The sequence below is a fragment of the Parafannyhessea umbonata genome (assembly GCF_012844235.1).
In the GTDB taxonomy this organism is placed as follows: domain Bacteria; phylum Actinomycetota; class Coriobacteriia; order Coriobacteriales; family Atopobiaceae; genus Parafannyhessea.
In genome coordinates this window covers 1-56517 of the sequence record NZ_JABAGR010000009.1, presented here as the reverse complement: position 1 = coordinate 56517, position 56517 = coordinate 1, and the positions used below count along the sequence as shown (strand labels likewise).

At 66.8% G+C, this 56517-nt stretch carries 52 protein-coding genes and 2 tRNA genes (1 of these 54 only partly in view); 41 read left to right on the top strand and 13 right to left on the bottom strand.

From position 1 onward, the window contains the following. On the top strand, positions 1–283 hold the 3' portion of the coding sequence (locus HF885_RS09005; RefSeq protein WP_170104600.1) for a glycogen/starch/alpha-glucan phosphorylase. 1985 nt of this gene lie to the left of the window's left edge; only the last 283 of its 2268 coding nucleotides appear in the window; its start codon lies off the left edge, out of view; the stop codon is at positions 281–283. An 804-nt stretch (positions 284–1087) separates the two neighbouring features. On the opposite strand, the gene HF885_RS09000 is transcribed toward HF885_RS09005, so the two are convergent. Together HF885_RS09000 and HF885_RS08995 are read right to left on the bottom strand one after the other, a co-directional pair. Beyond that, positions 1088–2026 (bottom strand): HAD family hydrolase, encoded by a 939-nt coding sequence (locus HF885_RS09000; RefSeq protein WP_170104599.1) that lies wholly within the window; start codon positions 2024–2026, stop codon positions 1088–1090. 95 nt (positions 2027–2121) lie between these two features. Further along, complete coding sequence (locus HF885_RS08995) at positions 2122–3777, bottom strand: Mur ligase family protein (protein WP_170104598.1); 1656 nt, start codon at positions 3775–3777, stop codon at positions 2122–2124. A 72-nt stretch (positions 3778–3849) separates the two neighbouring features. Here HF885_RS08995 and HF885_RS08990 point away from each other — a divergent pair. The 3 genes from HF885_RS08990 (at position 3850) to rdgB (ending at position 5959) form a co-directional block, all read left to right on the top strand. Then, a tRNA-Val gene (locus tag HF885_RS08990) sits at positions 3850–3925 on the top strand. Between the two features lie 588 nt (positions 3926–4513). Then, positions 4514–5266 carry a ribonuclease PH gene (gene rph, locus HF885_RS08985; RefSeq protein ID WP_170104597.1) on the top strand — a complete coding sequence of 251 codons (753 nt, stop codon included), beginning with the start codon at positions 4514–4516 and terminating at the stop codon, positions 5264–5266. A 60-nt stretch (positions 5267–5326) separates the two neighbouring features. Continuing rightward, on the top strand, positions 5327–5959 hold the full coding sequence (rdgB, locus tag HF885_RS08980) for an RdgB/HAM1 family non-canonical purine NTP pyrophosphatase (protein WP_170104596.1): 633 nt from the start codon (positions 5327–5329) through the stop codon (positions 5957–5959). Between the two features lie 36 nt (positions 5960–5995). Here rdgB and HF885_RS08975 read toward each other — a convergent pair whose 3' ends face one another. After that, positions 5996–7087, bottom strand: coding sequence for a M24 family metallopeptidase (locus HF885_RS08975; RefSeq protein ID WP_170104595.1), 1092 nt, complete (start codon positions 7085–7087; stop codon positions 5996–5998). A gap of 121 nt (positions 7088–7208) precedes the next feature. Between HF885_RS08975 and HF885_RS08970 the strand changes: the two genes are divergently transcribed. From HF885_RS08970 to HF885_RS08955, 4 genes are all read left to right on the top strand, one after another. Next, entirely contained in the window at positions 7209–7508 is a 300-nt protein-coding gene (locus tag HF885_RS08970; RefSeq protein WP_170104594.1) for a Veg family protein, read from the top strand. Positions 7509–7568: 60 nt separating this feature from the next. After that, complete coding sequence (locus tag HF885_RS08965; protein WP_170104593.1) at positions 7569–8507, top strand: 4-(cytidine 5'-diphospho)-2-C-methyl-D-erythritol kinase; 939 nt, start codon at positions 7569–7571, stop codon at positions 8505–8507. Between the two features lie 14 nt (positions 8508–8521). Further along, positions 8522–8598, top strand: a tRNA-Pro gene (locus HF885_RS08960). A gap of 149 nt (positions 8599–8747) precedes the next feature. Continuing rightward, positions 8748–10214, top strand: coding sequence for an ATP-binding protein (locus HF885_RS08955; protein ID WP_170104592.1), 1467 nt, complete (start codon positions 8748–8750; stop codon positions 10212–10214). 766 nt (positions 10215–10980) lie between these two features. On the opposite strand, the gene HF885_RS08950 is transcribed toward HF885_RS08955, so the two are convergent. Together HF885_RS08950 and HF885_RS08945 are read right to left on the bottom strand one after the other, a co-directional pair. After that, a complete protein-coding gene (locus HF885_RS08950; RefSeq protein WP_206109881.1) occupies positions 10981–11346 on the bottom strand; it encodes an ArsR/SmtB family transcription factor in 366 nt (121 codons plus the stop codon). A 36-nt stretch (positions 11347–11382) separates the two neighbouring features. Next, the gene (locus tag HF885_RS08945; RefSeq protein ID WP_206109880.1) at positions 11383–11814 is read right to left on the bottom strand and encodes a low molecular weight phosphatase family protein; all 432 of its coding nucleotides are present in this window, start codon (positions 11812–11814) and stop codon (positions 11383–11385) included. A gap of 361 nt (positions 11815–12175) precedes the next feature. Here HF885_RS08945 and HF885_RS08940 point away from each other — a divergent pair, with 361 nt between their 5' ends. Then, positions 12176–13162: a D-isomer specific 2-hydroxyacid dehydrogenase family protein gene (locus HF885_RS08940; RefSeq protein ID WP_170104590.1), complete on the top strand. Its 987-nt coding sequence runs from the start codon at positions 12176–12178 to the stop codon at positions 13160–13162. 545 nt (positions 13163–13707) lie between these two features. Here the strand turns inward: HF885_RS08940 and HF885_RS08935 are convergent. Together HF885_RS08935 and HF885_RS08930 are read right to left on the bottom strand one after the other, a co-directional pair. Further along, a complete protein-coding gene (locus tag HF885_RS08935) occupies positions 13708–14901 on the bottom strand; it encodes an ATP-binding protein (RefSeq protein ID WP_170104589.1) in 1194 nt (397 codons plus the stop codon). Between the two features lie 132 nt (positions 14902–15033). Beyond that, positions 15034–15810, bottom strand: a complete 777-nt coding sequence (locus tag HF885_RS08930) for a radical SAM protein (RefSeq protein WP_170104588.1) — start codon at positions 15808–15810, stop codon at positions 15034–15036. Positions 15811–16055: 245 nt separating this feature from the next. Between HF885_RS08930 and HF885_RS08925 the strand changes: the two genes are divergently transcribed. Then, positions 16056–17282, top strand: a complete 1227-nt coding sequence (locus tag HF885_RS08925; RefSeq protein ID WP_170104587.1) for an iron-containing alcohol dehydrogenase — start codon at positions 16056–16058, stop codon at positions 17280–17282. Between the two features lie 115 nt (positions 17283–17397). Here the strand turns inward: HF885_RS08925 and HF885_RS08920 are convergent, their stop codons facing one another. Further along, positions 17398–17811 carry a hypothetical protein gene (locus HF885_RS08920; RefSeq protein WP_170104586.1) on the bottom strand — a complete coding sequence of 138 codons (414 nt, stop codon included), beginning with the start codon at positions 17809–17811 and terminating at the stop codon, positions 17398–17400. A gap of 351 nt (positions 17812–18162) precedes the next feature. Between HF885_RS08920 and HF885_RS08915 the strand changes: the two genes are divergently transcribed. After that, the gene (locus HF885_RS08915) at positions 18163–19488 is read left to right on the top strand and encodes an MATE family efflux transporter (protein ID WP_170104585.1); all 1326 of its coding nucleotides are present in this window, start codon (positions 18163–18165) and stop codon (positions 19486–19488) included. Here HF885_RS08915 and HF885_RS08910 read toward each other — a convergent pair. Beyond that, positions 19478–20308, bottom strand: a complete 831-nt coding sequence (locus HF885_RS08910) for an MBL fold metallo-hydrolase (RefSeq protein ID WP_170104631.1) — start codon at positions 20306–20308, stop codon at positions 19478–19480. The genes HF885_RS08915 and HF885_RS08910 overlap by 11 nt on opposite strands. A 285-nt stretch (positions 20309–20593) precedes the next feature. Here HF885_RS08910 and tilS point away from each other — a divergent pair, with 285 nt between their 5' ends. From tilS to HF885_RS08880, 6 genes are all read left to right on the top strand, one after another. Further along, positions 20594–22114: a tRNA lysidine(34) synthetase TilS gene (tilS, locus tag HF885_RS08905; RefSeq protein WP_206109879.1), complete on the top strand. Its 1521-nt coding sequence runs from the start codon at positions 20594–20596 to the stop codon at positions 22112–22114. Between the two features lie 87 nt (positions 22115–22201). After that, complete coding sequence (hpt, locus tag HF885_RS08900) at positions 22202–22753, top strand: hypoxanthine phosphoribosyltransferase (RefSeq protein ID WP_170104584.1); 552 nt, start codon at positions 22202–22204, stop codon at positions 22751–22753. A gap of 133 nt (positions 22754–22886) precedes the next feature. Then, entirely contained in the window at positions 22887–24767 is a 1881-nt protein-coding gene (gene ftsH / locus HF885_RS08895) for an ATP-dependent zinc metalloprotease FtsH (RefSeq protein WP_170104629.1), read from the top strand. Beyond that, positions 24767–25948 (top strand): pyridoxal phosphate-dependent aminotransferase, encoded by a 1182-nt coding sequence (locus tag HF885_RS08890; protein ID WP_170104583.1) that lies wholly within the window; start codon positions 24767–24769, stop codon positions 25946–25948. The genes ftsH and HF885_RS08890 overlap by 1 nt, the downstream gene beginning before the upstream one ends. Positions 25949–25959: 11 nt before the next feature. Further along, a complete protein-coding gene (locus HF885_RS08885) occupies positions 25960–26463 on the top strand; it encodes a hypothetical protein (protein ID WP_170104582.1) in 504 nt (167 codons plus the stop codon). Between the two features lie 30 nt (positions 26464–26493). Further along, complete coding sequence (locus HF885_RS08880; protein ID WP_170104581.1) at positions 26494–27309, top strand: phosphatase; 816 nt, start codon at positions 26494–26496, stop codon at positions 27307–27309. Between the two features lie 40 nt (positions 27310–27349). Here the strand turns inward: HF885_RS08880 and HF885_RS08875 are convergent, their stop codons facing one another. Beyond that, positions 27350–28165 carry an exodeoxyribonuclease III gene (locus HF885_RS08875; protein ID WP_170104580.1) on the bottom strand — a complete coding sequence of 272 codons (816 nt, stop codon included), beginning with the start codon at positions 28163–28165 and terminating at the stop codon, positions 27350–27352. Positions 28166–28262: 97 nt separating this feature from the next. Beyond that, complete coding sequence (locus HF885_RS08870; protein ID WP_170104579.1) at positions 28263–29189, bottom strand: patatin-like phospholipase family protein; 927 nt, start codon at positions 29187–29189, stop codon at positions 28263–28265. A 120-nt stretch (positions 29190–29309) separates the two neighbouring features. On the opposite strand from HF885_RS08870, the gene HF885_RS08865 reads away from it, so the two are divergent. The 3 genes from HF885_RS08865 to HF885_RS08855 all read left to right on the top strand — a co-directional run bounded on the left by HF885_RS08865 (position 29310) and on the right by HF885_RS08855 (position 32203). Then, the gene (locus tag HF885_RS08865) at positions 29310–30053 is read left to right on the top strand and encodes an NAD-dependent protein deacylase (protein WP_170104578.1); all 744 of its coding nucleotides are present in this window, start codon (positions 29310–29312) and stop codon (positions 30051–30053) included. A gap of 84 nt (positions 30054–30137) precedes the next feature. Then, a complete protein-coding gene (gene folP, locus HF885_RS08860) occupies positions 30138–31571 on the top strand; it encodes a dihydropteroate synthase (protein WP_170104577.1) in 1434 nt (477 codons plus the stop codon). Beyond that, the gene (locus HF885_RS08855; RefSeq protein WP_170104576.1) at positions 31562–32203 is read left to right on the top strand and encodes a hypothetical protein; all 642 of its coding nucleotides are present in this window, start codon (positions 31562–31564) and stop codon (positions 32201–32203) included. The genes folP and HF885_RS08855 overlap by 10 nt, the downstream gene beginning before the upstream one ends. A gap of 25 nt (positions 32204–32228) precedes the next feature. Here the strand turns inward: HF885_RS08855 and HF885_RS08850 are convergent, their stop codons facing one another. Continuing rightward, positions 32229–33041 (bottom strand): type III pantothenate kinase, encoded by an 813-nt coding sequence (locus tag HF885_RS08850; protein WP_170104575.1) that lies wholly within the window; start codon positions 33039–33041, stop codon positions 32229–32231. 201 nt (positions 33042–33242) lie between these two features. Between HF885_RS08850 and rpmE the strand changes: the two genes are divergently transcribed. Then, complete coding sequence (gene rpmE / locus HF885_RS08845; RefSeq protein WP_090846015.1) at positions 33243–33692, top strand: 50S ribosomal protein L31; 450 nt, start codon at positions 33243–33245, stop codon at positions 33690–33692. A gap of 1114 nt (positions 33693–34806) precedes the next feature. Beyond that, the gene (locus HF885_RS08840; protein ID WP_170104574.1) at positions 34807–36228 is read left to right on the top strand and encodes an NAD(P)/FAD-dependent oxidoreductase; all 1422 of its coding nucleotides are present in this window, start codon (positions 34807–34809) and stop codon (positions 36226–36228) included. Here HF885_RS08840 and HF885_RS08835 read toward each other — a convergent pair. After that, a complete protein-coding gene (locus HF885_RS08835; protein WP_170104573.1) occupies positions 36225–37613 on the bottom strand; it encodes a hypothetical protein in 1389 nt (462 codons plus the stop codon). The genes HF885_RS08840 and HF885_RS08835 overlap by 4 nt on opposite strands. A 286-nt stretch (positions 37614–37899) precedes the next feature. On the opposite strand from HF885_RS08835, the gene prfA reads away from it, so the two are divergent. The 19 genes from prfA to HF885_RS08740 all read left to right on the top strand — a co-directional run bounded on the left by prfA (position 37900) and on the right by HF885_RS08740 (position 56368). Then, a complete protein-coding gene (gene prfA, locus HF885_RS08830) occupies positions 37900–38964 on the top strand; it encodes a peptide chain release factor 1 (protein ID WP_170104572.1) in 1065 nt (354 codons plus the stop codon). Between the two features lie 210 nt (positions 38965–39174). Next, on the top strand, positions 39175–40752 hold the full coding sequence (gene prmC, locus HF885_RS10660; protein WP_170104571.1) for a peptide chain release factor N(5)-glutamine methyltransferase: 1578 nt from the start codon (positions 39175–39177) through the stop codon (positions 40750–40752). Positions 40753–40884: 132 nt separating this feature from the next. Next, positions 40885–41346 carry a ribose 5-phosphate isomerase B gene (gene rpiB / locus HF885_RS08820; protein ID WP_170104570.1) on the top strand — a complete coding sequence of 154 codons (462 nt, stop codon included), beginning with the start codon at positions 40885–40887 and terminating at the stop codon, positions 41344–41346. A gap of 145 nt (positions 41347–41491) precedes the next feature. Then, positions 41492–42754 carry a serine hydroxymethyltransferase gene (gene glyA, locus HF885_RS08815; protein ID WP_170104569.1) on the top strand — a complete coding sequence of 421 codons (1263 nt, stop codon included), beginning with the start codon at positions 41492–41494 and terminating at the stop codon, positions 42752–42754. 109 nt (positions 42755–42863) lie between these two features. Then, positions 42864–43505 carry a uracil phosphoribosyltransferase gene (gene upp / locus HF885_RS08810; protein WP_170104568.1) on the top strand — a complete coding sequence of 214 codons (642 nt, stop codon included), beginning with the start codon at positions 42864–42866 and terminating at the stop codon, positions 43503–43505. A 398-nt stretch (positions 43506–43903) separates the two neighbouring features. Then, positions 43904–44221: a hypothetical protein gene (locus HF885_RS08805; RefSeq protein WP_170104567.1), complete on the top strand. Its 318-nt coding sequence runs from the start codon at positions 43904–43906 to the stop codon at positions 44219–44221. Beyond that, positions 44221–45018, top strand: a complete 798-nt coding sequence (gene atpB, locus HF885_RS08800; RefSeq protein ID WP_170104566.1) for a F0F1 ATP synthase subunit A — start codon at positions 44221–44223, stop codon at positions 45016–45018. Before HF885_RS08805 ends, atpB begins: the two co-directional genes overlap by 1 nt. Before the next feature lie 90 nt (positions 45019–45108). Further along, positions 45109–45300 (top strand): ATP synthase F0 subunit C, encoded by a 192-nt coding sequence (locus HF885_RS08795; RefSeq protein WP_090845997.1) that lies wholly within the window; start codon positions 45109–45111, stop codon positions 45298–45300. A gap of 39 nt (positions 45301–45339) precedes the next feature. Next, positions 45340–45948 carry a F0F1 ATP synthase subunit B gene (gene atpF, locus HF885_RS08790; protein ID WP_170104565.1) on the top strand — a complete coding sequence of 203 codons (609 nt, stop codon included), beginning with the start codon at positions 45340–45342 and terminating at the stop codon, positions 45946–45948. Continuing rightward, on the top strand, positions 45938–46417 hold the full coding sequence (locus HF885_RS08785; protein ID WP_170104564.1) for a F0F1 ATP synthase subunit delta: 480 nt from the start codon (positions 45938–45940) through the stop codon (positions 46415–46417). Before atpF ends, HF885_RS08785 begins: the two co-directional genes overlap by 11 nt. Further along, on the top strand, positions 46407–48065 hold the full coding sequence (gene atpA, locus HF885_RS08780; protein WP_170104563.1) for a F0F1 ATP synthase subunit alpha: 1659 nt from the start codon (positions 46407–46409) through the stop codon (positions 48063–48065). The genes HF885_RS08785 and atpA overlap by 11 nt, the downstream gene beginning before the upstream one ends. 3 nt (positions 48066–48068) lie before the next feature. After that, complete coding sequence (gene atpG, locus HF885_RS08775) at positions 48069–48983, top strand: ATP synthase F1 subunit gamma (protein WP_170104562.1); 915 nt, start codon at positions 48069–48071, stop codon at positions 48981–48983. Further along, positions 48983–50467, top strand: coding sequence for a F0F1 ATP synthase subunit beta (atpD, locus tag HF885_RS08770; protein ID WP_172825008.1), 1485 nt, complete (start codon positions 48983–48985; stop codon positions 50465–50467). The genes atpG and atpD overlap by 1 nt, the downstream gene beginning before the upstream one ends. A gap of 8 nt (positions 50468–50475) precedes the next feature. Further along, positions 50476–50895, top strand: coding sequence for an ATP synthase F1 subunit epsilon (gene atpC / locus HF885_RS08765; RefSeq protein WP_170104561.1), 420 nt, complete (start codon positions 50476–50478; stop codon positions 50893–50895). A 22-nt stretch (positions 50896–50917) separates the two neighbouring features. Then, complete coding sequence (gene murA / locus HF885_RS08760) at positions 50918–52210, top strand: UDP-N-acetylglucosamine 1-carboxyvinyltransferase (RefSeq protein WP_170104560.1); 1293 nt, start codon at positions 50918–50920, stop codon at positions 52208–52210. 186 nt (positions 52211–52396) lie between these two features. Continuing rightward, positions 52397–52843, top strand: a complete 447-nt coding sequence (locus HF885_RS08755) for a metal-dependent transcriptional regulator (RefSeq protein ID WP_328804364.1) — start codon at positions 52397–52399, stop codon at positions 52841–52843. Further along, positions 52843–53844, top strand: coding sequence for a homocysteine S-methyltransferase family protein (locus HF885_RS08750; RefSeq protein ID WP_170104558.1), 1002 nt, complete (start codon positions 52843–52845; stop codon positions 53842–53844). Before HF885_RS08755 ends, HF885_RS08750 begins: the two co-directional genes overlap by 1 nt. Before the next feature lie 197 nt (positions 53845–54041). Further along, the gene (locus HF885_RS08745) at positions 54042–54947 is read left to right on the top strand and encodes a UTP--glucose-1-phosphate uridylyltransferase (protein ID WP_170104557.1); all 906 of its coding nucleotides are present in this window, start codon (positions 54042–54044) and stop codon (positions 54945–54947) included. Positions 54948–54958: 11 nt separating this feature from the next. After that, the gene (locus HF885_RS08740) at positions 54959–56368 is read left to right on the top strand and encodes a phosphoglucomutase (RefSeq protein ID WP_170104556.1); all 1410 of its coding nucleotides are present in this window, start codon (positions 54959–54961) and stop codon (positions 56366–56368) included. Positions 56369–56517 lie beyond the last annotated feature (149 nt).

Below are 56517 nucleotides of genomic sequence, written 5' to 3'. Positions count from 1 at the left end.
GGAGCTCGCGGCCGCCGTGGACTTCCTCACGTCCGACGCCATGCTCGCCCAGGGCGACGCCACCAACCTGAACCGCCTGCACGACGAGCTCCTGAACAAGGACTGGTTCATGACGTTCCCGGACTTCGCCGACTACTGCGCCACGAAGGCCCAGGTCCTGAAGGACTACGAGGACCGCGAGGCCTGGCAGCGTAAGGCCCTGGTGAACATCTCGAAGGCCGGGTACTTCTCGTCCGACCGCACCATCGCGCAGTACGAGAAGGACATCTGGCACCTGCGCTAGGTGCGCCGCGCGGGCCACGGACAGCGGCTTGCGTGCGGCAGGCCGGGATGTGCACGGCGGCTCGCGCGATGTTTGACCTCCCTATTGCCGGCGTCGCCTCCCCCTTTCGGTGGCGCCGGTCCCCCATATGCATGGCCGAGGGCCGCGCCTCCATCCCGGGCGCGGCTCTCGGCGTTTTGGGGGGTGGCGGTGCCGGCGGCTGATGGACGTGCGGGCGTGCGCGGATCAGCTGAGCCGCACGCACCCGGCCTCAGTCTGCACGGATCTGTAAGGTCGGCGCTGGTGTGTACCCCGGGGTGTCGGGGTTGCGTCACACACCGAATCCCAGTTTGCGGAATCTTGTAAGGTCACCCCGAGTGTGTACCCACCGTTGTACACACTGGGGGAGAGTTTACAAGATTCCGCTAACTCACCCTTGGTGTGTGACGAAAATCTGGGTCCTGAGGCAAGAATCGCGGGGTGTGTTGCGTAAAATGCAATAAAGCCGAGGGTGTGTACCCCCCGTAAGACAGATTAGAATTCATATGATTGCAGGTCAGCGGCTCAACACATAAGGATTCAAGCTATTGTAGCTGTACACACCCGCCACTTTCTGCCATGGGGACCGTCGAGACGCAACACACCCCGCGCGAGATTGGAAAAACGTGCAAACTCGCATGGGGTGTGTAGCGATGCGTGGGCCTGCGGGTACACACCCGGCTCCAGTTTGCGGAATCTTGCAAGGTCACCCCCGGTGCGTACCGGCACCATGGTGCTCGCGCAGCACCCGCCCGAGCCCCGCGCGCCCGCGCCCGGCGCGCGCTCCTACGACTGCCGCTTGATCGCCAGGATGGTGCGCATGGCCTGGCAGAACCCGTCCGTCGAGTCCAGGGCAGAAACGAACGCGTTGCCGCGGCCGGCGAGCGCGGCCTGGCTCTTTGGGTTTCCCATGCCGTTGCGCATCAGCAAGAACGTCCCCGCGTACGGGGCCATCGCGCAGTCCGCGGGAGAGTCGCCGCAGCAAATGACCTCGGCCGGGTCCCACCCCATCAGCTCGATGTAGCGTGCGGTCGCGCTGCCCTTGTCCAGCCCGCGCGGCGTGATGTGGTACGTGTGCACGTCCTCCAGCGTCCCGTCCGGCCGCCGCGGCAGGACGGTGTCGCCGGTGATCCGGCTCACAAAGCCGTTGTCAGCCAGGTACATCGGAAGCCCCGTCTCGTCCAGCATGGCCTGCGCCTCGTCCTCCAGCACGGCGCCGCGCAGCCCCACCGTCACCTCGCGGTACTCGAAGCCGATGTTGTTGTCATGATACGTCTCCAGGCAGTCGTACCAGCGGTCGAGCATCCGCCCAACCACGCCCGTCTTCACGATCAGGTCGTGCGGGGTATCGCCGCAGCCGGGGTCGTACGGCATGTCCGCCGTGAAGTAGCGCCAGTCGCTCGTGGCCCCCTCGCTCAGGCACAGGATGCCGCCCATCTCGCCGATCCATCCGCGCAGCCCCAGCATGTGCGCGTCCTCGCGAACCATCGCGCGGTTGCGCCCGGTGCACGGAATGACGCTCACGCCGGCGCGCCGCAGGTCAACAAGGGTCTCGGCCAGCTCCACGGAGGGGGTCCCGTCCGTTGCGGCCAGCGCCTGCCCGTGGCTCACCATGGTGTTGTCCGTGTCGGTGATTACGTATTTTATGCGCGAGAAACGCTGGGCTATGTCCTCGGGAACGCGTGCCGGGTCCGTGGGAAACGTGGGTAGCGACAATCCGGGCATGATGCTCCTCTCGTCCGGCGAAGCGCGCCGGTGCACGGGTCTTCCAAAAAAGAGCGGCGCCTCGCCATCGTGGGCAAGGCGCCGCGCACACGTTGCTACTTGTCGACCGAATCCCCGGCCACGACCCCGCCGTTCGCGGCTGCTCCGTCGGCCCCGCCGTTGGCCACAGCCCCGCCGTTGGCCGCCGCCTCGCCATCGGCAGCGCTGGCTCTTCTCGCCAGCGCGTTCTTCACCGCGCGGTGGAAGATCTCGCCGTCGGGCTCGCACGGGACAAAGCGGTCACCCTCGTGCTGGCGGGTCTCGTCGCCCTTGGCCAGAAGGCACACCACGGCACCGCGGTCAGACGCAAACGCCAGCTCGACGGCGCGCTCGATGGCGGCCGGCCGCTCCAGGATCACCTCGTGCGGCTGCCCGGCGGGGGTGGCGTCGCTCATCTGCTGGCAGATGTCTGCAACGGAGTCGTGCGCGGGGTCCTCCTCGGTGTAGATGAGGTAGTCCGCCCACTTGGAGGCCTCCTGCGGCAGCTCCTGCCGGCGCTCGTAGGCCTTGCCGCCCGGCGCGCCAAACACCGCGATCACGTCGCGCCCGGCGAACTCCTTCACGATGGAGCTAAAGAACCGCTGGTAGCTTAGCTTGTTGTGGGCATAGTCCACAATGGCCGTCACCTTGGGGTCGTCCGTCAGCAGCAGCTCCATGCGCCCGGGAACGCGCACGTGGGAAAGCCCGGCCACAACCTGATCGCGGCCCACGCCCAGCACCTCGCACATGGCGATGGCCGCGCACGCGTTGTCCACGTTGAACAGGCCCGGCATGCTCACGGTCACGTCGCCCACCCAGCCGGGGGTGTGGCACGCAAACGTGATGCCGCCCTGGAACGGGCGCACGTCCGTGGCCCACACGTCAGCGCCGGCCTCGCGCGCGGCGTTCGAGCAGCCAAACGTCACCACGCGCTCGCAGTGGCGGGCGTGCTCGAGCACCGTGTCGAGCTCGTCGGTGTCAAGGTTCACCACGGCCACGCGCGCCTGGTCAAAAATGCGCAGCTTGCTGCCAAAGTAATCTGCAAAGTTGGGGTGCTCCACGGGGCTAATGTGATCGCGGCCTATGTTCAGGAAGCACGCGACGTCCAGACCCAGGTCCACCACGCGGTCGTACTTGAGCGCCTGGCTCGAGACCTCCATCACCAGGTACGGCAGGCCAGAGTCCGCGGCGTTGCGCACGTGGCGCCACAGGTCGGGCGACTCCGGGGTCGTGTTCACGCTCTCGAAGTGCTCCACGCCGTCGAACGTCTCGATCGAGCCCAGGATCGCCGCACGGGGCTCGGCGCTGCCGGCGTCCAGGATCTGCTTCAGCATGTAGCTTACGGTCGACTTGCCCTTGGTGCCGGTGATGCCGACCACGTCGATGCCGCGGTCCGGGTGGCCCCACGCCGCGGCGGAGGCCACGGCCATGGCGCGGCGCAGGTCGCTTGCCACAAGCTGCGGCACGCCAGGCGCCACGGCGGCAAGCTCGTCCGCACGGGCGCCGTCGCACAGGTAGGCGACGCAGCCCGACTCGAGGGCGGACGCAAGGTACGCCGGCTTGAACGCGGCCCCCTTGCACACGAAGAGATGGTAGGGTGCTGCGAAGCGCGAGTCGCAGTCCGCGCCGGTGACGCGGGTCTGGGCCGTCGCGTCGTCCATGTTGGAGACGCGGTCAAGCAGGCCCTGGGTGCTCAGAAGCTGAGCTATGCGCGCAAGAGTCATGGTATCCATGTGGGAAAGTATACGGCAGCTTGCGGCCGCGCGCCCGCGCGCCCGCGCGTGTGATAAACTCACCACGCATCCGGACGGCTGGCGCAGCGGCTAGCGCAGGTGCCTTACAAGCACAAGATCGGGGGTTCGAATCCCTCGCCGTCCACCATCGCACCCTCGGCCGGGCCCGCACGCGCGGGTCCGGCCTTTTGCTGCGCGGGGCCCGCGAGCCCCGCGGCTGGCGCCCGGCTGGCGTGACCCTCGCAAGTCCCACTACCTGACAGATCCCGAACCTGTCAGATAGTGATGCCCCCGGTCCCTCACTACCTGACAGAACCCGCACCTGTCAGAAAGTGGTGGCTCCCATCTGGCTTTTCGCTCGATTTCCACCCCCGAGACGCTCACTTTCCGACAGATCTCGCTTCTGTCAGAAAGTGAGCTCGCCCCACACCTCACTACCTGACAGAACCCGAACCTGTCAGATAGTGGTGCCCCCCCGGCCCCTCACTACCTGACACTTTCCGCACCTGTCAGAAAGTGGTGGCTCCCATCTGGCCTTTCGCTCGATTTCCGCCCCCGAGGCACTCACTTTCCGACAGATCTCGCTTCTGTCAGAAAGTGAGCTCGCTCCACACCTCACTACCTGACAGAACCCGCACCTGTCAGATAGTGAGCGCCCCCGGCCCCGCCCGCGTCCGCCCGTCCCTCACTCGCGTGGTAGGCTTCTGCTGAAGAACCCCAGCAACAGGAGGAAACGATGGACCAGCACAACACCCCCGCCGCAGGCACCCCCGCGCGCAGCTACGGCCGCGCCGCCAACCAGATGCGCCCCGTGAAGCTCACGCGAGACGTGATGATGAACGCGGACGGCTCGTGCCTGGCGGAGTTCGGCAACACGCGCGTCATGTGCACCGCCACGGTGGAGGAGGGCGTGCCCGCGTGGCGCAAGGGCTCGCGCGCCGGCTGGGTCACCGCGGAGTACGCCATGCTCCCGGCGTCCACGTCCACGCGCACGCGCCGCGAGTACAAGGGCCGCAAGGGCCGCTCGATGGAGATCGAGCGCCTCGTTGGCAGAAGCCTGCGCGCCGTGTGCGACATGCATCGCCTGGGCGAGCTCACCGTCACGTGCGACTGCGACGTAATCCAGGCGGACGGCGGCACGCGCACCGCGTCGATCACCGGCGCGTGGGTGGCGCTGCACGACGCGCTCCAAAAGTGGGTCGACGCCGGCAAGATCAAGCGCCTGCCGCTCACCGGCCAGGTCGCGGCCATCAGCATGGGCAAGGTCGCCGATCACCTCCTGCTCGACCTCGACTACCCCGAGGACAGCCACGCGCAGGTCGACCTCAACCTCGTGTGCACGGGCGACGGCGGCATCGTGGAGGTGCAGGGCACCGGCGAGCGCTCCACCATCAGCCGAGAAGAGCTCGACGCCTTGCTCGACATGGGCCAGGCGGGAATCCAAGAGCTCATCCGCCTGCAGAACCGGGTCACGGGCTTCTCGGACTAGCCGCCCCGCGCGCCGCCCCGCGCGCTACCATCGACGCATCCAGCCAAAGGAGAGAAACCCATGGCACTCGACATCAGCACGCTCGACCCCGCAAAGACCGTCGTCGTCGCGACGGGCAACCCCCACAAGGTCACGGAGATCGAGGCGATCCTCGGCCAGAGCCTGCCGGGCGTGCGCTTCGTCGCCCTCGGCGAGCTCGGCAATTTCCCCGATCCGGTGGAGGACGGCGACACCTTCGCGGAAAACGCCTACATCAAGGCGGCAGCCGCGCTCGACAACACGGGCCTTGCCATGGCGGTCGCGGACGATTCCGGCCTCTGCGTGGACGCCCTCGACGGCGCCCCCGGGATCTTCTCGGCACGCTGGGCCGGCGAGCACGGAAACGACGCCGCCAACAACCAGAAGCTCATGCGCCTGATGGAGGGCGTCCCGCGCGAGCGCCGCACCGCGCGCTTCCACTCCAGCGTCGTGCTGGTGGAGCGCGACGAGGACGGCGAGGGCGTCACGCACGGCGAGGGCGACTGCGAGGGCTTTGTGGCGACGGAGCCGCGCGGCGACGGCGGCTTTGGCTACGACCCGCTGTTCCTGCCCAACGACACCCCGGGCAAGACCATGGCAGAGCTCTCCGCGGGCGAGAAGAACGCGATCAGCCATCGCTTCCACGCCCTGCAGAACCTCGCGCGGCAGCTGTAGCCGCGCCCCCGCGCGCCCCCGCGCCGCGCGCTCGCGCTACACCTCGAGCACCGTGGCCTCGTGGCTGTAGTGGTTCAGCACCTCGCAGCCGTCCTCGGTCACGATCACCAGGTCCTCGATGCGCACGCCCACCTCGCCGGGAAGGTACACGCCGGGCTCGATGCTAAAGCACTGCCCGGCGCGCACCGGCTCGTCGTGCGTCGCGCTCACGTCGCCCGGCTCGTGGTCCTCAAGGCCAATCTGGTGGCCCAGGCGGTGCGTGAAGTACGGGCCAAAGCCGGCGTCCTCGATAATGCGGCGCGCGGTCAGGTCTATCTGCGCAAACGTGACGCCCGGGCGCACGATGGCCTCCGCGGCCTCGTTCGCGCGGCGCACGGTCTCGTACACCTCAAGCTGGCGCGCCGTGGGCGTCGCCGTAAAGAACGTGCGCGTCATGTCCGAGCAGTACGCGTCCTGCTTGCAGCCCACGTCAAACAGCACCATGTCGCCCTTGTGGAACACGGTGTCGTCCGGCTCGTGGTGCGGGTCCGCCGCGTTCGCGCCAAAGCTCACGATGGGAGAAAAGCTGTGCCCCTGGGCCCCAAGCCGGCGGTACTCGCCCAGAAGGCCGCTTGCGATCTGGTGCTCCGTCACGCCCTCGCGCACCTGCGCCGCAAGCCAGGCCATGGCGCGGTCGTTCGTCAGGCTCGCCTGGCGCATCAGCTCCTGCTCGCGCGCGTCCTTCACGGAGCGCGTGGCGTCCACGGCCCACGAGCCCAGCCTGAAGCCGCTCGCCGCGCGGGCGTCCATCAGCGGCAGCAGCCAGTTGGCCACGAGCTTCTTGTCCACGCCCAGGGGCGCCGCGGCGTCCAGCTCCGCCGCAACCAGCGGCACGGGGTCCTCCGTGTCGTCAAACGTCACCAGCCTCTGCGCGGCACCCGTCGCATCCGGAAACAGCCTGTTGCAAAACATCACCGTGCGCGGGCGCCGCTCGGCGTCACACGCAACCAGAAGCCCCAGGAACCGCTCGTACGGCTCTGTGTAGTAGCCCGTCAGATACCAGATGGACATGGGGTCGCACACCAACATCTGGCTCAGCCCCTGGCTTTCGAGGTTCTGAAGCACCCTTTCGGTCCTGCTTTCGTTCATTTTCGCTCCTTAAGCCGCGTTTTCCGTGGATGTGGCGTCAGCGCCATATACTAGAGAGTTGCTTAACACTGGGCCGGAGGGCCGTCATGGGCCGCCGGCCGCGTTTTGGAGGTACAGATAGATGGAAGTCGAGGTTCCACCCGCCAATAGGGTAGACCAAATCCGAGAAGAGCTCGTCTCTCTTAGGGGAAGACATCTGCGAGTCCGGGCCAACATGGGTCGCTCCCGCGTTGTCGAGCGCACCGGCACCCTCGTGGGCGCCTACCCCACGCTGTTCGTGGTCGAGGTCGAGGAGCGCCGCGGCCGCAAGGCGCGCCAGTCCTACCAGTACGTGGACGTGCTCACCGGTGCCGTCGAGATCTACGATCCCGACACCGGCGAGCGCCTGTTCGACTTTGGCTTCGAGGACCAGCAGCTCTAGCGCCGCTGCTCGCCCGGGTGCGGCGGGCCGCGCGCCCGCCGCAAGAGGATTGGTGGTCGCATGTCGCACGTAACGATCGACGCTCCCGTCAAGGTCAACCTGCACCTGGGCATCCATCCCGGGCGGGACGCGCGCGGCTACCATCGCGCGGATTCCGTCATGGTCGCGCTCGGCGTGGGCGACACCGTGACGGTGGGCACGCTGCCCGCCCCCGGGCCGCACGCCAAGCCGCCCGCGCTTCCCGAGCCGCCCGCGGCCGATGCGTCCGGCGTCCTTCTCGCCATGAGCGAGGACGTGGGCGTCCCTCCCCAGAAGAACACCGCCTGGCAGGCCGCCGCGCGCCTGCGCCAGGCGTTTGGCATCTCCGTGCCCGTGCGCGTCGAGGTGCGCAAGGCCGTGCCGCCGCAGAGTGGCCTTGGGGGCTCGTCCAGCGACGCCGCCTCCGTGATCCTGGCGCTGTGCCGGCTGTTTTCCCTGGACGAGAAGGACCCGCGCGTCGTGGCCGCCGCACGCTCCGTGGGCGCGGACGTGCCGTTCTTCCTGAATCTGGCGCCGTCGTACCTGACGGGCGCCGGCGACGTGCTCGCGCAGACGTTTCCCGTGCTCGAGGGGCTGCCGGTGGCGCTGGTGAGGCCGGCGCGGGGCGTCTCGACCGTCGCGGCGTACCGCGAGTTCGATGCGGCGCCCGTCGTGCCCGCGTCGCCCGCGCCCATGCTTGCGGCGCTGCGCGACGGCGACGCCATGGGTGTGGCGGCCGCGCTGTACAACAACCTTGAGGGCGCGGCAACGCGCCTTGTTCCAGAAATCTTGCGCGTGAAGTCGTGGCTGCAAAGGCGGCCCGGCGTGGTGGCCGCACAGGTAACGGGGTCTGGTAGCTGCGTGTTTGCCATCTGCGAGACGCATGCGGCCGCCCGCGCGATCGCCGCGTGTGCGCAAGATGAGGAAGATTGGTGGTCTTGCGCAACATTTACGGTTGGAAAACGCGCGCAGTTCTGCTAGAGTAACTACGCTAACGGGTTGTGGCTCAGCTTGGTAGAGCGCTCGGTTCGGGACCGAGAGGTCGCTGGTTCAAATCCAGTCAACCCGACCACGAATGTCAAACGGCCAGAGGCTTCGGTCTCTGGCCGTTTTTCTATCGCATGCCTTATTGTTCCACTTAAAGGTGGCGACGCGGCTCATATTGAGGGCTAATTAGTGCTGTAGAATATCCGGAACTATATTTTCGGACGACGGGGTCTCATGGGTACCGATGTTGATATTGCGCTGCTTGTGAAGGAACTATGCCATCACGACGCCGAGACAGAGTGGATTGAGTTCAAGACGAACAACTCGGATGCTGAGATGATTGGCCAAAGGATAAGCGCGTTAGCTAATTCTGCTTGCAGGCTGGGCATCCCTACAGCATACATGGTTTGGGGCGTCGATGATAAAACGCATGATGTCATTGGCAGCTCCTTTCGATATCGGCTTGAAAAGAGGGGCAATGAGGAGCTTGAGAACTGGCTCCATCATCAGCTGACAGATAACGCATCATTCGAGTTCGCCGAAGACGTTGTGTGCGGCAAGCGCGTGACGGTTCTTATGGTACAAGCAGCCTTTTACCATACCGTTGACTTCGAACGGGTTCCTTACATTCGAGTGGGAAGCTATACCAAGAAGCTGCGGGAATACCCCGTCTTAGAATCAGAGGTTTGGAGTCGAATTACAAAATCGGACTTCGAGAGCATTGCGGCCAAGGGAGGCCTAACTCTTCCTGACGCACTGTCTCTGCTCGACTTTCCGAAGTACTTCGATTTGCTTGGAACGCCGATGCCGCAGTCGCGGGACGAAGTCGCGCACTACCTCTGCGATGATGAAATAATTCTGCGTCAGGATGATGGCCGTTATGCCGTGACGAACCTCGGCGCAATTCTGTTGGCCAAGAGCCTCAAAAACTTTCCTACGGTTGCGAGGAAGGCATTAAGGCTCGTTCAGTATAAGGGGCGAGGTCGGAGCGAGATACTCAGAAGCAAGGACTACGAGGGCGGTTATGCTGTTGAGTTCGAGTCGGCAGTCGAAATGATAATGGCGCTTACACCCGCAAAAGAGGACATTGTTGGTGCAGTGAGGGTCCAAACAACCGCCTATCCTGAAAGGGCAATTCGTGAGATTCTTGCTAATGCGCTCATTCATCAGGACCTTGCGGTAACTGGTAGTGGTCCCGTCGTAGAGGTGTTTTCCGATCGCGTAGACTTCACCAACCCAGGGACGTCGCTTGTGGATCTTATGCGGTTGGTTGACAACCCTCCGAAATCACGAAATCAGAAGCTTGCGAGCCTGATGAGGCGGTTTCGTTTTTGCGAAGAGCTTGGAACCGGCTGGGACAGAATCATCTCTTCATGCGAAGCGCTGTATCTCCCGGCGCCCAAGGCTGTTGAATATGAGGGGGCGGGTGGCAGTGTGAGAATTTCCCTGCTCGCTTATGTGCCCTATCGCTCGATGAGCTTACAGGATCGCGTTATGGCTTGCTACTGGCACGCTTGCATTTGCTTCACGAATGGCGAGGCCATGACCAACAAATCGCTTCGCTGCCGTTTCGGAGAGGGGGGACCCAGTTCCTCGACCGTCTCGAAGCTGCTGGCGACGGCGGTCGGAGATGGCTTAATAAAACCTGTCGACCCTGAAACCGCTCCGCGATATATGCGTTATGTTCCCGCTTGGGCGTAAGGCTAACTTTCCCGTAACTTTCCTAGGGGGTTTGTCGTTTTATATATCCGCAGGTAGAAGGGGCTATCTTTACACGTCCGGTTCTTCTCGTAACTTTCTTTGCTACGAGCGGCCTCATGCTCAGAAATGGCCATAGATTTCTGAGCCTAACTTTCCTTAATTTTCTAAAACGAATGTAAAATTTCTAAATATTTATTATAATAGCGAAGAATAATAATATTATACAGAAATATCAGCGAAATGCATTTTCTCCTGAATATGGGCTAGGGGAGAGCATGGGCTATAAATGTGCACGGCGACTGCACAACACATGCGTTCGTTCTCATTTACTGCAGCCACGCCAAGTCGAGGCGAGTGATTGACTCCGGGCGGAATTACGCTCTAGGTAGCAAGAAGCGTGAGGTTTGATTTTTCGACGGCATGCGATTACGGGTCGGCCTGGACAAGGCACCTGTCAGGCTCGGAGCCAATGTAGAACGCGGCGCGAGGCGTGTTGTGTTTCGCTTCTCGGTTGTTTGATGCTACCGCATTGTCGAAGTCTTCCTGTGCGAGGAGTTGGGTGTACGGGATGCCGCTCTTCTTCATGAAGATTGCGAGCTTAGTTGCGTCGCACGGCCCGCAGCTTTGGACGCAAGTAGAAAAACGTGTACTTGAGATACGCGAAATTTCGCAAAATCATGTACTCCAAGTACACGAAATTGTTGTCGCAAGACAGATGCAAGTTGGCCTAGCTTGCTAGCAAAAGACAGATGCAAGTGGCAGCAGGCTAGTTGCTGCAGCTGCACGAGCCCTGGCGCGCGCACGAGCAGGCGCCGGCGGGCTCGTCGCCGTCGCCGACGTCGGACGCGGTGTCCGCAAGCAGCGCAAAGGCTGCAGACATCTTGCGCGCGGCGCCGGCGTCAACGGAGTAGTAGCACCAGCGGCTGTCCTTGCGGCACTGCACGAGGCCGCTGTCGCACAGCACCTTCATGTGGTGCGACAGCGTGGGCTGGGTTATGTCCAGGCCGTCCAGCAGGTTGCAGGCGCACACCTCGCCGCCGCGCTCGAGCATGTGCACGATCGCAAGGCGCCGCGCATCCGCAAGCGCCTTGAACACAGCCCTCAGCTGGTCGTCTGTCATTTGGCTTTCCATCTGGTACCTCCGTTGCGCCCCGCGCGGCTCCGCGGCCTAGGCGCGTGCGATCTTCTCGCCCAGCTGGCGCAGGTGCTGCGCGATGGCATCCGCGCACTCCCGGTAGGAGCGGGGCGAGCCGCCCATTGGGTCGTCCAGGCCCCAGTCCTCGCGGTGCGCGCACGGCAGGCTGGGGCAGGAAACCCCGCACCCCATGGTAACAAGCCAGTCCACGCGCGGCAGCCGGGAAAGCGGCTTGGGGTGCAGGCCGGCCGCACTGACGCCGCGGCGCGCGAGCTCTTGCAGCGCGCCCTCGTCCACGTGGTCGGTGGGGTCCGTTCCCGCCGAGAAGATCTGTGTGCCACGGGGCAGCAGCTGCCTCGCGAGCGCCTCTGCCATCTGGCTGCGGCACGCGTTGTGCGTGCACACGAAGGCGATGGTGGGTGCGTGGCGTGGCGCGGCGTTTGCGAATGCGTTCGAACTGTCCATGGCCTCGTCCCTTTCCACGGCGTTATCGCAGGTGGATTCGATTATTCTAACAACGTATCGACATAAATCAATACACACAGGCGAGAAGGGCGTGTGGCCTTCCCTGTGGCAACGCCCGTTATGGTGAGTGAGTCGCGCCCGCGCCGTCTGGCGGGGCGCGACGAACGGGGTGCGTTCGCGACGAACGGTTGTGCATAGCCTGCCAACGTTAACGTATAGGCACGCTTCGCGCGCGACGCGGCGCGTCAACTAATATGGAGCCACGTGCCGCGGAGCCGTCTGCGGCGGCGGATGCGCGGCCGCGGCGCGCAAGGGGCGCACGGCCAAGGCGAACCGCCAACTACCGGGGGAGGTTCTTCTCATGAGGCTTTTTGCCTACGCGCTGCGCGAATACGACGAGCTTGGGTACATGCAGGAAGCTGCGAGCCAGATGGGCTTCGAGTTCGACTGGACGAGCGAGTATCCCACGCTAGAGAACGCCCACCTTGCCGCGGGGCACGACGCGCTGTGCATAATCACCAACCCCATGCCGGCGGAGCTGCTGGACGCGTTCTGGGCGCAGGGCGTGCGCTACCTCTCCACGCGCACCATCGGCTACGAGCACATCGACGTTGCCCACGCCCGCGAGCTGGGCATGCGCGTCTCCAACGCGCCGTACCCGCCCGAGGGCGTCGCCAACTACGCCATCATGCTGATGCTCATGGCGCAGCGCAAGGTCAAGCTGCTGGCCCGCCACTCCGCGGCGCAGGACTTTGGCCTGCGCGGCAAGCTGGGAAAGGACATCTCCACCTCCACGGTGGGCGTCATCGGCACGGGGCGCATAGGCTCCACGGTGGTGCGCCACCTAAGCGGCTTTGGCTGCAAGATCCTGGCGTACGACCCGTATCCCAACGACGACGTGCGCGCGCACGCCACGTACGTCGACCTTGACACGCTGCTTGCGCAGTCCGACGCCATCACGCTGCACGCGCCCGGCCTGGCCGAGAATTACCACATGCTCGACTCGGCGGCGTTTGCCAAGATGAAGGACGGCGTGGTGCTGGTGAACGCCGCGCGCGGCATGCTGGTGGACACGGAGGCCCTGGTAGCGGCCGTCGAGTCTGGCAAGGTGGGGGCCGCGGCGCTCGACACCATAGAGAACGAGGCGGACCTGTACTACCGCGACCTCAGCCGCGACGCGCTGCCCAACCGCGACCGCAGCGTGCTGATGGCGTTCCCCAACGTAATCGTGTCGCCGCACATGGCGTTCTACACCGCAGAGGACGTGCGCGCCATGATCTTTAACTCCGCCGGCGCGCTTTTGGCGTTCAGCCGCGGGGAGGAGACCCCGTTTGAGGTGCGCGCATAAGCTCTTGCGTGCGAAAGGCCCGCGCGTGTTCATTGGTTAAAAAAGCGTCCGGTCGGTGGTTACTTCTAGAGACTGAACGGACTGGAACGTGGCATGCATGAGTCGGGACTGAGGGGGATTGCCCACCTGAGCCCCGATTCTCTTCTCGTAAGCCAGGTCTATAGAAGATTGGGATTGTTGCATTGGGAGCTAGAGGCCCGACAGGTCGTCAACACGAGGGCGGACGTCGCCCATGATCTTATCGGCAATCTCCGAAATCTGGTGGAATCCCATGCGCGCGATTCTGTCGCGCGATGCTTCAACGGTGGGCGCGCTCCTGCGGCTGCATTACGTATTTTCGGCATCGCAATTGTGCCAGGAAGTCCGGCACATCTTACGAGAGCATGCATGAGACGCTAAGGCTAAGGCTGGGAAGCGTTCCGCCATGGTCAGATGCGCCTGAGGAAGATGCGCCAGTCGGTCCCGAGTTCTTGCGCTTACGACTTGACACGAGCGAGGAGGGCACGTGCGATGCTACGGCAGCGAAAGCGCTCCTGGCAGAAGTCCTAGTAGAAAAGGGGCACGCGATCACGGAGGAAATCGTCCAAGGTGCAGGCTCCAGAGGAACTGCCGCCCACGACGATGCGCTTTGCCTGGGGGTGCCGGGAGAGGAACTGCGCCATGCCGCCCTGACGAGACTCGCTGCCGCCCTTGACCTCGATTGCGGAGATCGAAGCGTTTCTGACGGCCACGAAGCCGACCTCGTTCGTACCCTCGCGCCACCAGAAGAGGCTGAAGCCCTCCTCAGGCGCGCGCGCAAGAAGACGGGCGCCGACGGCCGATTCGACGAGGTGACCGCGCCGCGCGCTATCCGCGGCGTACGTTGCCCTGCCAAGCCCATCCGTTGCCGTCATGAGCGACGTGTCGTACACCATGAGACGCGGGGAGCTCTTGCGGCGTGTGACGGGCTTCTCGTCGTACTTGGGAAGCGCGCAGAGCACGCCTGCCTTGCCAAGGAGATCGAGGTAGTGGGCGAGCGTGGTGGTGTTGCCCGCGTCCTGCAGCTGGCCGAGCATCTTGTTGTACGAGAGCTCCTGGCCGGAGTACGTGGCGCCCAGCCGGAAGAGGGCGCGCATGAGCGCGGGCTTGCGCACCTGGCCGAGCGCGAGGACGTCCTGCGAGATGGTGGGCTCGATTATCGTGTCGCGCACGTACGAGGCCCAGCGCTTCTCGTCCTTTGCGAAGATGGCCGCCCCCGGGTAGCCGCCGAGGTAGAGGTAGTCTTCCAGGCTGTACCCAAACGCTTGCGAGCACTCCTCGAGGCTCCAGTGGGGCGACCTGATGAGCTCGAAGCGACCCATGAGGGAATCCTCCAGACCCCCGTGCGGCAGCGGGGAGGACGAGCCGCTGAGCACTGCGCGTACGGGCGTGCCGTTGCGGCGGTCGGCATCGTAGAGACCCTTCACGACCGTTGGCCAGTGCGGGATCTTCTGGACCTCGTCCACGACCAGGACCACGGGGCGCTTGCCGCCGCCCGTCATGTTGCGTGCCTGCTGCCACTCTGTCTGCAGCCACTCCGCGCTGGGCACGATGGCGTCATCCGAGCTGACGTAGCTATGCTCCAGGTCGATTTGATCGAGCGCCTGCGTGAGCATGGTGCTCTTTCCCGTTTGCCTTGGGCCCACGACCACCTGGATGAGCGGGTTTTCGACCTCGCGCATGCGTGAGACGATTATCTGCACCTGGTGCCTCTGGAACATGCTGGCCTCCCTGCACTTCTCAACGTATTGAGTAAGTATACTCAACATACTGAGTAAATTTACTCAGTATGTTGAGAAGTGCAGGTAGATGGCGAAAAATGACACTTGCGGCGTGGGCGCTGGGTGCCGGGGCTAGTAGGAGACTTGGCAGCGGATGCCGGCGGCGCGGACGCGGTCTGCGATGGCGTCCATGGTCTTGCGGCTGGCCTTGCAGAGGTCCGGCGCGGGGGTGTCGCGGGCGATGGTGTAGATGGTGGCGTACTGCGGGGCGATGCGCTTGACGTCCTCGAGCCACTCGCTGACCTGGTCGTACGAGGTGTTGGAGACGTCGCGGCCCTCGAACGTGCCTTCGAGGAAGATGGTCTGGACGATGACGTGGCCGTCGAACGCGGCGTACGCCTGTACCTGGTGCTCCACGGAGTAGGGGATGTTGGGCCTATCGAGCGCGCGGGCGAGGGCGTCTGCGTGGGCGTCGAGCTTGAGGATGTTGTCGTCCACCTTGAGCAGGGCGTCGCGGACGGCGGGCCTGTCCGCGAACGTGCCGTTTGAGAGCACGGCGATCTTTGCGGCCGGCGCGAGCTCGTCGCGAAGCGCGATTGCGGCCTCGACCGCCTTGGGGAAGATGGGGCTTGCCGTGGGTTCGCCGTTGCCGGCGAAGGTGATGACGTCTGGCAGGTCGTCGTCCGAGGCCATGAGCTCGAGCGAGGCACGGAGCCCCGAGGTGACGTCCTCGAGGGTGGCGTAGCCGTCGCGCGTGCGCCTTTGGGAGTTGAAGCCGTTTTCGCAGTAGATGCAGTCGAACGTGCAGATCTTGCCCGTCGAGGGCATGAGGTTCACGCCGAGGGAGACCCCGAGGCGCCTGCTGCGGACCGGCCCAAAGACGGGACTGTCATTGAGGAACGTGGCCATGCTCTTCTCGCCCTCCCTGTGCGCGGAGTTCCGCGTGGTGGGTTGTCCACTGATTGATGGACAACTATTTTCAATAAATTTTGCCCTTTGCTTAGGTTCAATTCATTTTAATGCTTCATTCGGCAATTTTTAGGACATTATTACCGAATAGTTACCGACGGGGGCGACGGAATGTGATATGCCTACGTGTGTACGGAAACCAGCCTGTCGCACGAGGCGGCGGGCACAAGCGTAGGGAGCTTACTATGGGCCGTTTTACCAACCCGCGTGATCTGTACTTTGGCGAGGGGTCTCGCCACGAGGTCAAGAACCTGAAGGGCAAGAAGGCCGTCATCGTCTCTGGCGGACACAGCATGCGCCGCGGCGGATTCCTTCAGGACGTCCAGAAGGACCTGGAGGACGCCGGCTTCGAGGTGAAGCTGTTTGAGGGCGTCGAGTCTGACCCGTCCGTCGAGACCGTCATGAAGGGCGCTGCCTTCATGCAGGAGTTTGGCCCCGACTGGATCATTGCAATTGGCGGCGGCTCGCCCATTGACGCCGCGAAGGCCATGTGGATCAAGTACGAGTACCCCGAGTGCACCTTCGAGGACATGTGCAAGGTCTTTGGCATTCCCGAGCTGCGCCACAAGGCCCACTTCTGCGCGATCAGCTCTACGTCTGGCACCGCGACCGAGGTGACCGCGTTCAGCATCATCACCGACTACCACAAGGGCATCAAGTACCCGATTGCCGACTTCGAGATCACGCCTGACGTGGCTATCGTCGACCCCGAGCTGACCTACAGCATGCCCGCGAAGCTGTGCGCGCACACCGGCATGGACGCGCTGACCCACTGCCTGGAGGCGTACGTCTCGACGGCGGCCTCCATGTTCACCGATGCCGACGCCCTGCACGGCATCCGCGAGATTCACCACTGGCTGCCGATTTCCTACACCGGCGACAAGGAGGCCCGTCAGCACATGCACGAGGCGCAGTGCCTTGCCGGCATCGCGTTCTCTTCTGGCCTGCTGGGCATCGTGCACTCCATGGCGCACAAGACCGGCGCGGCCTTTGAGAACGGCCACATCATCCACGGCTGCGCGAACGCCATGTACCTGGGCAAGGCCATCCAGTGGAACTCCAAGGACTCCCGCGCCAAGGAGCGCTACGCGTACGTTGCCAAGGAGATTCTGCACCTGCCGGGCGAGACCGACGACCAGCTCGTCGACTCCCTGGTCCAGGAGATCCGCAACATGAACGACAAGCTGAACATTCCGCAGGGCATCAAGAACTACGCGAACGGCGGCGTGAAGGCCGACGCCACGGGCGAGCCCGTGATGGTCTCCGAGGCCGAGTTCAAGGAGAAGCTGCCCCAGATCGCCGCGAACGCCGCGCTGGACGCCTGCACGCCCGAGAACCCGCGCGAGACGAAGCCCGAGGACTTCGAGAAGATTCTGACCTGCTGCTACTACGACGAGCCCGTGAACTTCTAACGAAGCGCGCGGAGACGCGAGTGGCCGCATAGGCCGAGTTTGAGCGAAAGGGGAGCCCGCCGGCGAAATGCCGACGGGCCCCCCTTGTGCGTGCGGGCGCGGGGCGCGTGGGACGTTACGCCTGGGCGAGGAGGTCCGCCGCCTTGGCGCTGCCGGGCTCGAGCGCGCCGAGCGCGCGGTACATCCACTCCGTGCGGGCGGGGTCGAGCGACGCGGCCTCTGCGGAGGTGGCGAGGGCGACGACCTTCTGGGCGAGCTGGGACTGCTCGGCGGAGAGCGCGTCCACGTCTGCCACCTGGTGGGCGGTGACGCCGCGGTGCTCGCTGACGTGCTGGACGAAGCCGAGGACGTCCTGGGCGGTGCCGGTTGCCGAGGCGTCGTCGCCGTCCGCGTAGGTGCGGATGGCATCGACGATGACCTGGGCGGGCGTGCCGCAGGGGACGAAGCCGGGGACGGCGTCCATGGCCTCGGTGATGGTGGCGCCGAGGGCGACGACGGCGCCGGCGAGCTGCTTCTTGGGATCGGACATGGGACTCTCCTTCTGTGCGAGGGCTCTGCTTGACCGCACTAGGATATGACACCTCGACACGCACATTAGTGTTGCCGCGAGAGAATAGCTGCAATTTCTATAACAATTGGGGCGAGACAGCGCGTTCTTCTCGCCCGCGCGCCTTGTTGTGGGGACATGGCGGGGATGCGCGGCGGGGCCGTGCGGTATCGTGGTGGAAAGAAGTTTTGCGGGTGGCTGGCGCTGTGGCTGCCGCCGCGTGGAGTCGAGGGGAAGTCCTGCTGGGTGGAGAAGACGCGTGAGGCCGGGGAGCCAGGGCGAGCCGGTGCGACAGGCGGGCTGAGCGGCACGGCCGCGCGAAAGTATCGCCAGATGACGGAGAGCCCCATTCCGCGGCTGGTTCTTTCGCTTGCCTGGCCGTCGATCGTGTCGAATCTGGTGACCACGATCTACAACCTGGCGGACACGTTCTTTATTGGGCGGATCTCCACCTCTGCCGAGGGCGCGATCGGCGTGGCGTTTGTGGTGATGACGCTGATCCAGGCCGTCGGGTTCTACTTTGGGCAGGGGACGGGCAACGCGATGTCGAGGTATCTGGGGATGCAGAACCAGCGCATGGCGGACACGATGGCGTCCGTGGGCGTTACCGCATCGTTTGGGTGCGGCGTGGCGATTGCCGTGCTGGGGCACGCGTTCTTGGTTCCGCTGTGCGTGCTGGCCGGCTCGACGCCCACGATTCTGCCGTACGCGCGGACCTACATTGGGCTGATCCTAGTTGGTGCGCCGTGGATGTGCGCCGCGCTGACGCTGAACCAGCAGCTGCGCTTTGAGGGCGAGTCTGCGTACGCCATGGTGGCGTTTGTGTCCGGTGCGGTGCTTAACTTTGGGTTGGCCCCGCTCTTGATATTTGTTGCGGGGCTGGGTATCGCCGGCGCGGGGCTGGCGACGATCATCTGCCAGTTTGTGAGCTTCTGCCTGCTTGTGGCGGGCATGCAGAGAAGCCACGTGGCACACCTTTCGATTGGGGCGCTTGCCGGCGGGCGCGACATTGCGCGCGAGGTGAACAACGGCGGGCTTCCGTCCCTGGCCAGGCAGCTGGTGGGCGGGTTTGCGATCACGGTGCTGAACAACGCCGCCCGCCCATTTGGAGACGCCGCCATCGCGGCCATCGCCATAGTGCAGCGCATAGTGAGCTTTGGCAACTACATCCAGATTGGCATTGGGCAGGGGTTCCAGCCCGTGTGCGGCTACAACTACGGCGCGGGCCGCTACGGGCGCGTGCGCGAGGGGATGCGCTTTGCGCACCGGGCCGCGTTTGGGATCGTCGCGGTGGTGTGCACGGTGACGTTTGCGTTTGCCCCGCAGATCGTGGGCGTGTTCAGAAACGATCCCGAGGTCATAAGGATCGCAACCGTGACGCTGCGGTTTCAGAGCGTGACGCTTGCGCTGACCGGCGTTGCGATGATCACGAACTTTGCGCTGCAGACGACGGGCCGCATGTGGCGGGCAACGTTTCTGGGGCTGTGCAGGCTGGGGCTTGCGCTGGCGCCGGCCGTCGCGATCATGTCGCGCCTGTTTGGGCTGGCGGGCGTGGAGGCCGCGCAGTCCGTGGCGGACGTAGTCACCGTGAGCGTCGCCATCCCGATGACGATTGGGCTTGGGCGCGAGCTGCGCGAGCGGGAGGCCGCTACCAGATAGCGAGGGGCTCGTCCTGGCTGGCGACGCAGATGGTGAGCAGGCCGTCGGGCGTGCGGGCCTCTGGCGCACCGTCCGCGTCGGGCTGGACCATGGCGCCCATGGCCTGCGCGAGCGTGCGGATGCAGGTGGCGGGCCGGTTGTTCTTCTGCGAGAGGTGGAGGGCCACGACGGTCTCCGTGTCCTGGGTCACGAGCAGCGGGAGGGCGTCCGCGGCCTGGTCGTTTGAGAGGTGGCCGGCGTCGCCGCCGACGCGCGCCCGCAGCCACGCGGGGTACGGGCCGTGGGCGAGCATCTGAACGTCGTGGTTGCTTTCGAGCCCGAGGATGCGGACGCCGCGCAGCTGGCCGAGGGCCTCCGCGGTGAGGTAGCCGGTGTCCGTGCACCAGCCGATGGAATCCTCTATCTGGCCGTCGGCGTCGAGCACGGAGAAGCGCAGGCCAAACGGGTCGGCCACGTCGTGCGAGGTGGGGAACGTGGTGACGACCATGCCGTCGAGCTCGAGCGTCTCGCTGTGGGTGACGAGCGTGAACGGGAGGCTGGCCAGGGGCTTTGCGCCTCCGGCGGTGCCGGCCGTCGCGAGGAGCTCGCCGTCGAAGTGGTTGCTGAGCACCGGGAGGCCGCGCGTGTGGTCGGAGTGCTCGTGCGTGACGAGGACGTGCGTGACGCGGTCGAGGTCGCAGCCGCACGCGTCCGCGCGGCGCATGAGCTCGCGGCGCGAGATGCCGCAGTCGATGAGGACGCTGCCTTGCGGGCCGTCGACCACGGCGGCGTTTCCCTTGGATCCGCTGGCCAGTACGTACAGGTGCATCTTAGGCGTCATGTTGCTCCCGGTGGGGTGGCGGCCGCGGAACGCGCGGCCGGGGATGGTTTCGAGCTTGGCATTGTAGTGCATGGGGGTGTGCGGCGCGTGGCGGAGGGCCGGGCAAGCCGCCCCGAGCTGCGCCTTGCGTGCTCCGCCTCCTGCGTGTCGCGTGGGTTTCCGCGGTGCCGCGCTCGCCCGCGTCGGCGTATCCTACACTTACTTGCTACTAACATTCTTGCCACCGACAACCTCGGTGGGCCCGCGGCCCGGCGTCGCGGGGCGCTCGTCCGGACGGAGGCAGCGTTGCCAAGCGTCAGCAGAAGGTTCGCACGTACCGACCAGCGGTTCCAGAGGCCGTCGTCCAAGCGCGACGACAGCCTGCGCGCGCCGGTCGTCCTCATGGTGTCGGGCGGCGCGGACTCCACGGCGCTGCTGCTCCTGGCGGCCACGTCGGAGCTCGACATCGACGACGGCCGCGGCACGGCGCGCATCGCGCGCGAGCGCCTGCACGTGCTGCACGTCAACCACGGGCTGCGCGGGCTCGACGCGCAGGAGGACGAGGAGTTCGTGCGCGAGCTCTCCGCCCGCTTCGGCATCCCGTGCACCGTGCGGCGCGTGGACGTGGCCGGGCTCGCGAGCGAGGGGGCCCTGGGCCAGCAGGCGGGGTCCAACGTGGAGAACGTCGGCCGCGAGGTGCGCTACCGCGAGGCGACGGAGCTCGCGAACCGCCTGTGCCGCGAGGTCGACGTGCCGCGCTCCGCAGCGCGGATCCTCACGGCCCACACGGCCGACGACCGCGCCGAGACCTTCCTCATGAACGCGATCCGCGGCAGCGGGCCCGCGGGCCTCTCGTCCATACCGCGGCGGCGCAACCGCATCGTGCGCCCCCTGCTCGACCGCACGCACGAGGAGCTGTGCGACCTGCTTCGCATGCGCGGCATCGTGTGGCGCGAGGACCTCACGAACGCCGACACCCGCTACCTGCGCGCCTTCGTGCGCCACGAGGTCATGCCGCTTCTTCGCGAGCGCAACCCGCGCCTTTCGTCCAGCGTGTCCGCCTCGTGCGACATCCTCTCTGACGAGGACGCGTACATGAACCAGGTCGCGTCGCGCACGTACCGCGAGCTCGTGCGCCGCAGCTCGCCCACCATGGTCGCGCTCGACGGCGCGCGCCTCGCCGCGTGCGAGGTCGCCATCGCGCGGCGCGTCGTGCGCAAGGCCATGCTCGCCGTCTGCCCGGACGCCCGGCTCGAGGCGCGCCACGTCAACCGCGTGCTGTCGCTCGTCGCGGCGGGCGCGGGCTCGGCGTCCACGCCCATGGGCTGCGACGCCCGCATGGAGTACGGCCTGCTGTTCGTGCGCGCGCAGGGCGAGAAGGGCGGCCCCCTCGCCCTGTGGCTCGACGTGCCCGGAAGCGTCGCGCTGCCCGACGGCCGGCGGCTCTCCGCCCGCCTCGTGCAGGTGCCGGCGGGGTCCTCGCCGGAGGCCGTCGCCCGCGCCCACGCCGTGGAGTGGGCCGGCCAGTCGGTCCTTCTCGACGCGGTGGCCTGCGGGCTCGACCTCGCGCAGGGCGGGCGCCTGTGGGTGGACGCGGCCGCGCCCGGCGACGTCATGTGCCCGCTCGGCATGCACGGCCAGAGCAAGAAGCTCTCGGACCTCCTGAACGAGGCCAAGGTCCCGGCGGCGGACCGCCCGCAGGTTCCCGTGGTGCGCACCTCTCCCACAGGGCAGGTGGTGTGGGTCGCGGGGATACGGCCGGACGAGCGAGTTCGAACGCTTCCGCGCACAAGGCTGCTGCTAGAATTGGGCATTGGTAGGGACTGACCGCAAGAGAGGGCATGGTCGGCCCGCAAGGCCGGCGCATGCAGGGGCAGCCGTCGCGCGCCCCGCATACAAGCGAAAGGGAACGCAATGGCAGAGCTGCATCCGGACATCGAGAGCGTCATCCTGAGCGAGGACGACATCAAGCAGATCGTGGGTCGCCTGGGCCAGGAGGTCAGCCGCGACTACGAGGGCAAGAACCCGCTGGTGGTCGCCGTGCTCCGCGGCGCGTTCGTCTTCACGGCGGACCTGCTGCGCAAGATCACCGTGCCGTGCGCCGTCGACTTCATGGCCGTGTCCAGCTACGGCGCGGGCGTGAAGAGCTCCGGCGTCGTGAAGATCCTGAAGGACCTCGACACAGAGATCCAGGGTCGCGACATCCTGATCGCGGAGGACATCCTCGACTCGGGCCTCACGCTCAGCTACCTGGTCGACCTCCTCAAGGGCCGCGGCGCCAAGTCCATCAGGATCTGCGCGTTCGCCGTGAAGGACATTCCCGGCCACACCGCGGCCGTCACGCCGGACTACGTGGGCGCGCACGTCCCCAACGAGTTCATCGTGGGCTATGGCCTCGACTACGCCGAGCGCTATCGCAACCTTCCCTACGTGGGCATCCTGAAGCCCGAGGTCTACAGCAAGTAGGTCTGAAGCAAGCAACGCAAGGAGTCACTTAGTGTCGGACAACAAGAAGCACGACCGCGGGAGCGGGCTCGACCCCAACGGCCTCAGGCCGGACGGCCCCAGCTCCCGCAGGTCCCTCATCGTCACGCTCGTCATGATCGCCGCGCTGTGCTATGCGGTGTACACGGGCTACGGCGCCTTCAACGGCAAGCCGTCCGCGGACGTCATGAGCACCAACGAGTTCGTGACCGCCGTCAAGCAGGACCGCATCGAGAGCGTGACGTACAAGACGGAGGACGGCAGCCTCTCCGGAACGTACTGGCGCCACAAGGCGGACGTGGGCGAGAAGAACAAGGCGTCCCGCTTCAAGAGCTACTACGTGGGCGCGGACAGCCTGCAGGAGCTCATGGCGAAGCAGCCGGACACGAAGTACACGATCGACACCTCGTCGAGCGACTTCTTGCAGTCCGTCCTCGTCACCGTCGTCCCCACCATCCTGGTGGTCATCGCGTTCGTGTACTTCATGAACCAGATGAACGGCGCAAACGGCCGCACCATGAACTTTGGCCGCGCCACGAAGGCCCGCACGTCCGAGGAGACGCGCCCGAAGGTGAAGTTCGACGACGTCGCCGGCATCGACGAGGCCGTGGAGGAGCTGAAGGAGGTCCGCGACTACCTGCGCGAGCCTGAGCGCTACAAGAAGATGGGCGCGAAGATCCCGCACGGCGTGCTCCTGGTGGGCCCCCCGGGAACCGGCAAGACGCTGCTGGCAAAGGCCGTGGCCGGCGAGGCGGGCGTCCCGTTCTTCTCGATATCCGGCTCAGACTTCGTCGAGATGTTCGTGGGCGTCGGCGCAAGCCGCGTGCGCGACCTCTTCAAGCAGGCAAAGGACGCCGCGCCGTCCATCATCTTCATCGACGAGATCGACGCCGTCGGCCGACAGCGCGGCGCGGGCCTCGGCGGCGGGCACGACGAGCGCGAGCAGACCCTGAACCAGCTCCTGGTCGAGATGGACGGATTCGACGACAACTCCGCCGTCATCCTGATCGCCGCCACGAACCGCCCGGACATCCTGGACCCGGCGCTGCTGCGTCCCGGCCGCTTCGACCGGCAGGTCACGGTGGACCGCCCGGACGTCAAGGGGCGCGAGAAGATCCTGACGGTCCACTCCAAGAACAAGCCCCTGGGCACGGACATCGACCTCGGCCGCATCGCGAAGCTCACGCCGGGCTTCACGGGCGCGGACCTCGCAAACCTCATGAACGAGGCCGCGCTTCTGGCCGCGCGGCGCCACAAGGACGTCGTCGGCATGCCCGAGATAGAGGAGTCCATGGAGCGCGTCATCGCCGGTCCGGAAAAGAAGGGCCGCGTGATGAGCCAGAAGGAGCGCACCACGATCGCGTTCCACGAGAGCGGCCACGCTCTCGTGGGCCACGTGCTGGAGAACAGCGACCCCGTGCACAAGATCAGCATCATCAGCCGCGGCCGCGCGCTGGGCTACACCATGCAGCTGCCGGAGGAGGACCACTTCCTGGAGACGCGCGACGGCATGCTCGACCAGATCGCCGTGCTTCTGGGCGGCCGCACCGCGGAGGAGCTGTTCTGCGACGACATCACGACGGGCGCCAGCAACGACCTGGAGCGCGCCACGAAGATCGCCCGCTCCATGGTCACGGTGTACGGCATGAGCGACGAGCTGGGCGCGCAGGTGTTCAGCGAGCCGCAGCACGAGGTGTTCCTGGGCCGGGACTACACGAACCACCACGACCTTTCCGCCGAGACCTCCAAGCGCATCGACGACGAGGTGGAGCGCATCATGCGCCAGGCCCACGTGCGCGCACGCGAGGTGCTCGAGGCCCGCGCGGAGCAGATGCGCACGATGGCGGGCGTGCTGCTTGACCGCGAGACCGTCGAGGGCGACGCCGTGAACGCGCTTCTGGACAACAAGTGGGACGCCTACCTCGCCGCCCACCCGGAGGAAGACAAGACGAACGCTGCGGACGCACCCGCGCCCGCCCAGAGTGAGGAGAGCTAATGGCCATCAACCAGAAGAGCTACGACTACGGCGCGGCGAAGTCCTCCATCCGCGAGATCGCGGCGTACGGTGCGGCGCGCAAGGCCCAGATCGGCGCGCAGAACGTGTTCGACTTCAGCCTGGGCAACCCGTCCGTCCCCGCGCCGGACGCGGTGAGGGAGTCCATCGTGAGGAACGCGGCGCTGCCCGCGGCGCAGCTGCATGGCTACACGCCTGCCGCCGGCCTGCCCGCGGCGCGCCAGGCGGTCGCGGACTCGCTCAACCGCCGCTTCAAGACGTCGTACGAGCCAGGCGACCTGTACCTCACCTGCGGCGCGGCCGCGGCCATCAGCATCACGCTGCACGCGATCGTGAACCCCGGGGACGAGGTCATCGTGATCGCGCCGTACTTCCCGGAGTACCGCGTCTGGATCGAGACCGCAGGCGCCACGTGCGTGGAGGTCATGGCAGACGCCAAGACGTTCCAGGTGGACGCCGCCGCGGTGGACGCGGCGATCACGCCCAACACCAAGGCCGTCATCATCGACTCGCCCAACAACCCCGTGGGCGCCGTCTACACCAAGAGCACGCTCCTCTCGCTCGCGTCCGTGCTTTCCGGCCGCAGCGAGGAGCTTGGCCATCCCATCTACCTGGTGTCCGACGAGCCGTACCGCGAGATTACCTACGGCGCGGAGGTGCCGTGGGTGCCGGCGCTCTACAATCGCACCATCGTGTGCTACTCGTATTCCAAGTCGCTCAGCCTGCCGGGCGAGCGCATTGGCTGGGCGCTGGTGCCGGACACGAACCCCGACCACGACGAGCTTGTGCTTGCCGTCGCGGGCGCGGGCCGCAAGCTCGGCTTCGTGTGCGCGCCGGCGCTGTTCCAGCGTGTGCTGATAGACTGCGTGGACGAGCCCACCAACGTGGAGGCGTACGCGCGCAACCGCGAGGCGCTTGCCGGTGGCCTGCGCAAGCTGGGCTACACCTGCATCGAGCCGGAGGGCGCGTTCTACCTGTGGGTCAAGTCGCTGGAGCCCGACGCGGAGGCGTTCTTCCGCCGCGCCCGTGACCTCGAGCTCTTGCCCGTGCCGTCCAACAGCTTTGGCTGCGAGGGCTGGGTGCGCCTGGGCTACTGCGTCTCGTACGAGACCATCGTGAACTCCATGCCCGCGTGGCAGAAGCTCGCCGAGTCCTACCGCTAGGGGCGGCATCCATGTTGCGCAACAACCGCGCGAACGCCCGTGCCGCGGCCCGCACCTGCGGCGACTGCCGCTTCATGACGGAGCGCATGGGCGTTTTGCGCACGCACTGCGAGTGCCTGGAGCCCAGCCAGGCGGGCCGGCGCGTGGGCGAGAAGGACGCGGCCTGCCCGCTGTTTGCGGGCCACATGGTGAAGCCCGGCCCCAGCCTGGCACAGCTTTTGGGTGCGGACGCCCGCCGCGCCGTGGACGAGCTTACGGCCGAGAAGCCCGCGCGCCCGGAGCGCCGCGAGCCGGCTGCCGACGCCGCCGTGGCTGCCGCGCCCGCCGCACCTGACGCGCCCGCTGCACCTGACGTGCCCACTGCGCCCGAAGCCGCGGGCGACCTGGACCTCGCCGCGCTCGAGGCCCGCGCCCGTGCCGCGGAGGCCCGTGCCCAGGCGCTCGAGGCACAGGCCGCGCTCGCAGAGGCCCGTGCCCGCGCCAGCCGCAAGGGGCCGGAGGGCGACCGCCGCTAGCGCAGCCGCCAGGCCGCAAGAGAGGAAGACATGCTGCACATAGCTTGTGACGTCCACACGCACACGATCTTCTCGCGCCACGCGTACTCCACGATAGAGGAGAACGTGCGCGCCGCGGCGGAGATGCGCGTGGAGCTCCTGGGCTCGACGGACCACTTCAGCGCGATGGTCCATCCCGCGATCGACGGGGAGTACGACCTGCGCGACTTCCAGCACTTCCTGAACATGCACAGCTGGCCGCGCATCTGGAACGGCGTGCGGCTGCTGCACGGGGTCGAGGCGGACATCGTCGATTTGGACGGTCACCTGTTTGGGCACGACATCGTGTGCGGGCGCGACATCACGGGCCGCGCGCTGCGCCGCCCCATCAACCTGAGGGAGCGCGTGTTCGACGAGTGCGACTACGTTATCGCGAGCGTGCATGACAAGTCGTGGGCGGAGGGCGCGAGCCTCGCCCAGACCACGGAGTGCTACGTGCGCGCGCTCGAGGACCCCAAGGTGCTGATCCTGGGGCACACGGGGCGCTCCGGCATGCCGTACGACCTGGGCGAGGTCCTGACCGTCGCGAAGGAGCGCGGCAAGCTGATAGAGATAAACGAGGTCACGTTTGGCGACCACCCCTCCGCGCGGCAGAGCTGCCGGCGGATCGCGGAACGCTGCGCGGAGATGGGCGTCATGATATCCACCGGCACGGACGCGCACATATCGTACGGGATCGGCCGCTTCGACCACGTGCGCTCCATGCTGGAAGAGATCCGCTTCCCGCAGAAGCTCGTGGCCACGCGCGACGCCCAGACGTTTCTGGGCGTGCTCGAGCGCGCCATCGGCCGGCCGGACGGGCTGTAGCGACCCGCCCCCCCCGGCCGGCTGCCCGGCCGCGCTGGGCCTACGCCCTGATCGTCAGCTCGACGGGGCAGTGGTCGGACCCGTACACGTCGTCCAGGATGCGCGCGCTCGTCACCCGCGAGAACGCGCGGTCGCTCACCAGGAAGTAGTCTATGCGCCAGCCGGCGTTGCGCTCGCGTGCGCGCATGCGGTAGCTCCACCAGCTGTACGCCCCCTCGAGCGTGGGGTTCAGCGTGCGGAACGTGTCCGTGAAGCCCGCGTCCAGAAGCTTCCCGAAGCTTGCGCGCTCCTCGTCCGAGAAGCCCGCGTTCTCGTGGTTGGTGGCCGGGTTCTTGAGGTCGATCTCCTCGTGCGCCACGTTGAAGTCCCCGCACGTCACGACGGGCTTCTGCCTGTCGAGCCCCTGCAGGAACTCGCGGAAGCGCTCGTCCCACACCATGCGCTCGTCCAGGCGCGCGAGGCCCTGCTTCGAGTTTGGCGTGTACACGTCCACAAACCAGAAGTCCCCAAACTCCAGTGCGCACACGCGGCCCTCGTCGTCGGCCACCGGGCTGCCGATCTGCCGGATCACCTGCAGCGGCTCCGTGCGGCTGAACACGGCGGTGCCGGAGTACCCCTTGCGCTCCGCCGAGCTCCACACCTGCGTGTAGCCGGGCAGGTCGAGCTCGAGCTGCCCCTCCTGCATCTTCGTCTCCTGCAGGGCAAACACGTCCGCGTCCAGCGCGTCGAACACCTGCATGAAGCCGGGCTCCTTCTTCATGACGGCGCGCAGCCCGTTCACGTTCCACGAGACGAGCCTCAGCTCGCGCTCGCCGGCCGCCTCTGGCGTGCCGTCCGTCTTGTTGGTGTCAGCCATGTCTCTCCTTCGTGGGGCCGTCGGCCCGTCGGGGTTTCTCGTCCTGCGCCTGTCGCGGCGGGTCCGGCGCCGCCTTGCGCGACGGCGCGCGGCCGCGCTAGCGCTCGTCCTGCGGCGCCCTCCAGTTGGGGTCGCCAAACAGGAACTCCTTGTACGCGGGCATGTCGCGCCGCGCCTGCGCCGCGCCCAGCGCGTAGGCGGTCCTAAGCGCCACCGGGTCGAGCGTCGTGCTCTTCACGGGCATCATGTCCGGGCGGATCACCAGGCAGCGGCCCTCGCGCTCCATCTGCGCAATGCGGTCGAGCTCCGCGTTGTAGCGCTCGGAGCGGGTGAGAAGGGCCTCCCTCACGTGCGGGTGCTCGCCCCCAAACCGCAGGGTCGCGTCCTTCTCGCCCCTCGAGGGCGGCTCCTTGCGGTATCCCGCCGGGCGCGTCGCCACCAGCAGGAAGCGCGTGTAGCCGGCGCGCTCCGCCATGAACAGCGGGATGCCCGCGCCCTCGCCCAGGCCTCCGTCCAGGTACGTGACGCCGTCTATGGGCTGCGGCCTCATCAGCACGGGAAGCGTCGAGCTCGCGCGCACGCACGCCATGAGGTCCCGCAGCGTGGGCATGTCCTCGCGCGTGAACACGCGCGTCCTGCCCGTGTCGCGCTCGAAGGCCGAGACCGCCACGCGCGCCGGGTTCGCCTGGAACGTGTCCCAGTCAAACGGCAGGCTGCCATCCTCCACGCAGCCCTCGTACAGGTAGTCCGCGTTGAAGTAGCGCGTGCCGTGCAGGATGGAGCCAACGCCCACCGCCGGCGTGCCCGACCCCTCAAACCCCATGAACGCGTCTTTCACGCGGCGCGCGTCGCGGCTGAGGTAATCGACCGCGTGGCTGGAGCCCGCAGAGATCCCGCATACAAAGTCGAAGTATATGCCCTCGGCCAGCAGGGCGTTTGCAAAGGCCGCCGTGTATGCCGCGCGATAGCCGCCGCCTTCGAACACCAAAGCCGTCTTGTGCACGTTGTTTGTGAGTGGTGCCATGTCGCCGCCTTACGTCGAATAACAATGACTCAACCTTACCCGTTTGCCGCCCGTGCCCGCACCAGAAGCGCCCGCGGCGCACCAAAGTGCTACGGTAGGCACAGTCACGAGGAGGCAGACATGGGCAAGACGATCACGGACCCCAGGCTCGCCGCGCAAGAGCTGAAGAGGCTCACGGACGCGTCCGCGCACACGGTGTTCTTCGGCGGGGCGGGCGTCTCGACCGCAAGCGGGATCCCAGACTTCCGAAGCGAGAACGGCCTGTACAACCAGCACTTCTCGTCCAAGTACTCCCCGGAGGAGCTCCTGAGCCACCACCTGTGGAGGCAGGACCCCGAGGCGTTCTACGACTTCTATCGCAAGATGATGTGCGCGCCGGACGCCAGGCCCAACCAGGCGCACGTGAAGCTCGCGCAGCTGGAGCGCGAGGGCAGGCTCGACGCCATCGTGACCCAGAACATCGACGGCCTGCACCAGGCCGCCGGCTCCAAGAACGTGATCGAGCTCCACGGGTCGACCCACCGCAACCACTGCGTGGACTGCGGCGCCGCGTACGACCAGGAGTGGATGCTTTCCACCACCGGCGTGCCGCGCTGCACGCGCTGCGGCGGCATCGTGAAGCCGGACGTGGTGCTGTACGAGGAGTCCCTGGACGAGAAGGACATAGAGGCCGCGGTCGTGGCCATAAGCCACGCCGACCTCCTCATCATCGGCGGCACGTCGCTCGTGGTGTACCCGGCGGCCGGGCTGGTGCAGTACTTCAGGGGCTCGAAGCTCGCCATCGTGAACCTGGAGCCCATCGCGCAGGATTGCGCGGCAGACGTGGTTTGTGCCTGCGACATAGCAAAGGCGTTCGATTGGTAGGGCGCAAGCGGTTACAATCTTTGGGAACACTCCGGGGCGTGCGCGCGTGCGCGGCGCCCCTTGACCCGTTTGGAAGGTGTACCCATGCTTCGTGAGGACTACTCCACCTGGCGCTGCGGCCAGCACGTGCTGTCGCTGGCACGCCCGCGCGTCATGGGCATCCTCAACGTCACGCCGGACTCGTTCAGTGACGGGGGAGAGAACCTCGACCCCGCGGCGGCCGTGGAACGCGCGCTGCAGATGCTGGATGAGGGCGCGGACATCATCGACGTGGGCGGCGAGTCCACGCGCCCGGGCTCCAAGCCGGTGACGCCGGAGGAGGAGGCCCACAGGATCGTGCCCGTGATCCGCGGGATCCTGGCCAAGGCCCCCACGGCCATCATATCCGTGGACACGCGCCACGCCGCCGTGGCAAAGATCTGCGTGCGGCTGGGCGTCTCCATCCTGAACGACGTGACCGGGTTCACGGACCCGGCCATGGTGCAGGTGGCGGCGGAGAGCGACTGCGGCTGCGTCGTGATGCACTGGAACAAGCTGGGCGGGCCGGTCACGCGGCGCATGGTGCAGCTTGACTCCGAGCGCCCCGCGCGCGTGCGCCGCCCCGTGCCCACCAGCACCAGGCGCTTCACGCTGCCGGAGGCCGCGCCCGTCATGAGGGAAATCATGGGATTTCTGGGCGACCAGGCGCGCGTGCTCATGCGCGCCGGCGTCAGCCACGACCGCATCTGCATAGACCCGGGCCCCGGCTTCGACAAGACGTACGACCAGGACGTGGTCATCCAGCGCGCCACGCGCAAGCTCGTCTCGATGGGCTACCCCGTGCTGAACGCCGTTTCGCGCAAGCGCTTCGTGGGTGCGGTCTCTGGCGTCGCGGACGCGCCGGAGCGCGACTTCGCCACGACGGGCATCGCGCTCGCGGCCGTCGAGAGCGGCGCGCGCGTGCTGCGCGTACATGACGTGGCCGGCGTCTGCCAGGCTCTCGACACGTACTGGGCCGTCACGAAGGCGGACCCGCGGCAAGGCTTCGTCTCCATCGGCTCGAACGTGGGCGACAGGCTCGAGAACCTGTCCCGCGCCGTCCGCCTGATGAACGACATCCCCATGACGTGCGTGGTCCAGGCGAGCCACGCGTACGAGACGCAGCCCGCGTACGGCATCGAGACGAACGTGGTGAACGCGGTGGTAGAGATCAGGACGGAGCTTGCGCCCATCGTGCTGATAGACCGCCTGCTTGACATAGAGACGCAGCTCAAGCGCGTGCGTGACCCGCGCCTTGCCGGCCACGGCCCGCGCACCATAGACTGCGACCTGTGCTTTGTGGAGGACGAGGAGCACGCCGGCCCCAAGCTGACGCTGCCCCACCCGCACCTGGGCGAGCGCGACTACGTGCTGGTGCCCATGGAGGACCTCATGCACGACCCCGTGCGCTACCTCATGCACGCCGGCGTGCCCGTGTACGCGCCGGAGGACCGCGTGGGCCACGTGGTGGCTGAGGTTGGTGAGCTGGATTGGCAATAGCGACCCCCGGTGGCCGCGCCGATGGCGCCAGCCGCGCCGCTGGCGACGGCCGCGCCGATGGCCCCAGCCGCGCCGCGGAGCGCGTGCTCGCGAGCGTGACGGTGCGCCCGGACGTGCCGATGCAGATGTACACCTGCCTGCCGCAGGTGCTGGCCCTGGGCCTTGCGCGGGCGCTTGCCGCCGCGGGCCAGGACGGAGCGCGCGTGGCGTGGCCAAACGCCGTGGCCCTGGACGGCGAGGCGCTGCTGCGCGTGGACGTGCGCGCCGGCTACGACGAGGGCATGTTCGGCAGCTGCGATGTGGTGCTGCTTGCGGACGACCCCCGCGTCGCGCCCGGGGGAGAAGAGCTTGCCCACGCCCTCGAGCGGGCGTCCGCCCAGTGGGAGGACCGCCTGCGCCGCGCCTGCGTGGTCGCGGGCCCGCTGGCGCCGCTGCTGGACGACTACTTCGAGACGATGGATGCCGCGAACGAGCGCGTGGAGGTGGTGTACCCCAACGGCCGCGTCACCGCGCGCGGCGTTCTGGCCGGCCTGGACGTGTGGGGCCGCGCCAGCGTTCGCACGGACTCCGGCCGCGAGCTGAGCATATCGCCGGAGCAGGCGTCCATCCGCCGCGAGCGTCCGCGGGCGTAGGCTGCGAAAATGGGCCGCGAGCGTCCTAGCCGTTGATGTCGCGCTGCCTGCGGGCGGCGCGCTTCTCGTTTCTGTGGCGCCAGATCAGGTAGATGCCGCGGACGGTGAGGTTGGGGTCGACGGTGTCGAACGCGTCCGTCGCGCCGGAGACGATGCCTGCGAGGCCGCCCGTGCCAACGACGGTCGCGTCTGGCTCGTCGAGCTCGGCCTTGATGCGCGAGACGAGGCCCTCCACCTGCGCCGCCGCTCCAATCACGATGCCGGACTGCACCGCGGTCTCCGTGGTGGTGCCCAGCGCGTGGGGCGGCACCACCAGGGGGACGCTGGACAGACGCGCCGCGTGGGCAAAGAGCGACTGCGCGGAGGACAGCAGGCCCGGCATGATGGCCCCGCCGCGAAACGCGCCCGCGGCGTCCACCACGTCGATGTTGGTGGCGGTGCCGAAGTCCACCACGATCACGGACGAGCCGTAGCGCTCGCGCGCGGCGACGGCGTTTGCGATGCGGTCCGAGCCCACCTGGTGCGGGTCTGGCATGTCGATGCGGATGCCGCAATCGCGCGTGGCGTCCACCAGCAGCACGTCCTCGGCCATGAGGAGGTTGGACATCATGTACTGCCACTCCTGCGTGAGGATGGGCACGACGCTCGCGATGGCGACGTCCGTCACGCTCCGAAGCGTGAGGCCGAACATGAGGAAGTAGCCGTACAGGCGCTCGTGCAGCTCGTCGGCGGTGTCGGTGTGGTCCGTCGCCATGCGCCACTGGCGCCGCAGGGTGCCGTCGGCGTCGAACAGGCCAAGCGTCGTCTGGGTGTTGCCTACGTCCACGGTAAGGAGCATGGGGTGCCTCCGGGTTTGTCAAACGGGTTTCCAGCGCCTAGTCTACAGGGTGCGAAGGCGCCGTGGCGGCGAAAGCGCCATTTCTTCTCCACAACACGCCCATGGCGAATCTGATACACTCCTATAGCTTGACGCCCTGATTGGAACCAGGGCTACCATCCTCGCCTGGTCGGAAACCAGGCCTACCAAAGGAGTCCCAGTATGAAGCAAGGCATCCATCCTAACTACGTGGAGTGCACCGTTCGCTGCACCTGCGGCAACACTTGGGTCACCCGCTCGACCAAGAGCGAGATGACCATCGACCTCTGCGATAAGTGCCACCCGTTCTACACCGGCCAGCAGAAGCTCGTCGACACCGGCGGACGTGTCCAGCGCTTTGCCAACAAGTTTGGTGGCGCCGCTGCCGCCCAGCTCAAGGCCGCCGAGGCTGCCAAGGCCGCCAAGGCTGCGAAGGCCGCCGAGCTCGCCGCCGCCAAGAAGGCCGCCAAGGAGGCCAAGGCCGCCGAGAAGGCCAAGCGTGCCGCCGAGTACGCGAAGAAGGCCGAGGCCGAGGCTGCCAAGCAGGCTGCCAAGGCTGCCGCCGAGGCCGAGACCGCTGCCGAGACCGTCGAGGCCGCGGCTGCCGACGCCGAGGCTCCTGCCGCGGAGTAGGTTTCAGCACGATAGCGGCGCGTCGGGTTGCCGGCATGCCGCGACGCATGCGCGCAAGCGTGTTTGGGGAGGTCGACTTTGGTCGGCCTCCCTTTTGCGTGCGGTGCGCGGGTGCGCGGGCTACTGCAGGCATCCGCGGCGCGCCGGTACACATCGGCCGCGAGCTTGCAGGGCCGGCGTGAACTCGGGCCCCACGAGTACGGGCAAGCGGCGCGCCGGTACACGTCGACGCCGAGTTTGCAGGGCTGGCGTAAACTCAGGCCAGACGAGTACGCTGGCGATAGACGCCGGTACACACCTGCGCCGAGTTTGCACGGTTGCACGAAACTCGGGGCAGACGAGTACCGGGGGGCGCCTTGGCGGTACACACCTGCCCCCAGTTTGCAGGGATCCCGTAAACTGGGGGCAGAAGTGTACCGGGCATGCCTCCCGCCGGTACACGTGTGGCAGAAACGCGCGGGATCCCGCAAACTCGCGGCCGACGTGTACCATAAATGTTCTAACCATGGCAGGAACTCGCCCATGTGTACCGGAAAATGCAAACTCGGCCCTGACGTGTACCATGAGGAATTAGTCTAATTCCACATAATATGAGGTAGATGACCTGCGCGATCAAAGTCTTAACGAACTACTCGGTACACATCTCGAAGTTCCTGACATGGTTCGACTTTCGATGGTACTCGTCTGGCCCGAGTTCGCAGGTTCTTGCCAAAAGCGCGCCCATGTGTACCGGTCCGGTACACGTCTGCCGCGAGCTTGCACCGACCCGTGAAACTCGGCCGCGAAGTGTATCCGGCCCGGTACACGTCTGCCGCGAGCTTGCACCGACCCGTGAAACTCGGCCGCGACGTGTATGGGCACGTCAACTCGAGGCTCACGTGTACCGACGGCCGCCCATCCGCATCAGCCCCGGCGGCACTCGCCGACCGCGCCCTCCACGCTCGCGGAAGCGCGTGCCCGTGCGCCCGTCGAGCGGCCGCGCCGTGGGTACAATGCCGGTGCACGCCCGCCGTCCGCCGACGCCCGCCGCCGACACCCGCCGCCGGCTGCGCGGCCGCCGCCGGCGTGCGATCGTCGTCACCGCGGGCAAACGTCACGCAAGAGAGGTGCACCCATGGCCGAAGAAGCCTCAACCATACGCACGGACGTCCTCATCGTGGGCGCGGGTCCCGCCGGAATCTTCACGGCGCTCGGCCTGCTGCGCCGGGGCGACCGCCGGTCCATCACCATGGTGGAGAAGGGCCTGCCCATCGAGCGCCGCCGCTGCCCGCGAGAGGCGACCGGCCACTGCGCGGGATGCTCTCCCTGCCGGATCACCACGGGCTTCTCGGGAGCCGGCGCGTTCAGCGACGGAAAGCTCTCGCTCTCGCCCGAGGTCGGCGGCGACCTTCCGCAGCTCGTGGGCACGGACGTCGTCGCAGACGGCATATCGCGCGTGGATGACATCTATCTTGAGCTGGGCGCGGACCCGCACGTGGAGGGCGTCGGCCATCCCAAGAGCGTCGCGGACATCCGCCGGCGCGCTATCAAGGCCGGCCTCAAGCTGGTGGATTGCCCCATTCGTCACCTGGGGACGGAAAAGGCGCAGCAGATCTACGCGCGCGTGGAGCGCGAGCTTCTGGACGCGGGCGTGAACATCCTGTTCGAGCACGAGTGCCTCGAGGTGCTGGTGCAGGGCGAGAAGTGCCTGGGCGCCGTCGTCGCGCCCACCGGCCGGCCCCAGGCCCAGACGAGGATCCTTGCCGCGGAGACCGTGGTCGCCACCGGCCGGCGCGGCGCGCTCTGGTTTGACGAGATGTGCGCGGAGCACGGCATCACGCACGCACCCGGCCCCGTTGACCTGGGCGTTCGCGTCGAGGTTCGCAACGAGGTGATGGAGGACGTCAACAACGTCCTGTACGAGTCCAAGCTCGTGGGCTACCCGGCGCCGTTTCGCAACAAGGTGCGCACGTTCTGCCAGAACCCCGGCGGCTTCGTGAGCCAGGAGAACTACGACGGCGGCCTCGCCGTGGTGAACGGTCACTCGTACAAGGAGCGCAAGAGCCCCAACACCAACCTGGCCGTGCTCGTATCGTTCAACTTCCGCCAGCCGTTCCACGAGCCCATCGCGTACGCCCAGCACGTCGGGCGCCTCATGAACATGCTCGGCGCCGGCCACATCCTCGTGCAGCGCTTTGGCGACGTTCTGGACGGCAAGCGCACGTGGCCGCAGGAGCTCGGCCGCTCCAACGTGGTGCCCACGCTCGCGGACGCCGAGGCCGGGGACATCACGGCCGCGATGCCGTACCGCGCCATGACGGAGATAGTGGCGTTCATGCAGGCCGTCGACCTGGTGGTCCCGGGATTTGCCGCGGACGAGACGCTGCTGTACGCGCCGGAGCTCAAGTTCTACAGCAACCGCGTGGTGATGGACGAGCACCTGGACACCAACGTCGCCGGCCTGCACTGCCTGGGAGACTCGTCCGGCTGGACGCGCGGCCTCATGATGTCCAGCGTGATGGGGCTGCTCATGGGAGAAGAGCTCTCGTCCCGCTAGGAGCGCTGGAGCGTGAACGCGTCCGTGTACGTGGCCGTCGCGTCATACGGTATGAGCAGGAACGACTCCTTCGACGTGTGGCTGCACGTGACGCGCGCGACGGCGCGGTCCTGATCGTCGGCCGAGCCAAAGCCCACGATCACGGTGATCGCGCCGCGCGCGTCCTGCGGCGTCGTGAGCTCGAACGCGTACGTGCTGTCCGTGGGGTCGTCCGCCGGGTCAAGCCGCTCGCCCTCGAACGTGACGCCGCGCACGGACTCGTCGCCGTCGCTTGCGTCCACGTCCCGCTCCGGCGCGGCGTGGTAGTGCGCGACGCAGTCAAGCGTGCCGGTCATGCGGCGCGAGTCGTCTGACAGCGTGTCGATCGTGATGGAGAGCGTGCGTCCCTGCGCGCCAAAGCATTTTGAGCCAGAGGCGTCCTGGCTCTGGAACGTGCCCGTCCACGTGCCCACCACGGGCGAAAGGCTCGCGCGCCGGGCGCCCTTGCTTGCGCTTGCCTTGTGCAGTTCCCACGAGCCGCTTGCGGCCGCGAACGAGAAGCTCGCGTCCACGTCGCACTCCAGCGCCTGGTAGCCGTGCCGGCTCACCAGGCGAATGCGCACGTCCTGCCGCTGGCCCCTGCGGTCGAAGGTCGACTTTTTTATGGTGACGTCCGCGTTTTGGTACAGCGTGACAAGGCTTTTCTTGCCGCCGCCCGCAGACGAGTCCGCCTTTGCCAGGATCGCGCCCACGCCCGCGCGGATGCGCGCGCGGGACACGCCGCCCGTCGCCGCAAACGAGGCCGCGCCGTCCAGCCGGCACACGTCCAGCCGCCACGAGCCGCTTGCGCCGCGCTCGTACGTGAGGCTCGCGGGCGCCGTCGCGCGCACGCGCCCGCTCTGGAACGTCACGTCCGCCGCCACGACGAGCTTGCCGGCGACGGAGCTCCGCCCGCGCACCTTCGCGCCGGTGGCAACCAGGTCCTCCGCCACGTCGAACGCGCCGGCGCTCCAGTCCGGCGCGGGGGCGTGCGCCACGGCGTCGCGCTCCACGCGCGCGTCGTCCGGGCCGCCTACCAGGCCAAGTCCCGCGGCCACGGCCGCGGCGACGCACAGCGCCACGGCGAGAAGGACCGCCGCCGTAGCCGCACGGTGGTTCCGCACCGCACGGCCCGCACTTCTCGCCCAGGCGCGCGCCCTGCGCGCGAGCGGCGTCGCGGCGCCGTCCGGTGCGGCGGCGTCAGGCGCGGTGCCGTCCGGCACGGCCTTCGCGGGCGCGGCGCTTGGCGCGGGCACTGGCTGCGTGGCGGTCCGGTCCCGGCCGTCGACCTCCGCGGGGGAGGGGCGGCCCTGCGTGTGGCGCGCGTCGCCTGGCGTGGGCGACGCCTTCTTGCTGTCGTCTTGCATGGGCTTGGGGCTCCCTCCCTTGCGCGGCCGTGCGCGAACAGTTTCTCACAGTTTCATGCGACGGTCCTATGGCCGCGGCGCCGCCGCGCCGTCGCGCACGGGGTGGCCACATCTGCCCGCGCGACCCGGCCGCGCGTGGCGGGGCAGGGCGGCCGCGCGCATCGTGGACGGGCTGTGCGGCGCCGGCCTGCGTGAATACGAAACGCGCTGAGGTGGTATCCTCAATTGGCTGAACACTTCCGCCGCGTCACCGCGCAAGCGCCGTGGCATCCTGAAGGAGAGGGAAATGAGAGACAAGCTAGAGAGGCTCATCGCGGCGTACGCGGAGCTCGAGAAGAAGATGATGGACCCCTCCGTCGTGAGCGACCCCAAGGAGTACGCGCGCGTCGCGAAGGAGCACGCGAGCCAGGCCGAGCTCGTGGCGAAGGCGAAGGAGTACCTGCAGGCGCTCGACGACATCGAGGCCGCGAAGGAGATGCTGCGCGAGGCCGACGCCGACGAGAAGGAGATGCTGCAGGAGGACATCGCCGCCAACGAGGAGAAGATCCCCGGCCTGGAGGAGGAGATCAAGTACCTGCTGATTCCGGCGGACCCCAACGACGACAAGAACACCATCGTCGAGATCCGCGCCGGCGTGGGCGGCGACGAGGCCGCGATCTTCGCGGGCGACCTGTACAGCATGTACGAGCGCTTCGCCCAGAGCCGCGGCTGGAAGATCGAGGTGCTGAGCTCGAGCCCCGGTGAGGCCGGCGGCTTCAAGACCATCGAGTTCAAGGTCACGGGCGAGAAGGTCTACTCCGTCATGAAGTTCGAGAGCGGCGTGCACCGCGTGCAGCGCATCCCGAAGACCGAGAGCCAGGGCCGCATCCAGACCTCGACCGCGACCGTGGCGGTGCTGCCCGAGGCCGAGGACATCGACATCGAGATCAAGGACGAGGACCTGCGCATCGACACCTACTGCGCGTCCGGCCCCGGCGGCCAGGGCGTGAACACCACGTACTCCGCCGTGCGCATCACCCACCTGCCCACGAACACCGTGGTGCAGTCGCAGGACCAGCGCTCCCAGATCCAGAACCGCGCCGTGTGCATGGAGATGCTCCGCGCGCGCCTGTACCAGATGGAGCTCGAGAAGCAGCAGGCCGAGCAGGGCGCGGAGCGCATGAGCCAGATCGGCCACGGCAACCGCTCCGAGAAGATCCGCACGTACAACCAGCCGCAGGACCGCGTGACGGACCACCGCATCGGCTTCAACAGCACGTACACCGGCGTGCTGCAGGGCGACAAGCTGTCCGAGGTGATCGAGGCGCTCGCGGCGGCCGAGCGTGCCGAGAAGCTCGCGCAGTCGGTGTGACGACCTTCTCGCCACCCTTGCGGCTGCCTTTGGGCCGCACCTAGGGCGCACGGGCGCATTTGCGTGCCTTGCACCTGCCTTTACGCCGTTCACACAATGCGCATGCGAGCGCGGGTCCGCAGCGGGCGGGCCCGCGCTTTGCCGTAGAATGGCGCGGTACAAGACGGATTGCCGCGGGGCCTTCCCGGCGGCGCGATTGCGAGGGTGCCGATGGCGGAGCAGGAGACCTGGACCATACAACGCATGCTGGACTGGACCATTGGCTACCTGGGCCGCAAGGGCGACGAGCGCCCGCGCCTGTCCGCGGAGTGGATGCTGGGCTCTGTCACGGGGCTCTCGCGCGTGCAGATATACACGAGCTTCGACCGGCCGCTCACGCCGGATGAGCTGCGCCGCATGCACGACGCCGTCGTGCGCCGCGCCTCGGGCGCCCCGCTGCAGTACATAACCGGCGAGATGCCGTTTCGCCACATCGTGTTGCAGTGCGAGGAGGGCGTGCTCATACCGCGGCCCGAGACGGAGGTCCTGGTGGACGCCGCGCTCGAGGGCGTGGACGCGGCGCGCGCCTGCGGGCGAGAAGCGCGCGTGCTCGAGGTGGGAACCGGCACGGGCTGCATCGCGTGCTCCATCGCGAGCGAGCGGCGCGGCACGCACGTGGTGGCGACGGACATATCGCCGAAGGCGGTGTCGCTCGCGGAGCGCAACCGCGACGCGCTGGGGCTGGACGGTGCAATCGACGTCGTCCGCTGCGATTTGGCCGATGGGGTGGACCCCTCGTACATGGGCGCCCTTGACGTGCTGGTCTCGAACCCGCCGTACATCCCCTCCGACGTGGTGCCCACGCTGCCCGCGGAGGTGGAGGCGCACGAGCCGCACCTGGCGCTGGACGGCGGCCCGGACGGGCTGGACGTGTTCCGGCGGCTGCTTGGGCTTGCGCCCACGGCGCTGCGCCCCGGCGGCATGATGTGCGTGGAGCTGTTCGAGACGAACGTGGGCGACGCGGCGGAGCTCTGCCGGCGGCAGGGCGGCTGGGCATCGGTCGAGGTGCGTCAGGACCTCACGCGCCGGCCGCGCGTGCTGGTGGCCGTGCGCGAGGGAGACCTCGCGGCCACGGTGGACGCCCAGGTGGAGCGCGCGCTCGAGCTGCGCGAGAAGGTGGTCGAGGTGGACCAGGCCGCGCCGGACGCCGCGGCCGTCAGGCGCGGGGGCAACGTTCTTCTCGCCGGGGGCGTGGTCGTGGTCCCCACGGACTCCGTGTACGGCATCGGCTGCGCGGCGACGCCCCACAACCCCGGTCACGCGCGCACGTTTGCCATCAAGCACCGCGACCTTGCCCAGACGCTGCCGTGGCTCGTGGCGGACGCGGAGGACCTCGACCGCTTTGGGCGCGACGTGCCGGCGTGGGCGTACCGCCTGGCCCAGCGCTGGTGGCCGGGCGCCCTCACGCTAGTGGTGAGGGCGAGCGCCGCCGTCCCCGCGGAGTACGTGCGCACGGCGGACGGCACGATCGCGCTGCGCCTGCCGAATTCAAACCTCGTGCGCGCGCTCGCGCGGCACGTGGGCTGCCCGCTTGCCATCACGAGCGCGAACACGCACGGCGAGGCCGCGGCCACGAGCGGCTCCGGCCTGGAGGAGCGCATCGTGCGCGAGGCGGACCTCACGTTCGACGCGGGCCCCGCGCCCATCGCCGTCGCGTCCACCATCGTGGGCTGCACGGGGGAGGAGCCCGTGGTGTATCGCGAGGGGGCCATTCCCGCTGCGGACGTCATGGAGTGCGCCCGCGGCTAGGCGGGCTGGCCGCGCTCGTCGGTCGCGCGCGGCCCGTGGGAACCATGGCGATCTGCCGAGCCCGCGCCACGCCCGCGTCGCCATGCGCTATCGTGGTGGTGACAGAGGACGCCCATACCAGAAGGAGCATGCATGAAGATCGCAATCGCATCCGACCACGCCGGTTTCTGCCAGAAGCCCGCGATGGTCGAGTATCTCAAGGGCCTTGGCCACGAGGTGATCGACTTTGGCCCGCAGAGCGCGGACCGCGTGGACTACCCCGACTTTGCGGACAAGGTGGCCCGCTGCGTCGCCGCCGGCAAGGCCGACCGTGGCGTGCTCATCTGCGGCACCGGCATCGGCATGGCGCTCACGGCGGACAAGGTGGCCGGCGTGCGCGCGGCCGTCATCCAGTCGCCGCTGTTCGCGCACCTCTTCCGCGAGCACAACGACGGCAACGTCGTGTGCATGTCCGGCCGCTTCACGCCGTTCGACGTCAACAAGGCCATCGTGGACGAGTTCCTCACGACCGAGTTTGGTGGCGGCCGGCACGCCGGGCGCGTCCAGAAGATCATGCGCGAGGACGACCCCGACTTCGGCGGGGTGGAGTGCTAGGCGCCGGCAAGGTTAAATCTGCGTGGAGGGCGATCGACTGCGGCCGGTCGCCCAACTCTTAAGGGCGTATACAGTTCTTGGGCGCCCGAAGGCGCGGCGCCCGCACCGGCAACCGTACGGCAACCAGACGTGGAGGTAACCAAGCATGTACCTTGAGCACCTGAGGCAAGAGGACCCCGAGGTCGCGGCCTGCGTGGACGACGAGCTCCAGCGCCAGCGCGACTCAATCGAGCTCATCGCGTCCGAGAACTTCGTCTCGACCGCCGTGATGGAGGCCGTCGGCTCGCCGCTCACCAACAAGTACGCCGAGGGCCTTCCCGGCAAGCGCTACTACGGCGGCTGCTGGGCGGTCGACAAGGTCGAGAACCTGGCCATCGAGCGCGTCAAGCGCCTGTTCGGCAGCGAGTTCGCCAACGTGCAGCCGCACTCCGGCGCGCAGGCCAACTACGCGGCCGAGTCCGTGTTCGCCAAGCCCGGCGACACCATCATGGGCATGGACCTCTCCAACGGCGGCCACCTCACGCACGGCTCCAAGGCAAACTACTCCGGCAAGCTGCACGAGGTCGTCTCGTACGGGCTCGATCCCAAGACGGAGCGCATCGACTACGACGACGTCGCCGCGAAGGCCGAGAAGTGCCACCCCACGCTGATCATAGCGGGTGCCAGCGCCTACCCCCGCGTGATCGACTTCGAGCGCTTCGCCCAGATCGCGCACGACAACGGCGCGGCGCTCATGGTCGACATGGCGCACATCGCCGGCCTCGTCGCGACGGGCGCGCACCCCAGCCCGGTGCCGTACGCGGACGTCGTCACGTCCACCACGCACAAGACCCTGCGCGGCACGCGCGGCGGCATCATCCTGTGGAACAACCCGGACTACACCAAGCGCCTGAACTCCGCCGTGTTCCCCGGCTCGCAGGGCGGACCCCTCGAGCACGTCATCGCCGGCAAGGCCGTCGCGTTTGGCGAGGCGCTCAAGCCGGAGTTCGCCACCTACATCGACAACGTCTGCAAGAACGCGAAGGCACTCGGCCGCGGCATGCAGTCCAAGGGCCTGCGCCTCGTGACGGGCGGCACGGACAACCACCTGCTGCTCGTGGACCTCACGCCCGCGAAGGACATCACCGGCCGCGACGCGGAGCAGGCGCTCGAGCGCGTCGGCATCACCGTCAACAAGAACACCATCCCCGGCGAGAAGCGCTCGCCGTTCGTCACGAGCGGCATCCGCGTGGGGTCCGCCGCCATCACGACGCGCGGCTTTTCTGAGGAGGAGTGCGAGAGGGTCGGCCAGCTCATCGGCAAGACCGTGTTTGCGCTCCAGAACGACGAGGGCTTCAAGATCGACGACGTCAAGGCCGAGGTCTCCCAGATGCTCGCGCGTCATCCGCTCTATCCGGAGCTCGCGTAGCGCCAGCGCGCGCGGCAGATGCGCTACTATGCTCTTGGCATATGGCAATCGGGCCGGCCTGCGGGCACGGGCCAGGGCGCCGCGGCGCCCCAGTCGGGAGGACTCACGCATGGAGTTTGACGAGAAGCGCTTCCAGATAATCGACCACCCCCTCGTGCAGCACAAGCTGCACATCCTGAGGGACAAGAACACCTCCACGAAGGACTTCCGCGAGCTCGTGACCGAGCTGGCCGTCTTCGAGGGCTACGAGGCCATGCGCGACCTCCCGCTCGAGGACGTCGAGGTCGAGACCCCGCTCGAGAAGACCACGTGCAAGCGGATCGCCGGGAAGAAGATCGCGATCATCCCCATCCTGCGCGCCGGCCTTGGCATGGTCGACGGCATCCTGACCCTCGTGCCGTCCGCGCGCGTAGGCCACGTGGGCATGTACCGCGACCCGCAGACGCACGAGCCGCACCAGTACTACTGCAAGTTCCCGCCCGCGATCGAGGACCGCACCTGCCTCGTCGTCGACCCGATGCTCGCGACCGGCGGGTCGCTCACCGCGGCCATCAAGTTCCTGCGCGACGCCGGCGTTAAGGACATCCGCTGCCTCACGCTCGTCTCCGCGCCGGAGGGCGTGAAGGCCGTCCTGGACTTCGACCCCGACGTCCGCCTGTACACCTGCGCGCTCGACCGTCAGCTGAACGAGAACGCCTACATCCTGCCGGGCCTCGGCGACGCCGGCGACCGCATCTACGGCACGAAGTAGCCAGGCGGCTCCGGGCGTCCGGCAGAACCGGGCGTCCGGCCGCCTTGGCACGGCACGCAACGCGGGCGAGAAGGGCCATGCGCCAAAGGTGCGCGCGCCCTTCTCGCCCGGCGCTCTTCTCGCCAGACGCGCTTTGCCCCCCCCGCGTGCGGCAGGCGCATGCGCCACGCATACACCTAACGTGGGGGCAGAGTAAAGTGTAGGTTTCGTAGCATTTTTTGACCTTGGTTCAAAAATGGGAGCTGTGACAAAAATGCCATCGGAGCTGCAAAAACGCTCGCTTGGTCCCATTTTGCGCGTCGGGCGCATCATGCGTCTGAAAACGGGGATTGTGGACTTTGCCCCAAAACGAACCTAAACTACTGGTCGCTGACCCTATCTGGCGTATCGAGGTGCACATGAACCAGACGCTCGCAATCGCATTGGGCGCCGTCTGCGGAATGGTTGGTGCTATTCCATCCGGCGTCCTGTTTGAGCGGGCCCTCAAACGGGGTACAAAGGATAGCGTTAGCGTGGAGGCGGGGCTTGCCAGTACCATGGCCTCGTTTCTGTTTCTGTCAGCAGCGATTTACGTGGCGCATCTACTGATGAGGGACTACACGTTCTCGTTTGGGTGCTCCGCGGTGGTGGTGTTCCTCGGTTTCTGGGGAATCGAGTCAGTTAAGGGCTGGAAGGCCGCGCAGGGACCTGCCTCGCCTGGAGGGAAGGACGAATAGTGAACCCGCTAGCAAGTTTGTCCAAAGAGATGGAAGAGCTCGTCAGTAGCTTCATGTCCGAGGCCATCGTTGGCAACACGACCGTCGGGCTCACGCAGTACATCTTCTTCATGCTCATCGCGATCGCCATCCTGCTGATCGTCATCTTCTCGTTCAAGAAGAAGCAGTCCGCGAGCCTGGTGCCGCAGGGATTCTTCGTGAACGGCATGGAGTACCTCGTGGAGTTCGCCCGTGACGACCTCTGCGTGAGCCTTCTGGGCGACAAGTGGAAGAAGCACTTCCCCTTCATCGCCGCGGTGTTCTTCTTCATCCTGTTCAACAACATCGTCGGCATCATCCCCGGCTGCCACCCCGGCACCGGCACGATGGGCGTCACGGCGGCGCTCGCGCTCTGCTCCTTCGTGTACTACGTCGCGGTGGGCATCAAGCGCATGGGCGTGCTCGGCTACCTCAAGAGCATGGCGCCCGCGGGCCTGCCTGGCCCCATGGCCGCGATGGTCTGGGTCATCGAGCTCTTCTCCAACCTGCTCCGCCCGATCACGCTCGCCATTCGTCTGTTCTGCAACATGTTCGCCGGACACGTCGTCATGGGCACGTTCGCCATCCTGGCGTCCCTGTTCGTCGAGCCGCTGCTTCAGGGCTTCTCTGCGGTCGCGCTCGGCCAGGCGACCGTCTCCGTGTTCTGGATCCTGCTCCTGATCATCATCTACCTGGTCGAGATCCTGGTCGCCATCATCCAGGCGTACGTCTTCGCCCTGCTGTCGGCCGTCTACATCCAGCTCGTCGAGAACGAGTAGCGTCAACTGGTTACTCGCGGGCCCCACGCCCGCTGGTATACGTAGGTCAAGAAATCGCCCGGAAGTTGGGCGAATGACAAAGGAGGAATCGTGGGAGTCATCGGTTATGGTCTCGGCGTTATTGGTGCTGGCTTTGGCATCGGTCTCGCGGCATTCGGAGCAACTACGGCCATGGCGCGCCAGCCCGAGGTCCAGGGCCGTCTGTTCACGGTCTTTATTCTTGCGTCCGCTTTCGTCGAGGCACTCGCCCTCATCGGCTTCGTCGTCACCCTCATTTCGTAACTACCGAGAAGGACGAGCAGAGCTGAGTTGGAGGCACGTATGAACATCAACATCAAGGGGCTTTCGCGCATCGTGGGGGCATCGGCCGCCACCGTTGCCGCCTCTGTGTTCGCGCCTACGCTCGCGCTTGCCGAAATGCCGAGTGGTCCCGACCTTCTTCTCCCCAAGCCCGCGGAGTTCATCCCGGCGCTCATCGCGTTTCTCGTCATCTGGTTTGTGCTGGCCAAGCTAGCTTGGCCTTCCATCCTCGGAATGATGGAGAAGCGCCAGAAGAAGATTCAGGACGACCTGGATTCGGCGGCCGAGTCCAAGGCGAAGGCGGCCGAGGAGGCCAAGAGCTACGAGCAGGCGATCCGCGACGCCCACAAGGAGGCCGACAAGATCGTCGCTCAGGCCAAGCGCGAGGCCGAGGAGGAGCGCTCCCAGATTCTGGCGAAGGCGCAACGCGAGGCTTCGGACATCATCACGAAGTCGCACGGCGCCGTCGAGTCCGAGCGCAAGAAGGCCATGATCGAGCTCTCGAGCTCCGTCGTCGACCTTTCCGTCGAGATCGCGAGCAAGGTCATCGGCAACGAGCTAAGCGAGGAGCAGCAGCGCAAGCTTGCTGAGAAGTACCTTGCGGAAGTGAGTGTCCCAGATGAGCGCTAGGCGCAGCGAAGACGAGAAGGTAGAGGCGTACTCCAGGGCCCTCATCGAGGCTGGTCGTGCCTCCGGGCGTGCGAACGCCGACCTCGTGCAGTGGGAGCATGCACGCAAGTTCTCACCCGAGGTTCTTGAGACCCTGAGCGCGATGCGCGACGCGGATGACCTTGACCTCATTCCCAAGGTCGCCCGTCAGTACAAGCACATCCTGGACTCGGAGGACAAGACGGTGTCCGTCACCGTCACCACGTCCGTGCCCATGGACGACGACCTCCGCGAGAAGGTTCGCGCAAAGGCCGAGAAGGACCTCAAGGCTCCCGTATATCTCGTCGAGCGCGTCGACCCTAACATCCTCGGCGGCATTGTGCTGGAGGCGCGCGGTCACCGCTATGACGCGTCCGTCAAGGCGCAGCTGACGAACATCAGGAAGACGCTCGCCTCGACCTTCGTCGGAAGTGATGAGCATGACAGATAAGATAAGCTCTACGGAGATCATGGGGGCGCTGCGAAGCAGGCTGTCCAAGATTTCCGAAACCATAGACCAGCAGGAGGCCTCCGTCGTCACGGAGGTGGGCGACGGCATCGCCCACATCTCCGGGCTCAGGACCGCAATGGCCGGCGAGCTGCTCGAGTTCACGAGCTCTGCCAACGGCAGGAGCGTGTACGGCCTCGCACAGAACCTTGACCAGGACGAGGTCGGCGCCGTCCTCTTCGGTGACGTCGACTCCATCAAGGAGGGCGACGAGTGTCGCACCACCGGGCGCGTCATGGACATTCCCGTCGGGCACGCCATGCTCGGCCGCGTGGTGAACCCGCTCGGCCAGACCATCGACGGCCTCGGTGCGATTGACACGACCCACCGTCGCCCCATCGAGTTCAAGGCCCCTGGCATCATGGCACGCCAGCCGGTGTGCGAGCCGGTTCAGACCGGCCTCATGGCAATCGACGCCATGGTCCCCATCGGCCGCGGTCAGCGTGAGCTGATCATCGGCGACCGCAAGACCGGCAAGACGGCCATCGCCATCGACACGATCGTGAACCAGAAGGACACGGACGTCATCTGCATCTACGTCGCCATCGGCCAGAAGGCATCCACGGTCGCGGGCATCAAGGAGACGCTTGCGCGCCGCGGCGTCCTGCAGAAGACGATCATCGTTGCGGCAACCGCAGCCGACTCCGCGCCTATGCAGTACATCGCCCCCATGGCAGGCGCCGCAATCGGCGAGTACTTCATGTACAACGACGCCAACGGCAACCCGGCGGACGAGAACCACCCCGGTGGACACGTGCTCGTGGTGTACGACGACCTGTCCAAGCAGGCTGTCGCATATCGTCAGATGTCGCTTACGCTGCACCGTCCGCCTGGACGCGAGGCCTATCCTGGCGACATCTTCTACCTGCACTCTCGTCTGCTCGAGCGTGCCTGCAAGCTTTCCGACAAGAACGGTGGCGGATCGCTCACGGCACTGCCGATTATCGAGACGCAGGAGGGCGACGTTTCCGCCTACATCCCGACGAACGTCATCTCGATTACCGATGGCCAGATCTACCTGCAGTCGAACCTGTTCTTCCAGGGACAGCGCCCCGCAGTCGACGTCGGCATCTCGGTTTCGCGAGTCGGCGGAGCCGCGCAGCTGAAGGCCATGAAGCAGGTCGCCGGCACGCTGCGCCTCGACCTCGCGAGCTATCGCGAGAAGCAGGCGTTCGCACAGTTCGGATCCGACCTCGACGCGACGACGCAGTACCAGCTGAACCACGGCGCGCACATGATGGAGCTGCTGAAGCAGAAGCGCTATGCGGCCCTGGACGTTTCCGACCAGGTCATCGCGATCTTTGCCGCCAAGGAGGACTTCCTCGACGACATCGACCTCGAGAACGTCACGCTCTTCCGCGACCAGCTGGCGAAGTACATGCAGGAGCGTCACCCGAAGCTCCGCGAGGAGATTCGCGACCACAAGATCGATGACGACATGTCCGAGCGCCTCAAGACTCACATCCAGCACTTCAAGGAGGAGTTCCTCAAGGCTCACCCGAACAAGGTAGCCGAGGCCGACGTTGCACAGACTGCCGAGGACAACGAGTCCGCGGTGGCAGACACCGAGAAAGAGACGGGCCAGGAGTAGTAGATGGCCAACCTTCGCGAAATACAACGGCGCATGAGCTCGATCAGCAGCACCATGCAGATTACGCGCACGATGGAGATGATCTCCACGGCACGCATCCAGCATGCGCTCGCTCGGGCGGAGGAGGCGTCCCCCTACAAAGACGCCATCACCAACATGCTCGCCAACGTCGCGTCTGCAGGCAGCAATTCCACCGAGCCCCTGCTGAGGAAGCACGACGAGGAGAAGCACGTCCTCTTCGTCGTCATCGCCTCGGACCGCGGGCTTGCCGGTGGCTTCAATGTCCTGCAGCAGCGCGCGGTCGACCACGAGATGCGTGCGCTTGCACAGCGTGGCATCAAGAGTTCGGTCATCACCTGCGGGCGCAAGCCCACCGAGTACTTCACGTATCGAAAGATAAAGCCGGTCCTGTCCTTCGTGGGCGTGTCCTCCGAGCCTACGATGGACGAGGCCGACCGCATCTCGTCGTACATCATCGACGGTTACGTGAGGGGTGAAATCGACAGGGTCGTCCTTCTCTACTGGCACGCGAAGAACCGCGTCGACCAGACGCAGGTGACCGAGCAGCTTCTCCCCATCGAGAGGGAGAGCCTCATGATGCCGAACAAGCCCCGTAAGCCGGAAGCGCTCTACGAGGTCAAGCACAAGATCGACCCCGTGTACCGCTTCGAGCCGTCCGCGGAGGAGGTGCTTGGGTATCTGATGCCGGCCTATTTCAGGACGGTCATCTACCACGCGCTTCTTGACTCCGCGGCGGCGGAGCACGGTGCGAGGCGTAGGGCGATGCAGTCGGCGACCGACAACGCCAAGGAAGTGCTGGGTTCCCTGAGCCGCACGTACAACAGAGAGCGTCAGGGCGCCATCACCACCGAGCTCAACGAAATCATCGGCGGTGCCGCCGCATTGGAGGAAAGCTAATGTCAGAAACCGCACAGCAGGAGCGCACTCCTCTGGAGGAAGCGGCCTACAAGCAAATGAACAAGACGGTGGGCACGGGATACATCACCCGTATCGTCGGCCCTGTCGTCGACGTGAAGTTCGAGGACGCGGTCCCGGCCATCTACACGGCGCTCACCGTCGACGGCGAGACGCCCGTCGGCAAGGTCAGCACCGTGCTCGAGGTTGAGTCGCAGCTGGCCGGCGGCGTCGTCAGGACCGTCGCCATGTCCTCCACGGACGGCCTCCAGCGTGGCCTCCGCGTCAAGGACACCGGACATCCCATGCTCATGCCGGTGGGTCCCTCGACCCTCGGCCGCGTGTGGAACGTCATGGGCGAGCCGGTCGATGGCGGCGAGGTGCCGGACGACGTCCAGTACTACCCGATTCACCATCCGGCACCGGCGTTCGACGAGCTGACTACCCAGACCGAGATCTTCGAGACGGGCATCAAGGCCATCGACCTGCTCGAGCCGTACGTCCGTGGCGGCAAGACCGGCCTCTTCGGAGGCGCAGGCGTCGGCAAGACGGTCCTGATTCAGGAGCTCATCAACAACCTGGCCCAGGAGCACGGCGGAACGTCCGTGTTCACGGGCGTTGGCGAGCGCACCCGTGAGGGTACCGACCTGTTCCTCGAGATGACCGAGTCTGGCGTCATCAACAAGACCTGCCTAGTCTACGGACAGATGAACGAGCCGCCTGGAGCGCGTATGCGCGTGGCCCTGTCTGGCCTGACGACCGCCGAGTACTTCCGCGACCAAGGTCAGGACGTCCTTCTCTTCATCGACAACATCTTCCGCTTCTCGCAGGCGGGCTCCGAGGTCTCCGCACTTCTCGGCCGTATGCCGTCTGCCGTTGGTTACCAGCCGACGCTGGCAACGGAGATGGGCGAGCTGCAGGAGCGCATCACCTCGACGAAGGAAGGCTCCATCACCTCGGTCCAGGCCGTCTACGTCCCCGCAGACGACCTTACGGACCCGGCGCCCGCCACGACGTTCACGCACCTGGACGCCACGACGGTCCTTTCGCGTGCCATCACCGAGCTGGGCATCTACCCCGCCGTCGACCCGCTGGCGAGCTCGAGCTCCGCGCTTGACCCGTCCATCGTGGGCGAGGAGCACTACCGCGTGGCCATGGCCGTGCAGGAGACGCTCCAGGAGTACTCCGACCTCCAGGACATCATCGCGATTCTTGGTATGGACGAGCTTTCCGAGGAGCAGCAGCTCACGGTCTCGCGTGCCCGCAAGATCCAGCAGTTCCTCTCGCAGGCGTTCCACGTCGCCGAGAAGTTCACGGGCAACCCCGGCACGTACGTCACCGTCGAGGACACGGTCCGCTCGTTTGCCGAGATCGTCGACGGCAAGTGCGACGACCTTCCCGAGCAGGCGTTCCGCTTCGCGGGAACCATTGACGACGTGCGCGAGCGTGCCGAGAAGATGGCGGCCGAGTCGGCGAGTGCCGAGTAGGGAAGATTATGGCAGAGCTTAACTGTCAGTTCGTACGCCCGGACAGGCTCCTCTTCGAGGGGCCTGTCGCGAGCTGCGTTCTTGTTGCGCAATCGGGAGAGCTTGGCGTGTGGCCGGGCCATGCCGCGGAGATCGTCGCCCTGGGCGACGGCGTCGTGCGCCTGAACCGCCGTGAGGAAGACGGCGGCGGGGTTGACAAGGTCATCGTCTCGGGCGGATACGCCGAGATCAACGGCGACTCCGTCATTGTCCTGGCGACGCATGCGCGCAAGGCCGACGACATCGAGCCGGACGTCGTGCGCCAGACGCGCCAGAAGGCGATGGACACGCGCGATCAGTACGACGAGGGCGACAGCAGGCGTGCGTACTACGACAACAAAATCAACTGGTGCAACCTCCTGCTGAAGCATGCGGGAGACGACAAGTAAACACCTTAGGTTCGGAGTCACCTTGGAAGTCATACAGGTTGAGGGCGGCCACAAGTTTTCTGGCGAGGTCACGGTCGAGGGCGCGAAGAACTCCGCGCTCAAGCTGATGGCCGCGACCATCATGGCGCCGGGCGTGACGACGCTCACGAACGTGCCGAACATCTCTGACGTCCACGTGATGGGCAAGGTGCTGAAGTACCTTGGCGCAAAGATCGTGGTCAAGGGGGAGCACGAGCTCGAGATCGACACGACCGACGTGGACAAGTGGGAGACGCCGTACCACCTGGTGGCGAAGATGCGCGCATCCACGGCCGTTATGGGCCCGCTGCTCACGAGGTTCGGCAAGGCCGTCGTGGCCATGCCTGGCGGCTGCAACATCGGCGCGCGCAAGATCGACATGCACATACTGGGGCTCGAGGCCCTGGGCGTGCACTTCGAGATCGACCACGGCAACATCCACGCGTCCACGCCGAACGGCATCACGGGAACGACGGTCACGCTCGACTTCGCGAGCGTGGGTGCGACGGAGAACCTCATCATGGCGTCCGTGTGCGCCGAGGGCACGACCGTCATCGACAACGCGGCGCGCGAGCCCGAGATCGTGGACCTTGCGAACCTGCTGAACGAGATGGGGGCGAAGGTCCACGGGGCCGGGTCTCCCGTCATCGAGGTCGAGGGCGTGAAGTCGCTGCACGCGGTGGAGAGCCATCGCGTGGTGGGTGACCGCATCGAGGCGGGAACGTTCATCGCGATGGGCGGGCTCTGCGGTGACCCCGTGACGGTGAGGGGCTTCAGCCCCAGGCACCTGGGGCTTGTGCTCAAGAAGTACGAGCTCATGGGGCTGGACATCAAGACGTTCGAGGACGGCTGCACCGTCAGTCGCAAGGGCGCAATCCACGCTACGGACATCCAGACGCTGCCGTTCCCGGGCTTCCCGACGGACATGCAGGCCCAGACGATGACGCTCCTTGCCCTGTGCGACGGAAGCTGCATCATCACGGAGAACGTGTTCGAGAACCGCTTCATGCTCGCGAGCGAGCTGCAGCGCATGGGCGCGGACATCCGCATCGAGGGGCACCACGCCATCGTGCACGGCGTAAAGGGCTTCTCGGGCGCGGAGGTGAAGTCGCCCGACCTGCGTGGCGGCGCCGCGCTGGTGATGGCGGGGCTTGTGGCCGACGGCGTGACCACGGTGAGCGACATCTACCACATCGACCGCGGCTACGAGAAGTTCGTGCCGAAGCTGCAGGGGCTGGGCGCGAAGGTCGAGCGGCTGGAGCTTCCGGAAGAGGACATAGACGACCCGCTGATGTAGGGTCACTTGCATATGCCTTGCGGGCCTGGGTGCGTTGGTGCGTGCCCAGGCCCTTTTGGTGCCGGGATGCGTCAAGTGGCGGCGGCCTGGAATCGCATGGCGGCCAACGGGTACATAATGCTCTACAGTTGGGACCAGAATGCGCCGCAGACGAGAAGAGCGGCGGATCTTATCGAGGAGGGTGACGTGGCGGAAGGCGTGTACGCGAGCCAAGTGGGCGGCGCCACGAGGAGGGCGCCGCACCTTACGAAATCGAACGAGGACTATATAGAGTCCATTTATCGAATAATGCAGGAACATAACGCTATGGACGGCGTGCGTTCCGTGGATGTTGCGGAGCAGCTTGGCGTGTCGAAGGCCAGCGTAAACAAGGCGGTTTCGACGCTGCGCGATGCGGGTTACGTGGAGCAGAACCGCTACGGCAGGATACAGCTTACGGATACGGGCCTGGTTTATGCCAAGCGCGTGTGGCGCTGCCATCGCATGCTGCGGCTGTTCTTGGTGCGCGACCTTGGGGTGGACCCGAAGGTCGCCGACGAGGAGGCCTGCCTGATGGAGCACGCGCTTTCTGACGACACGCAGGACCGCTGGCTGGCATACCTAGAGAAGCAGGGAATCGCGGTGGAAGACTGATGGCGGGTGAGGCAGGACGCGCGTGGCCGAGCTGCCTGTTGTGGCAGGACCCGGCGGATACGGAGGACGGCGAGGCCCTGAAGTCCGCGGAGCTCGGGCGCGCGCTCACGGGACGTGCGCCGAGGCCGCTTGTGCTTTCGGGCGACATGGGGCCCCTGCTGAGGAGGCAGCCCTTCTCGGACGGCGTGCCCGAGGCCGAGTGGAACATCGACGACGACGCGCTCATGGGCCAGCTGCACGGGCTGTATCGTGCGGCGGGCGCGGAGTGCGCGCTGACGCACACGGCCGGGTGTGCGTCCGCGCAGCTCGAGGGAGGCCTGCGCGACGTGGCTGACCAGGTGAACGAGCAGGCGGTGCGCGAGGCGCGCTCGTGCGGGCCGCGCTTCGTGATGGGGCTGGTGGCCCAGCGCGGGTGCGCGCTCGACGGCGAGGCACTGGACTCGCTCATGCTGCAGGCGGCCACGCTGAAGGAGGCCGGCGTGCACGGCATGATGGTTTGGGCGGACGACCTCGCGTCCGCCTGCGCCCTGACGCGAGCCGTCAAGAAGGTGTGGGGCGGGCCGCTTGTGGCGACGGTGCCGTTTGCCCCGGCGACGGGCGCACGGGGCGCGGGGCCCGCGACGCCGGACGGCCAGGTGCCGGCGGAGGCTTTTCGCGCGCTTGCGGCGGAGGGTGCCCACGCGGTTGGGGCGGAGCTCCGGACGGGGGACGTCGCGTCCTTCTCGCAAGAGCTTTCGCGCGCCGCGGAGAAGAGCGGGCGGTCCCTGGTCGTGCGCCTCGTGCCGGACGCATGCGGGACGGTGGCCGAAGAGGCCGGGCTGACGGGGCCTTCTGCCGGCATCGCGCGCGACGTGGGGGGCGCCACGCGCGACAAGGCGGTGGCTTCCGCCGTGCGGACGCTTGCGGGCGACGGCGCGTGCGCCATCTGGTGCGGTGGCGACCGGCCGCTTGCGGACACGGCGGCCGTTGTGGCGCAGCTGGACGCGCTGGGGGCGCGGTAGCCTTCGCGAGGTTCGCGGGCGTGGGACCGCGACGTGCGAGCCGCAAACGCAGCCGCCTCCCGAAGGGGAGGGGCGCCGCGGCGCCGCATCGGCTATTCTGATGGGGAAATGGGAGCGTGGCTTACCCGGACCTGACGGGTGCGCCGCGACCGCGCGCCGGACGGCGTCGCGGTGACCTGCAATCGAAAGGGATACGCATGAAGGCAGTCATTCCGGCCGCGGGTCTGGGGACCCGCTTCCTGCCGGCAACCAAGGGCACCCCAAAGGAGCTCCTTCCGGTGCTGAGCAAGCCGGTCATCCAGTACGTGGTGGAGGAGGCGCTCGAGCCCGAGGGCGTCGACGAGGTCATCATCGTCAACTCGCGCGAGAAGCCGCAGATCGAGTCGTACTTCCGCGTTGACGGCGGGTTCGAGGACATGCTGCGCAAGCGAGGCAAGAAGGCCGAGGCGGACCTCGTGCACGAGGCGTCGAGCATGCCGGTCTCGTTCGTGTACCAGGACAACCCGCGGGGCCTGGGGCACGCCGTGCACTGCGCCGCCGAGGCGGTTGGCGACGAGCCGTTCTTCGTTCTTCTCGGCGACTACTTCGTGCCGGACCGACAAATGTGCGTGCGCATGGCCGAGGTGTCGAGGCAGCACGGCAACGCGTCCGTCATCGCGGTCGCGCCCGTGCCGGCCGACCAGGTGAGCCGCTACGGCATCATCGCCGGCGAGTGCGTGGGCTCGCTTGACGGGACGGACACGGCGGACGAGCAGGAGGGTGCCGTCTGGAAGGTGACGGGGCTCGTCGAGAAGCCCGCGCCCGAGGACGCGCCGTCTCACCTGTTCATCGTGGGCCGCTACCTGCTGTCGCCCCGCATAATGGACCTCTTGGCAAACCAGGGCGTCGGCGCCGGCGGAGAGATCCAGCTCACGGACGCGATGGAGCGCCTGCTTGCCGAGGAGGACATGTACGCGCTCGTCGTCGACGTGGACGAGGGGTGCGACACGGGCACGCCTGCGGCGTGGGCCGGCGTGAACGCACGCCTTGCGCTCAAGGATCCCTCGACGCGCGAGGCCTTCCTCGAGGCCTTGGGTAGGTCCGGCTTGTCACAGGCTGAATAGAATCCCTGGCGATGCACAACATTCACTTTCTTGCACATGGCTGGCAGGCCCGCAGGGACGCCGGCTTCGACAGGGAGGGCGTCGTCGCGGTCGCAGCCGCCCTCGGCATGGTGTGGGGCACCATCTGCGAGGGGGCGGCCATCGTCGTCGGGTATGACACGCGCTTCGACTCGCGGGAGAACGCCCGCCTCGTTGCGGGGCTGCTCGCCTCGTGCGGGCTCGAGGTGCGCGTGTCGACATCGCCGTGCCCGGCGCCCGTGCTCGAATGGAGCGTCGCGCGCGACGACTCGTGCGCTGGCGGCGTCTACGTGTCCGGCGGAGACTATTCGAGCGACTACGGCGGCCTCATGGCGTGCGGCCCGGACGGAGGCTCGCCCGACAAGGCGTTCGTGCAGGACGTCGACAAGCTCATAGCAACGTGCCCGAGCGAGGAGCTCGGGCCGTTCGCGTGGGTCGACCTTGTAGACGACTACGTAGAGGCGCTGCTGGGCGAAGTCGATGCGGGGGCCATCGCGGACCTTGCGCCGCGCGTAGTGGTCGACTCGATGTACGGCACGGCGCACTTCGTCGTTCCCGCGCTCCTGCGCAGGCTCGGGTGCGACGTGATAGAGATCCGCGCGCAGGACGGAAGCGATTTCGGCGGCATACACCCCGAGCCCGTCGACCCCTGGGTCGACGCGTGTGAGCGCTCCGTGCGGCAGAACGGCGCGGATCTTGGCATCTCGTTCGGCGCTACGTGCAGGCGCCTTGCGCTCGTGGACGCATCGGGTCGCATGGTGTCCACGCATGTGCTGCCGCCCATGGTGCTTGGCCACCTGGTGGAGGACCGCGGGCGCGCTGGGCGCGTTGTGGGCACGCTTGCGTGCTCCGCGCGTCTTGGTCGGCAGGCCCAGCGGCTCGGGCTCGACTGCATGTCGGTGCCCGTCGGCTTTTCTCGCCTGTACGACGAAATGTCCGACGGCGACGTGCTGCTCGCGGCGGAGGAGTACGGCGGACTTGCGTTTCCCTGGCACCTTGCGGAGCGCGATGCAATCCTCGAGGCGCTCTATATACTCGAGCTTGCGGCCACGTCGCGGATGTCGGTGGCGCAGTTGGTCGAGCGGACCGCATCCCAAATCGGGCGGATGTCGTATGGCCGGGAGGACATCGGCCTCGACATCGCCAAGGTCCAGTCCTTCCGAAACATCCTCCCCGGACTCAATCCGCATGCGATGGCAGGCCTGACGCCCATCGCCGTCAGCCACGCCGACGGGCTCAAGGTGTCGTTCGAGGACGACTCGTGGGCACTGCTGCGGCCGTCTCGTACGCATCCGCTGGTCAGAGCCTATGCCGAAGCCCCTACGCTGGAGGGAAAGGACAACCTTCTTACAGCGGCCGAGAAGATCGTCCGGGACGGCTTGGCGGGCGAGGCGGCGGGATAGCGCCTTTGCGCTGGCAGCTTGAGGTATGATTCGCCAGTTGCCCGGAGTCGCCAGTGTGTGTCACATCGACGCGGCATTTTCGCGTCTCGCGCCGGAGTTGTGTGGGAGCCGTGGAGGAGCAGATTCTGGCCCCCGCGGGAGGCCGGCGC

What these genes read in the sequence shown, in the direction of transcription:
- HF885_RS09000 (WP_170104599.1), bottom strand. Translation starts at nt 2,026, where the DNA reads ATGCCCGGATTGTCGCTACCCACGTTTCCCACGGACCCGGCACGCGTT.
- HF885_RS08995 (WP_170104598.1), bottom strand. Translation starts at nt 3,777, where the DNA reads ATGGATACCATGACTCTTGCGCGCATAGCTCAGCTTCTGAGCACCCAG.
- rph (WP_170104597.1), top strand. Translation starts at nt 4,514, where the DNA reads ATGGACCAGCACAACACCCCCGCCGCAGGCACCCCCGCGCGCAGCTAC.
- rdgB (WP_170104596.1), top strand. Translation starts at nt 5,327, where the DNA reads ATGGCACTCGACATCAGCACGCTCGACCCCGCAAAGACCGTCGTCGTC.
- HF885_RS08975 (WP_170104595.1), bottom strand. Translation starts at nt 7,087, where the DNA reads ATGAACGAAAGCAGGACCGAAAGGGTGCTTCAGAACCTCGAAAGCCAG.
- HF885_RS08970 (WP_170104594.1), top strand. Translation starts at nt 7,209, where the DNA reads ATGGAAGTCGAGGTTCCACCCGCCAATAGGGTAGACCAAATCCGAGAA.
- HF885_RS08965 (WP_170104593.1), top strand. Translation starts at nt 7,569, where the DNA reads ATGTCGCACGTAACGATCGACGCTCCCGTCAAGGTCAACCTGCACCTG.
- HF885_RS08955 (WP_170104592.1), top strand. Translation starts at nt 8,748, where the DNA reads ATGGGTACCGATGTTGATATTGCGCTGCTTGTGAAGGAACTATGCCAT.
- HF885_RS08950 (WP_206109881.1), bottom strand. Translation starts at nt 11,346, where the DNA reads ATGGAAAGCCAAATGACAGACGACCAGCTGAGGGCTGTGTTCAAGGCG.
- HF885_RS08945 (WP_206109880.1), bottom strand. Translation starts at nt 11,814, where the DNA reads ATGGACAGTTCGAACGCATTCGCAAACGCCGCGCCACGCCACGCACCC.
- HF885_RS08940 (WP_170104590.1), top strand. Translation starts at nt 12,176, where the DNA reads ATGAGGCTTTTTGCCTACGCGCTGCGCGAATACGACGAGCTTGGGTAC.
- HF885_RS08935 (WP_170104589.1), bottom strand. Translation starts at nt 14,901, where the DNA reads ATGTTCCAGAGGCACCAGGTGCAGATAATCGTCTCACGCATGCGCGAG.
- HF885_RS08930 (WP_170104588.1), bottom strand. Translation starts at nt 15,810, where the DNA reads ATGGCCACGTTCCTCAATGACAGTCCCGTCTTTGGGCCGGTCCGCAGC.
- HF885_RS08925 (WP_170104587.1), top strand. Translation starts at nt 16,056, where the DNA reads ATGGGCCGTTTTACCAACCCGCGTGATCTGTACTTTGGCGAGGGGTCT.
- HF885_RS08920 (WP_170104586.1), bottom strand. Translation starts at nt 17,811, where the DNA reads ATGTCCGATCCCAAGAAGCAGCTCGCCGGCGCCGTCGTCGCCCTCGGC.
- HF885_RS08915 (WP_170104585.1), top strand. Translation starts at nt 18,163, where the DNA reads ATGACGGAGAGCCCCATTCCGCGGCTGGTTCTTTCGCTTGCCTGGCCG.
- HF885_RS08910 (WP_170104631.1), bottom strand. Translation starts at nt 20,308, where the DNA reads ATGACGCCTAAGATGCACCTGTACGTACTGGCCAGCGGATCCAAGGGA.
- hpt (WP_170104584.1), top strand. Translation starts at nt 22,202, where the DNA reads ATGGCAGAGCTGCATCCGGACATCGAGAGCGTCATCCTGAGCGAGGAC.
- ftsH (WP_170104629.1), top strand. Translation starts at nt 22,887, where the DNA reads ATGATCGCCGCGCTGTGCTATGCGGTGTACACGGGCTACGGCGCCTTC.
- HF885_RS08890 (WP_170104583.1), top strand. Translation starts at nt 24,767, where the DNA reads ATGGCCATCAACCAGAAGAGCTACGACTACGGCGCGGCGAAGTCCTCC.
- HF885_RS08885 (WP_170104582.1), top strand. Translation starts at nt 25,960, where the DNA reads ATGTTGCGCAACAACCGCGCGAACGCCCGTGCCGCGGCCCGCACCTGC.
- HF885_RS08880 (WP_170104581.1), top strand. Translation starts at nt 26,494, where the DNA reads ATGCTGCACATAGCTTGTGACGTCCACACGCACACGATCTTCTCGCGC.
- HF885_RS08875 (WP_170104580.1), bottom strand. Translation starts at nt 28,165, where the DNA reads ATGGCTGACACCAACAAGACGGACGGCACGCCAGAGGCGGCCGGCGAG.
- HF885_RS08870 (WP_170104579.1), bottom strand. Translation starts at nt 29,189, where the DNA reads ATGGCACCACTCACAAACAACGTGCACAAGACGGCTTTGGTGTTCGAA.
- HF885_RS08865 (WP_170104578.1), top strand. Translation starts at nt 29,310, where the DNA reads ATGGGCAAGACGATCACGGACCCCAGGCTCGCCGCGCAAGAGCTGAAG.
- folP (WP_170104577.1), top strand. Translation starts at nt 30,138, where the DNA reads ATGCTTCGTGAGGACTACTCCACCTGGCGCTGCGGCCAGCACGTGCTG.
- HF885_RS08850 (WP_170104575.1), bottom strand. Translation starts at nt 33,041, where the DNA reads ATGCTCCTTACCGTGGACGTAGGCAACACCCAGACGACGCTTGGCCTG.
- rpmE (WP_090846015.1), top strand. Translation starts at nt 33,243, where the DNA reads ATGAAGCAAGGCATCCATCCTAACTACGTGGAGTGCACCGTTCGCTGC.
- HF885_RS08840 (WP_170104574.1), top strand. Translation starts at nt 34,807, where the DNA reads ATGGCCGAAGAAGCCTCAACCATACGCACGGACGTCCTCATCGTGGGC.
- HF885_RS08835 (WP_170104573.1), bottom strand. Translation starts at nt 37,613, where the DNA reads ATGCAAGACGACAGCAAGAAGGCGTCGCCCACGCCAGGCGACGCGCGC.
- prfA (WP_170104572.1), top strand. Translation starts at nt 37,900, where the DNA reads ATGAGAGACAAGCTAGAGAGGCTCATCGCGGCGTACGCGGAGCTCGAG.
- prmC (WP_170104571.1), top strand. Translation starts at nt 39,175, where the DNA reads ATGGCGGAGCAGGAGACCTGGACCATACAACGCATGCTGGACTGGACC.
- rpiB (WP_170104570.1), top strand. Translation starts at nt 40,885, where the DNA reads ATGAAGATCGCAATCGCATCCGACCACGCCGGTTTCTGCCAGAAGCCC.
- glyA (WP_170104569.1), top strand. Translation starts at nt 41,492, where the DNA reads ATGTACCTTGAGCACCTGAGGCAAGAGGACCCCGAGGTCGCGGCCTGC.
- upp (WP_170104568.1), top strand. Translation starts at nt 42,864, where the DNA reads ATGGAGTTTGACGAGAAGCGCTTCCAGATAATCGACCACCCCCTCGTG.
- HF885_RS08805 (WP_170104567.1), top strand. Translation starts at nt 43,904, where the DNA reads ATGAACCAGACGCTCGCAATCGCATTGGGCGCCGTCTGCGGAATGGTT.
- atpF (WP_170104565.1), top strand. Translation starts at nt 45,340, where the DNA reads ATGAACATCAACATCAAGGGGCTTTCGCGCATCGTGGGGGCATCGGCC.
- HF885_RS08785 (WP_170104564.1), top strand. Translation starts at nt 45,938, where the DNA reads ATGAGCGCTAGGCGCAGCGAAGACGAGAAGGTAGAGGCGTACTCCAGG.
- atpA (WP_170104563.1), top strand. Translation starts at nt 46,407, where the DNA reads ATGACAGATAAGATAAGCTCTACGGAGATCATGGGGGCGCTGCGAAGC.
- atpG (WP_170104562.1), top strand. Translation starts at nt 48,069, where the DNA reads ATGGCCAACCTTCGCGAAATACAACGGCGCATGAGCTCGATCAGCAGC.
- atpD (WP_172825008.1), top strand. Translation starts at nt 48,983, where the DNA reads ATGTCAGAAACCGCACAGCAGGAGCGCACTCCTCTGGAGGAAGCGGCC.
- atpC (WP_170104561.1), top strand. Translation starts at nt 50,476, where the DNA reads ATGGCAGAGCTTAACTGTCAGTTCGTACGCCCGGACAGGCTCCTCTTC.
- HF885_RS08750 (WP_170104558.1), top strand. Translation starts at nt 52,843, where the DNA reads ATGGCGGGTGAGGCAGGACGCGCGTGGCCGAGCTGCCTGTTGTGGCAG.
- HF885_RS08745 (WP_170104557.1), top strand. Translation starts at nt 54,042, where the DNA reads ATGAAGGCAGTCATTCCGGCCGCGGGTCTGGGGACCCGCTTCCTGCCG.
- HF885_RS08740 (WP_170104556.1), top strand. Translation starts at nt 54,959, where the DNA reads ATGCACAACATTCACTTTCTTGCACATGGCTGGCAGGCCCGCAGGGAC.